Genomic DNA, 57,671 nt, shown 5'->3' on the forward strand with positions numbered 1-57,671 from the left:
AGTTGGGGAAGAACATCTCGCCCTCGCGGTACGCCCAGATGGAACCGTGGAATTTGTAGTTGCGCAGCCAGTTGATGCAATCGTCCGAGACGATGTGGTTGTCGTGCATGTATTGCAGGTCGGACTCGTTTGGCTTGAAATCCTTGAGATATTCGAGGATGCGCCCCAAGCCGGCGACCACTCCATAGCGGCGGCGCAGCGGCAGGTGGCGGGTGAAGACCTCGAACACGCAGTTGCGCGATGCGGTGCCGTCGTGAAGCGCGGCGTCGAGCATCGTGTATTCATACATGTCGGTCATCATTGCGGGGCTGAAATCGAAATAGTCCATCGTCATGTGCAACTGCCTGCTTTCTGTGCTTCTTGATGGGTGGTCCGTGGCCGGTGGCCGGTGGCCGGGTCTGCCCAGCCGCGGTTGCGTCGCGTTTTGCCGTGGTCGCGCCGTGGCCTTGGCGCGGGCGGTCGGGGCAACGGGGCGCGCGGCGTGGGCGGTGCCGGGTTGCGCCGCGGTTGCGTCGCCGCGGAGGTCCATGGTCATGCCGGGTTGGTCTCATTCTAGGTCGTGGCGCGGTTTTTCGCCCCAGATTTTTCGCGATGACTTGCACCCCGGGCTGCGCAACTGCTTTCGATGGCGCACTGTGCTGCTCCCTCGGCGGCGGTTGGGTGGTGCTGGGGCAGCTGCCGGCGGGCAATCTGCGTCGAGGGTGCGCGGGATTGCGCCTTGGGTGGCGGTTGCCCTTGTCTGGGGCAGCTGCCGGTGGGCTAACTGCTTTCGAGGGTGCGCGCTGGTGCGCCTTGGGTGGTGGTTGCCTGTGCTTGGGGTCGCTGTGGGCAGGGTGATTGGGGTTGAGGGTGCGTGGGATTGCGCCCTCGGTGGCGGTTGCTCCTGCTTGAGGTGTCGTGATTGGGGGTAATCGGCGTCGAGGGTGCACTGTGACGCTCCCTCGGTGGCGGTTGGGTAGTGTTGGGGCGGCTGTCAGCGGGGCAATCTGCGTCGAGGGTGCGCGGGGTTGCGCCTTGGGCGGTGGTTGCTTCCGCCTGAGGTGTCGTGGCTGGGGGTGATTGGCGCCGAGGGTGTACTGTGCTGCTCCCTCGGTGTCGGTTGGGCGGTGTTGGGCTGCTGCTTGGTGGGGTAACTGCTGTCGAGGGCGTGCGCTGATGCGCCCTCGGTGGCAGATGGGTGGCGGTTGCCCTGCGAGTTGCGGTCTTGGGCGGGGTGAATTGCGTTGAGTGTGCGCTGTGTTGCTCCCTCGGCGGCGGTTGCTTTTTCTTAGGGCGGATGTCAATGGGCTAACTGCGCCGAGGGTGCATGGGATTGCACCTTGGGCGGTGGTTGCTCCTGCCTTGGGTGTCGTGATTGGGGGTAATCGGCGTCGAGGGTGCACTGTGACGCTCCCTCGGTGGCGGTTGGGTAGTGTTGGGGCGGCTGTCAGCGGGCTAACTGCTCTCGAGGTGCGTGATGCTGCTCCTTCGGTGGTGGTTGGCCTTGCCTGTGGCTGTTGTGGGCGGGGCTAATTGCCTCGAGGATGCGCTGTGGCGCTCCCTTGGTGACGGTTGCTTTTTCCTGGGGCGGTTGTCAATGGGCTAACTGCGCCGAGGGTGCATGGGGTTGCGCCCTGGGTGGCGGTTGCCTCTGTCTGTGGGTGCTGCCGGCGGGGTAATTGAGCCCGAGGGTGCACTGTGGTGCGCCCTCAGCGGTGGTTGGGTGGTGTTGGGGCAGCTGCCGGTGGGCTAATTGAGCCCGAGGGTGTGCGGCGCTGCTCCCTCGGTGGTGGTTGGGTGGTGTTGGGGTGGCTGTCAGTGGGGCAATCTGCGTCGAGGGGGCACTGTGGTGCTCCTCGGGTGATGGTTGCCCTTGTCTAGGGCGGCTGTCGGCGGGCTAACTGCGCCGAGGGTGCATGGGATTGCACCTTGGGTGGCGGTTGTTCCCGCCTGGGGTGTCGTGGCTGGGGGTAATTGGCGCCGAGGGCGCATGATGGTGCGCCCTCGGCGGTGGTTGGGTGGTGTTGGGGGCTGCTAGGCGGGGACAATCTGCGTTGAGGGTGCGCGGGATTGCACTTTGGGTGGCGGTTGCTTCCGCCTGGGGTGTCGTGGCTGGGGTAATTGGCGCCGAGGATGCGCGCTGGTGTGCCCTCGGCGGTGATTGTCTTTGTGAGGACAGCTGCCGGTGGGCTAACTGCGTCCGAGGGTGCGTGCTGGTGCGCCCTCGGCGGAGGTTGGGTGGTGTTGGTGTGGCTGTCGGTGGGTTAACTGCGTCCGAGGGTGCGCTGCGGTGCTCCCTCGGTGGTGGGTGGAGCGCCCCAGCACCATCAGCACCACCAGCGCCCTACCCACCGCCATGATCAGGACTAGTTCTGCTTAGTGGGATCGCTGTGATCGCTGGGCACGCAACCGGTGAGGGGCGTGCGGCGCGGCAGCACATGGTCGATGAGGCACAGCAGCAGTCCGGCCACGCAGAACGCCGCCATGTAGATCACGATGTTCATGCCGAGCCCAGCCCAGCCGAGTTCCTTGAGGTTGACGAAACCGTAAGGGTAGGGGTTGCCGCCGGCCTCAGGTCCGGAATTCGGCCAGATCTGCGCGCGGACAAGCACGAACGCCAGATACACGGGGAAGTACAGCAACCACCAGAACGCATACGACCACTTGTAGCGGCGGTGTTCGTCGAACACCAGGAAGTCAATCGCTGCCATGATGGGAGCGATCACATGCAGCATGCGCACCAGCGGAATGCCAGGCAGGAACGGCAGATACACGAACGTCGCCGGGTCGGTCGGAGGCAGGATGAACCCCGCCACGAGTCCGGTGATGAGTATGTTGAGCGTGAGCATGCCCTTGAGCCATGCGGGCGGCTGCTTGCTGCCGCGGAACGACGCGATGGCCGCCCACAGCATCACGATGCCGAGCAGTATGTTCGTCTGGTGTGTGAAATACACGAAATTCGCGGGTTTATGGAACGTCCACGTTTCGCTCGTGCCCGCGATGCAGAAGAACGCAATGACAAGGCGGTAAACGCCGGCTACATATCGCACGGGTTGTGCAGATTCAGGTTGCGCAGATTTGGGTTGCGCGTTTTCAGGTTGCGCGTTTTCAGGTTGTGCAGGCTTGAGTTGCGCGGTTTCGGATTGTGCAGTTTTCATGGTGCCGCACTTTAATATGCTTGCCAGACGCATGCCCGCCAGATTCATGTCCGTCTATGCTCTGCACCCTGTGCTTCTGTCACGTGTGAGAGTCGAATCTGGGGGGTAGCGGCTCTGGGGTGTGTAACTTCTTTCTTCGGCGAGTGGGCGCGAGCCGAATATGGGGGCAACAACAACGGCGAAAAATCCCGTTCTATACGGTGCGAGAACCGAATCTGGGTGCGGTGGTGTGTGCCCGCATCCCTCGCGGTCGCGACACCGCCTGGATTAACAACGCATAGACTACGCAGAGGACGGCGGCCACCGCTGTGCCGCTGGGCGTCTGCATGGTGTGTATTACGATGAGAGCGGATATGAGGATGGCCGGATTGAAGGTGCGAGAATTCGTCCCATTCGGAATCGGTGAATCTCAGCAATCATTGAACAAGCATGGAGGAAACGTGGCAGACAGCACACGAACTCAGTCGGCTCAGTCATCACAGGCGCAATCTCCGGCAAGTGCCGGCGGCGTGAAAATCATCCGCGGCGACGGACGCACAGTGGATCAGATCCGCCCGGTCACAATCCAGCGCCATTGGACGGACGTTCCCGAAGGTTCCGTGCTCATCTGCAGCGGCAACACGCGCGTCATGTGCACCGCCACGTTCACCGAGGGCGTGCCGCGCTGGCGCCGCGATTCCGGTCTCGGCTGGGTGACGGCGGAATACGCGATGCTGCCGCGCGCCACGGCGGAACGCACTGACCGCGAATCCGTCAAGGGCAAGATCGGCGGGCGCACGCACGAAATCAGCCGTCTCATCGGGCGCTGCCTGCGAGGCGTCGTGGACATGAAGGCGCTGGGCGAAAACCAGATCCAGATTGATTGCGACGTGCTCCAGGCCGACGGTGGCACCCGCACCGCCTCCATCACCGGCGCATGGGTAGCGCTCGCGGACGCCGTGGCGTGGGCGAAGAAGCACAAGCTCATCCGCGCCAACAGCCAGGTGTTGCTTGATCAGGTGTCCGCCATTTCCGTGGGGATTATCGACGGGGTGCCGATGCTTGATCTGCCATACCCCGAGGATTCCCGCGCCATGACCGACATGAACGTGGCGATGACCGGTTCCGGCAATTTCGTTGAAATCCAAGGCACTGCTGAAGGCAAGCCATACAGCCGCGCCGAGCTCAACACGCTGCTTGACCTTGCCGAAAAGGGCAACCGCGAGCTGCAGCGCATTCAGAAGGAGGCATTGGACAATGACTGAGACCATCGGTTCCTCACAGGAGGCAACGGCAGCCGCCCCGATCCGCCTGATCGTTGCAACACACAACGAAGGCAAGCTCAAAGAAATTCGCGCCGTGCTGTCGCAGCGCCTCGGAGCGGAAGCCGAGCGTTTCGACATCGTCACCGCAGGCTCGCTGGGACTCCCGGACCCCGTGGAGGACGGCGTGACCTTCGAGGAAAACGCCCTCATCAAGGCGCGCGACGTGGCACGTCGCACAGGCCAGGCGGCGCTCGCCGATGACTCCGGCCTGATTGTTGACGTGATGGGCAATGCGCCGGGCATACTGTCGGCGCGTTGGGCGGGCACGCATGGCGATGATGCGGCGAACAACCGTTTGCTGTTGGCCCAGATGGCGGACATTCCCGACGAGCATCGCGGCGCGCGCTTCGTGTGCTGCATGGCGCTGGTGGTGCCGCTTCCCGACGGCGGCTACGAGGAACGCACCGTGCAGGGCGTGATGCCCGGCCACCTGTTGCACGAGCCGCATGGCACCAATGGTTTCGGCTATGATCCGCTGTTCGTGCCGGATGAGCAGCCTGTGCGCACGCAGGCCGGCGCTGAGGTTCCGCAGTCCGATGCGTCGCAAGTGCTGACCTCGGCGGATATGACGGCGGCTGAGAAAAACGCGATTTCCCACCGTGGCCGTGCCATCCGCGCGATGGTGCCGATCATTGAAGAACTGCTGCTGCACTGATTATTGCCGCACCGCGCCGCGTGGCGTTGTGCCCCCGGGGGCACGTAGTATATTGAGCCGGGACGGATTATGCCGTTTTCGGGCTTCGTCGCACACTGCCGGCGCAGACTTTGCGCTGGAAGGATGTCCTGGGTGCTTATGGGTGCTTCGATGCAGCGGAGAAATGATCAGGCAGAGGAATTGACAGTATGCGAGATTTTGAATTTGTCACACTGACTCCACAAGAATTTGACGCGTTTTCATCGAAGCACCCGCAGTCGAATTTCCAGCAGACGTCTGCCATGGGGCGTCTGCGCACCATGGATGGAATCGAAGTGGAATATCTCGGTGTGCGGGAGAGCGGCACGATTGTGGCGGCGGCGCTGTTCGAAACGCATCGCAGCAGGTTCTCAACGTTCAGCGAAGTGCATGACGGCCCGTTGTGCGACTGGCGCGACCGCGAGGTGGTCGAATGCTTCATGAACGCCTTGAGGCGCCATGCAAAGGCCAAAGGCGCGGCGCAGCTGAGCATCACTCCGGAGGCGCCGTATCGTCTGCGCAATTCGGACGGCAGCCTGATCGAGGGCGAGCAGGGTGAGCCTGCCGATTACATCGTGGATACGCTCAAGGCTTGCGGATTCGAGCATGAGGGCTTCACCGTGGGATATACGGCCGTTCCGAGGTGGCGCTACGTGAAGGACCTGTCCGGTATCTCGGACGAGAAGGCGTTGCTGAAGTCGTATGACAAGCGCACGCAGTGGAGTGTGAAGCGTGCCTCGTCGATGGGCGTGCATGTGCGCGAGCTGGGCGTGGGCGAGCTGGGCGTGTTCGCGGATATCGAGCGCCAGACGGCCGAGCGTCGTGGTTTCGAGTACCGGGGGGAGGGGTATTTCCGTCGGTTCAAGGAGGCGTTCGGCGGCGCGGCGCATTTCATGGTGGCCGAGATCCATGTGGCCGAGTATGTGGCCGACATGGAGGCGAAGCGTGATGCGCTGCAGGCGAAGGTCGAGGCGCTGCAGGCCAAGCAGGCCCAGCATCCCACCACGAGGACGGAGCGTCAGCTGGGCGAGGAGACCCGCAACCTCGAGGCGGCGCGCAAGCGTCTGGCCGAGGCTGCGGAATATGCGGGGGACGGAGACGTGCTTCCGGCGGCGGCGTCGTTGTTCGTGGAGAATCCGCGCGAGACGGTGTATCTGTTTTCGGGGAGCGTGGAGCGGTACAAGCCGTTTTATGCGTCGGCGTTGATCCAGCACTGGGCCATGCTGCACCTGTGTGTGGAGCGTGGGGTGGGTCGTTATAACTTCTATGGCATTTCCGGTGTGTTCGACGATCCCGATGACGAGGGCCGCGGGGTGCTTGAGTTCAAGCAGGGCTTCAACGGATACGTGGAAGAACTCTCGGGTTCGTTCGTGCTGCCGGTCCGTCCGGTGGTGTTCAAGTTGAAAAACGCGGCGCATCGGATTCTTGGACGTTAACAGGCGGCAAATCAGTCAGGCGGCCAATCGCTCGGATGGCCGGTCAAGCAGAAGGCAGATAGCAGATAGGAATGGCAATGGCACAGGCGCAAAAGACGTATCTCATCGGGCAGATCACCAGCGCTGAGCTTGACGCGCTGTCGGCGCGGCATCCGCAGGGCAACTTCCAGCAGACGTCGAATATGGCTGCGCTCGTGAAGCCCACTGTCAAGGCGGTGGACTTCGTTGGCGTGCGCAAGGCGGCCGATGGAAGCATCGTGGCGGGCTGCATGATCGCTTACACCAAGGGGCATCTGGGCCTTGAAGGCTCCATCTGGGTGGGTCCTTTGTGCGATGAGGATGATACCGAGCTGCTTGCCGCCATGACCCGCGCCATCACGGTCTCCGCGCGCAAGCATCACGCCGTGTCCGTCAGCTGCTGGCCGGGGCAGGTCTACATGCGTCGCACCAGTGACGGCGAGCCTGACGGTGCTGCCGACGATCTGGCGATTGACAACATGAAGCGTCTGGGATGGCGGCATGCCGGCTTCGACCGCGGCTATGGCAGCATCGTGAACCGCTGGGTGTATGTGAAGGACCTGTCCGGCGTCTCGGACGAGAAGGCGTTGCTGAAGTCGTATGACAAGCGCACGCAGTGGAGTGTGAAGCGTGCCTCGTCGATGGGCGTGCATGTGCGCGAGCTGGGCGTGGGCGAGCTGGGCGTGTTCGCGGATATCGAGCGCCAGACGGCCGAGCGTCGTGGTTTCGAGTACCGGGGGGAGGGGTATTTCCGTCGGTTCAAGGAGGCGTTCGGCGGCGCGGCGCATTTCATGGTGGCCGAGATCCATGTGGCCGAGTATGTGGCCGACATGGAGGCGAAGCGTGATGCGCTGCAGGCGAAGGTCGAGGCGCTGCAGGCCAAGCAGGCCCAGCATCCCACCACGAGGACGGAGCGTCAGCTGGGCGAGGAGACCCGCAACCTCGAGGCGGCGCGCAAGCGTCTGGCCGAGGCTGCGGAATATGCGGGGGACGGAGACGTGCTTCCGGCGGCGGCGTCGTTGTTCGTGGAGAATCCGCGCGAGACGGTGTATCTGTTTTCGGGGAGCGTGGAGCGGTACAAGCCGTTTTATGCGTCGGCGTTGATCCAGCACTGGGCCATGCTGCACCTGTGTGTGGAGCGTGGGGTGGGTCGTTATAACTTCTATGGCATTTCCGGTGTGTTCGACGATCCGGATGACGAGGGCCGCGGGGTGCTTGAGTTCAAGCAGGGCTTCAATGGATACGTAGAAGAACTCGTCGGTGAATTCACCCTTCCGGTCAGCCATGTTCGCTTCGCCCTCATGCAGGGTCTTCGCAAGCTGCTGAAGCGGTAGCGGCGACATCAGTAGCGGTGTCTCGACATCGGCATCAGTGGCGGTGTCAGCAGCTCGGTGGCGGTGCCAGAGGCGGCTCAGTAACGGCGTCCATTCGTTGCCGTTGCCGCACTCGCTCGCTCACACCAGCATGTAGATCGCGGTCGTGCACAGAAGCGAAATCACCGCGGTGACCGACAGCGTGAATCCAGCCAGCTGCGCATTGCCCAGCACCTTGTCGGTGAACATCGTGCCGAACACCGTGCTGGGCGACATGCACAGCATCATCACGATTTTGCGTGTCTGCGCGTCAAAGGGCAGCAGGAACCACGCCGCCGCAGCACAGGCGACCTCCACCGCCAGGCGCCAACCAATCACCGAACCGACTTCGCGCACCTCGTGCCAGTCGTGCGGCATCTCCATGAGCATGCCCACCATGAGCATGGAGCAGAAGCTGTTTGCGTTTGCGCCGGGTTGCGTGATCGTCGCCAGCCATTGCGGCAGATTCACATGCGCCAGCATCAGCGCAATCATGACCAGATAGATGTCGAACGGCACCGAAAGAAACAGGCTTTTCACCGAACGCCTGAACGTGGCGCGCCGTTGCAACCGCCGCGCCTGCGGGTCGGTGGGCGGCGTATAGGGGAGCACGGTGACGCCTTTCGCGTGAGCTTGGTCGCTCAGCGGTTTCGTGGGGTCGATGTGCAGCGTGCCCGTGGTGAACACGTTCATGAAGCTGGATATCACGGCGGAATTGCCTATATCGAACATCATGGCGTCCACAACCGCGGCGGGGCCGAAATACGCCTGCGTGACCGGCATGCAGAAATTGCCGGTGTTGAACCCCGTCACATTGAGCATCTGGAAGGCGCGTTCCTCCACCGGCCGACGCCATGTGACCGCATACATGATAACGAGGGGAATGATGCTGCACAGGAACGAGAAGCCGGTGATGATGAGCAGCGATGTGCTGTGGGGGCTTGAAGCGAAACTGTTGATGATTACGCAAGGGATCGTGATGGTGAACACCGCCCGTTGGATGATGCGGTAATCGCGGTCATGGAACCAGCCGGTGCGCTTGAACAGATAGCCGGCGAGAATGATGAGCAGGAACGAAAACGGGGTGATGAGTGCGTTCATGCAGGGTCCTTCGGTGATGTTGAGGCATTGCGGCAAGCGGTTCATGCAGGTACCGGCCAGTCTCAGTCTACGTTGTTGCCGTTTGCATGAAAGCAACTGAGCTGCGTAACAGGTGCCGGATGCACAGGTGCCGGATACACAGGTGACCGATGTATGGCGCGGTGATGCGCGGCGCAAGTGGTGGATGGCGCGGTGATGTAAGATAATCGCGGAAGTTCGAAGCCGTAGGCATAACGAGTGCATCAACGCTGAGGAATTATTGGAGATCCAAGGAGTTTCTGGGAGTTTGCGCTCGGCAAGCAACATGCCGCCGGATGCCTCTGGGAGGGGATTCATGCGCTGTGTCTACCGCACCTTGCGAATGTGGCATCGCGGAGAATCCGGTATCACAGTGGCGCAGTTGATTGCGGCGGTCGTCGTCGGATGCATCATGATGGCGATTTCCGTGCCTGTGTTCATGGGCGTGCAGCGCGCCGCGTGGGACGTGGTGGCGCAGCTGGATGTCAAGCATGCGCAGAACTCCATCACCACCTACATCACCGCATCCGGCGGGGATGTGCCGCCCAGCTTCACGAAATCCGCGAAGCCTTACAAGCGCACCTATGTGCTGGCGGATTTCAAGCACGTGAACGCCATCGCCGACACCTCGGACGTTGAGGTGACCTTGTCGCCGGACGTGTCGCTGTGCTACACGCTCTCCAACACAACGGTGGACAAAAACGGCGTGCCTCTTGCTCCCAGCACGGTCGGCGGCGGGCGCACATGGGGCGCCGATGGGACCGAGACCGTGCAGAATTACCGTATCTACGGCACGAACAAAAACGCCCTTGATCATTTCTATGTCTATGATTCGCGCACAGGCACGGTGACGCGCGAGCCGAACCCCGACCATATTCCCGCCGCGTCGCGCGACACCGAAGGCTCAGTGATCTTTCGCAGCAGTGGCGTGCAGTATGTGAGCAATTACTGCGACATTGACCTGCACTACCATCTCTACGGCATCTGATTCGCGGGCGGCGGTTTGCCAAGGCAAGCACGAATCATCAAGACCCCGATTCCCGAAGCAATCCCGAATCGCAGGGTAATCTCGATCCCAATGGGCACGCCTCCCAATGGGGTGGGGAAGCGCACAGAAGAATAAAAAACACAGAAGAATAAAAAACAGGGCTTCGAGTGAACTCGAAACCCTGTGAAATGGTCGGGCTGGCGGGATTTGAACCCGCGGCCTCTTCGTCCCGAACGAAGCGCGCTACCAAGCTGCGCTACAGCCCGTAAAACCTCGATTCATGATACACGCAATCATCAAGAATGCAAATCGGAGTGTCATCGGTTGCTGAAAACGCGGCAGGCAGGCACGAAGCGTGTCGCCGCGCGCCTCCCTTCACTCACTTTCACGGGGCGGTATGCTTGATGGCAGGAGAGAGCGAGGTGAAATGAAGATTCTGCAAGGAATAAGGCCGCTTACGCTCCCGCTGTCAATCACGCCTGTGCTTATTGGTGGTTTTGCTGCGTTGGAGTCGATCCGTTCTTCACACATACGCTTTGTGAAGGCGCTTTGTGTTTCGGGCGACATGGCGTGTCGGCATACCCATTATGTGCATGAGAAATTGAGTCCCTTCTTCTTTCTTATGTGGGCGTTGTGTCTGGTCGTGGCGTTGTTTTTGCAAATCGCCGCGAATTTCGCCAACGATTATTCCGACGGCATGCGCGGCGTGGACGCATCTCGCGCTGATGGCGCCCAGGCGGCGCCGGATGACGGGGCGCTTGGGCATCATGATCATGACATTCACCTTGCTCCATCCTCTGCTTCACAGTCCGCTTCGGGCCCGTCCCGGCTTGTGGCTTCGGGAACCGACCCCATGCGTGTGCTCATGGCGTCAATAGTGAGCGCGGTATTGGCGTGCGACGCGGGACTTGCCATCGTCATGCTGACTCGCCAATGGTGGCTCATCGCGGTCGGTGCCCTGTGCCTGCTCGCCGGCTGGTTCTACGTCGGCGGCAAACATCCCTATGGCTATCGAGGTCTGGGTGGCGCGGCGGTGTTCGTTTTCTTCGGCTTGGTGGCGACGCTGGGCACGGAGTACGTGCTGGTTTCCCGCATCACGGCGATGGGCGTGTACGGTGCGGTGAGCGCTGGCGCCAGCGCGTGCGTTGTGCTGGGCGTCAACAATATGCGCGACCTGCGCTCGGATGCCGCCGCCGGCAAGCGCACCCTCACGGTGATCCTGGGCAGGCGCGCCGCCTCGGCGCTGATGCTCGGTGAATTGCTGGTGAGCATGGTCGCGTTGTGCGCAGCGGTGATGATACTCAAGTCTCCTCTGGGGATTTGCGGTGCTCTGCTGGCGTTTTCCATCGCGGTCGTGTGCGTCAACGATGCGTGGAACTGCGGCGCCCCCGATGTGTCGGATGACGAATTGGCATCCGTTGTTGATTTTCGTGCGATGTTTCACCATGCCATTGGTTTTTCGGTGGCACTGACCATCGGTTATGCCCTGTGCATCACCATATTGTGACGAATGTTGCATTTCATGGATGCAATACGCTGAATTGAGCGTGTTTTTCTCGTGGGATAATGCGGCTTCTCGTCTCATTGCTCAGGTAGACTCGGCTGTATGACATACAAACTCGTACTGCTCAGGCATGGCCAGAGCGCATGGAACAAGACAAACCAGTTCACTGGTTGGGTTGACGTCCCGCTGACCGAACAGGGCCGCGAGGAAGCCAAGCGCGGCGGCCAGCTGCTCAAGGAGAAGAACGTCCTGCCGGACATCGTCTTCACCTCTCTGCTGCGCCGTGCCATCAACACCGCCAACATCGCACTCGACGAAGCCGATCGCCTGTGGATCCCCGTCAAGCGCAGCTGGCGCCTCAACGAGCGTCATTACGGCGCTCTTCAGGGCAAGAACAAGACCGAAATCCGCGAAAAGTACGGCGACGAGAAGTTCATGATCTGGCGTCGTTCCTACGGCACCCCGCCGCCGGACATCGATCCGAACGATGAGTACGCTCAGAACCACGATCCGCGTTACGCCGGCGATCCGGTGCCGGAAGCCGAGGCTCTCGCCAACGTCGTTGAGCGCGTGACCCCGTACTGGGAGTCCGAGATCATTCCCGAGCTCAAGTCCGGCAAGACCGTCCTCATCGCTGCACACGGCAACTCCCTGCGTGCAATCGTGAAGATGCTTGACAACCTCTCCGAAGAAGAGATCGCCAAGGTCAACATTCCTACCGCCATCCCGCTGCTGTATGAGCTTGACGAGAACTTCAAGCCGATCAAGCCGCGCGGCGAGTACCTCGATCCTGAAGCTGCCGCCGCTGGTGCTGCCGCGGTTGCCGCTCAGGGCCAGAAGTGAGCCGAGCCCATTAGCGGTTCAGCCTCAGAGCGGGTTCAGCCCGCTGGCATGTGAAGCGCTGGTGCCGTCAGTCCTTGTGCTGACAGCACCAGCGCTTTGTTTATGCCGGATGATTGCCTGGGGTGACGACGGTAGACAAAACGGATATAGAAACACTTGTGGGGTGACGGAATAACCGTCACCCCACAAGGATGGCTTCACAATTTGGATGTGATAATCAGCTGGATTTATTCGTCCAGCCCGCCGGCAAGCAGCGGCGTCGGATCCTTGGACGGATCGAAGCCGGAGACCATGTAGACAATGCGGCGGGCGACGCCAACAGCGTGATCGCCGATGCGCTCGTAGAAGCGTGCGATGAGCACGGCATCAATCGTCTGCTGCTGCGTGCCCTTCCAATCCTCGCCATTGATGATGCTGAACGTCTGGGTGTGCAGTTCGTCAAGTTTGTTGTCGTTGACGATGAGCTTTTCAGCGCGATCTTCGTCGCGGTTCTGCAAGATGGAAATGATCTCGCCGGCAGTATGGGAATCGAAGTCCTGCATTTTCTCGAACAGGTCGCGGATGGCGGGGTTCACTGCGGAATCAGGATAAGCGCGGCGCGCGGTTTCGGCGATGTGGCGCGCGAGGTCGCCCATGCGCTCGAACGTGGAAGCGATGCGCAGCGTGGAGACGACGATGCGCAGATCCGTGGCGACAGGGCTTTGCTTCGCGAGCATCTGCACGCACTGGTCGATGATGCTGGCCTCAAGCCCGTCGATCTTCAGGTCGCCGTCGATGACGCTTTGGGCGGCGTCGATGTCATTGTCAAGCAGAGCCTTGCCGGCCCCGTCAATCGCAGCCTTGACCGCAGCTGCCATCGTATCGAGGTCGTCCGCAATCTGCTTCATTTCCTCGTTAAAAAGTACGCGCATGGGAAGCAAACCTTTCGTATTTTTTGTCCGTTCCTATTGTACGGAACGGCCATCGCCAATGCACAACGGAAAATGAATGGACGGCAAATTTATTGCCTTGATGATGCGGCTTGTGAACATCTTCGTCTGAAAATGGTGGCGAACACAATCTTGTGCAAAGATGAATTCGATGCAAACTTTCGAAGTACTGGACATAATCTTGCTCATCGGGTGTGTTGCACTTGCGGTGGCGCTTGCCGTGACCTCAGGAAGGCTGCGCTCCGCCCGCCTCGCTCGGCAGCACAACGACAACGCCTTGCACACCGACACCCAGCATGTGCTTGCCGCATTGGATTCCGAGGCGATCGTGGTAGGTGCTGACGACAGTGTGGTTCAGGCAGCGCCTGCGACATACCGTCTGGGACTGGTGCGCGATGACGCGATAGCGGATGAGCGTTTGCGCGAGCAGATCATGGAAACGCGGCGTACGGGGCAAGTCCACAGCTTCGAATTGATCACACAGACCGCCCAAGACTATGCGATGAGGGGCTTGACCCCGGGGGAGCGGCTTGCGCGCGAGCAGGATGCGGCTTCCCGGGATGCGTCTTCAGCAGCCACGGGTGCTGCGCCTGCAATGACCGTCTCGGATGCCGTGAACTCCGCTGCGGATGCGCACCGCAACAGCCAGTCGATGCGCAATGGCGGGCAAGGCAAGAGATTCTCATCCACCCCGCGCAAGAACTGGCTGCGCATCACGGTGGTGCCGGTCAGCGATCAGTTGATCGTGGTGCTTGTCACCGACGACAGCGACAGGCATCGCTTCGAGCAATTGCGGGATGATTTCGTGAGCAACGTGACCACGCAGCTGGACGAACCTGCGCAGGCGTTGGAGCAGCTGGGCGAAAGCCTGAGCAATCCGGATGTGAATGCGCGCGACGTCCAATCCCAAGCGGAACAGGTCACGGCGCAGGCAAAATACCTGCGTCATCTGGTTTCCGACCTGATAATCCTGCTCAAGGCCCAAGGCAGCGGGTCAGTGAAAGAGTCTCCCGTGCTCAATCTTGAGGATGTGGCACGCGATGTGGTGGCGGAAGAGCAGCCTCGCGCGGATGCGGCGCATGTGACGCTGGAGTTCAAACACTCGGCGGATCCGCAGCTCGTGCATGGCAACGCCGACCAGTTGCATGCTGCAATCGCCAAGTTGGTGGAGAACGCCATTGAATTTTCGCCCGACCGCTCCCATGTGAGCATCGCCGTCGAACCGGACGAAACGGGGGACTACACGCAGGTGCGCGTCGTCGACAATGGCCCTGGCGTCCCGGCGGCGGACCAAGACAAGATTTTCCAGCGGTTTTACCGTGGCAAGACGCAGCAGCGCGTGCACGGCGGGGAGGACGGCACCGGTTTGGGGCTGTCAATCGTCAAGCATGTGGCGCTCACCCATCAAGGCCGCGTGGATGTGTGGAGCAAGCCCGGCAGTGGCAGCACATTCACAATCGTGCTGCCCAAGGCTACAGATGGTGAGTACGACCAGGTCGCCTGAACTCAGCGTCGTGCGTTGCCGGTGCTGCGGGCGTCGTGCGCGTTGTTGATGCTAGTGGAATTGACAGCGGAATCGACAGAGGAATCGTTGGCTGCGGAATCACCGGCAGCGGAAGTGACAGCGGTAGCGGAATCGACCCCAGCATCATCACTGGCATCGGTGGCGGAATCATCATCATCGCCGAGCAGCCGGTAGATGCGCCGTTCGTTGTGCTCCCAGATGAGCAGACCCAATCCAACCACCACGCCAATCACGCAGGTGATGGTTTCGCGCAGTGGCATGATGCCGGCGATGTTGCATATGATGCACACCACTCCTGCCACGCCCCACAGCACCGTGCCGCCAAGGAACAGGGGAAACAGGTCAACATGCACAGGGGGCGGACCCGGTTTTCGCGCTGTCGGATCCCAGATTGGTGCAAGTTTCATGCTTCATACCTTACATCGTGCTGGACGATGGTTCGCGATGGCCTTGGCACAATGCCCGGGCATTGACGGCTGTGGCGCGGTATGGTTGTTGGGTTACATGAAACGCCGGCGTGAGGTAAGGCAATCCTCGCAACGGCGGAGCGCACCGCTCTATGTCTCTATGTCGTCTCTATGTCGCCAGTGACCGGAAGGAGGAACCGTGTTTCCGATCCAGCCTGTTCCCAAGACGTATTCGTGGGGGTCAGACCATCGGCTCCAGGACATTTTCGGCATAGAATGCCCCGGGCCGCTTGCGGAAATGTGGTTCAGCGGCCATCCCGCCTCACCGTCGCCGGTGGACATGGACGGCGACCGCATGGCGCTCGACGAAGCGATACGCCGCGCCCCTGAACTCATGGTGGGCACCGATGCGTCGGAGACGTGGGGGCCGGTGCTGCCGTACCTGTTCAAGATCATCTCGGCCCGCATCCCGCTGTCGTTGCAAGTGCATCCTGTGGATTTTGAGGCGCGGGCAGGCTACAACCGCGAGAACGCGGCGGGGATTCCCGTGGATTCCCCCATCCGGTCGTTCAAGGACTCCATTGCCAAGCATGAGATGGTGGTGGCGTTGGAACGCTTCGAGGCGTCCGTGGGGTTTGCGCCGCGTCCCATTGAACTGGCGGCGTTGCGTGCGATTGACCATCCGTTGGCGCAGGCAATGGCACGTGAATTGGCAGGCAAACAGCCCCTCGATGCGCATGGTCTGAAAACGCGGTATTCCGATGCCCCGGCGACCGCAGTGGCACGAGTCGGTGATTTTTCGTACACCACCGATCGCGTCAATGCGTCTGATTCGGCCAATGGTGCCGTGCTTGCGGCTTCTGCCGGCAGCGATGGAATCGATGCCGATATGCCTGCCGCGGCGAAAGTGTGGGGGCATACGCAGCGACGCATTTTCCGTGCATTCCGCATGGCCGCCACCGCTCCGCGCGAAGCGGCGCAAGGGCTGGGCGAGGCGTTGGAATCAGCATGCCGCACGTGCAAGGGGCGCAGGTCGTCGAAAATCGTGCAGCATGCCACCATGGCTGCGCGCGCATTCCCGGGCGACCCCAGCGTGCTGTGCGTGGCGATGCTCAATCCCGTCAGTCTCGAACGAGGCGAATCCGTGTTCATTCCCGCCGGCACACCGCATTGTTACCTGCAGGGCACGGGCGCCGAAATCATGACCAATTCCGACAATGTGCTGCGCGCCGGCATGACGCCCAAGCACAAGGACATTCCCAACCTTCTGCGCAACCTTGACTGCAACCCCGCGCCGCCCATCGACCCCACGTCGCGCACGCTCCATGCGCTGTTTACCCCCAACCTTGCGGTTTACCGGCCCAAGCTCAGTGAATTCATGCTCTCATACGGTCATGTGGGCACTGATGATGACAGCGGCAGATGGGACAAGATGGCGCAGCGCCAGCGCTCCACGATCACCGATTACGCGCAGAGCATCGCGCCTTCCGCTGCGATTCCCGCGGTCGCCGGGCCGCGTGTGCTCGTGTGCATCGAAGGCGAAGTGCAATGCACCAGCAGCACGCAAAGCGTCGTGGTGCACAAGGGGGAGGCGTCGTTCATTCCCGCGTCGGACGGGCGTGCGCAAGTGACTTCGGTGAATGGCAAGCATGGCGTGTATTTGCTGGCGTCCACCGGCCTGTGACAACGGCCTGTGACAACGGCCTGTGACAACGGCCTGTGACGGCGGGCTGTGACGGCGGGCTGTGACGGCGGCCTGTCGAGAATATGACGGTGGGCTTCCAGGGGGGGTACGCGCACCCCAGGCTCACCGTCGGCGGTACCACGGGCAATTCTCAGACAACGCACCCATACAAAGAATCCCCTGTGGGAATGATTCCCGCAGGGGATTTTCATCTTGTCGTGTGCGACGAGGCGTTACGCCTGCGCCTTCATCTCTTTGACGACGTAATCGATGCAATGCGTCAGCGCTTCCACATCGGCGGGGTCAACGGACGGGAACACGCCAATGCGCAGCTGGTTGAGGCCAAGCGCGCGGTAGCCGTTGCAATCGACGATGCCGTTGGCGCGCAGGTGACCGAGCACTTCGGACGCAGGCACGTCGTCATCCAGATTCACTGTCACAACGCACGTGGAACGCGCCGGGCCTTCCGGCACGAACGGTGTGGCGTAATCGCTGGCATTGGCCCACGAATACAGGATGTTGGACGACTGGCGGGAACGCGCCACCGCCCAGTCCAGACCGCCATTGGCGTTGATCCACTTGAGCTGTTCGTTCATGAGGATGAGCGTGGCGATGGCAGGCGTGTTGAGCGTCTGGTTCTTGCGGGAGTTCTTGATGGCTTTCGTCAGCGACAGCATGGCGGGCACCCAGCGGGTCGCGCCGTCAAGCGTGGCGGAGTTTTCGACCGCCTCGGCGCGTGCGATTGCCGCGGGGGAGAGGATTGCCACCCACAGGCCGCCTTCAGCGCCCATCGCCTTCTGCGGGGAGAAGAAATACGCGTCGGTCTGGCTGATGTCCACCGGAAGGGCGCCGGCGCAGCTCGTCGCGTCGATGATGGTGAGGGCGCCTGCCTCCTTGCTGCCGGGCACGCGGGTCACCGGGCACATCACGCCGGTGGATGTCTCGTTGTGCGGCCAGCAGTATGCGTCCACGCCTTCGGTGAATTCCGGCACGGCCGCCTCGCCATAATCCTTGCGGAAGATCACGGGCTCCTCAAGGAACGGCGCGTCCTGCGCTTCCTTGGCGAATTTCTCGGAGAACGAACCGCAGACGCCGAATGCCGCCTTGCGTTCGATCAAGCACGCGCAGGCGATGTCGAAGAACTGCGATGCGCCGCCGTTGCCCAGCACCACTTCGTAGCCTTCAGGCAGGTTGAACAGCGCTGCCAGTTCGCGGCGGATGGATGCGACGATATCCTTGACCCCGTCCTGACGGTGGGACGTACCCAGGGGAGAGCGCCACGACTGGTAAAGCACGGTGGCTTGGTCTTCGCGGATGCGGCTGGGGCCGGATCCGAATCGCCCATCTCGAGGAAGCAGATTCTGTGGAATCGTCACTGTAGTAGTCATGCCCTCCACAATAGTGTGGGGCGTGCATTAGCGGCAGGCGGCGTCCGAAAGGCATGCGCCTAGTTCGAAACGCCGTGGGTGCGGCATTCGATGCCGGAATGTGCTTTGGATGAGACGGCGATATGCCGTCTTCAGGTTCTTTTATGGTAAAGGGGATACTGTTCATTTATTCATCCTCAGAGGCGAATGCCTCAAGTCCGCGATGTAGATTTCTGCGCGAAGCAGAATTTGCAGGCGATTGCCGGTTTCCGGCGGGAATTGTTACGGAATGTGCGTCGGGTGCCCAATGCCTTCCTCCCATGGTTTCGGTGGTATGGTCAACCCGCGGTCAATCAACGATAGGAGTGCGTAGCTATGCGACATGCCCAGCATGCGGCGATTCATGCGTGGAGAGATTCCTCGCGTGAACCGCAGGCATATGACGACGGCGAACCGACGCCGCGTCATGGCGGAAGGCACGTCGCGGTTTCGCATGCCGAGGCACGCCATGCCCAGCATGGCTTGGTTCCTGTTGTTGCGAAATCAGCACTGTCGAATGCGACATCCCGTGGCAAGGATTCCAACGCCACCGTGTCCGTCGTGGACGTGCGCACCATGCTCCTTCATGAGCTCAACACGCCTCCCACCACGCGTCGCGCAATCCGTCAGCGCAAGCAGCGCGAGGCGCGCAAGGCAAACATCATGTTCGCAGGCGTCGTCACAGTGCTTTTGGGCACGACCGGATCGCTGTGCGTGGCAAGCGCTGCCGGTGCCTTCCCCCGCCTCCCCCAATCCGTCGCCGCCACTCAGAGCGTGACGCTGACCGATGGTTCGCTGTCGTCTGATTCCGACAACCTCAGCTCCCGTTCCGACCGCACGGCATCCGTGGACACATCGTCGTCCGGCAGCTGGGATGGCGAGGAATCGCTGGGGCAGCTCAAGGTCAACACGCTGTCATCCCGCACGGTGATTCTTCCTGCCGGCACTCAGATTGCGGATGGCATCTGGAAGAACTCCGAACTGTATCTCGCGGACGCTCAAGACGTTGACGTGCCGGATTCCATTGATCATCAGACAGGCGACACGGGCAACACATACCCATACGGCCAGTGCACATGGTGGGCGTATGAACGCCGCCACCAGCTGGGACTGCCCGTCGGTTCGAATTTCGGCGATGCCAGGAACTGGGCTGCTGCCGCACAGGCGCTGGGCTATTCCGTCGACAACACGCCGCGCGTGGGTGACGTCGTCGTGTTCGCCCCCGGCCAGGCGGGTGCCAGCAGCGTATATGGCCATGTGGCGGTTGTCGAGGCCGTCGTGGACGACAAGATCGTCGTTTCGGAAGGCAATTCAGGTGGCGCGCTGGGGCAGGCGACGAGCCGCACGCTGGCAAACGCGCAGAACTTCACCTATATCCACTACTGATTTCTTCGCCGGTTCTTTGCTGTTTTTGGCGCGTTGACTTACCTACACGTAGCTTCGTGGGGTAAAGTGGGGAATTGACGGTAGCAACGAAGCGCCGTGAAGGCTTGCGGTGCGTCTAAGCCGCGCATCGCTCGGAGTACGAATGAAGTACTAGGTAAGGAGCAGCCATGACTACCAAAAACGACAAGGCGATTCTTGTGGGTGTCGATGGATCGGACGCGAGCTTCAAGGCAACGTGGTGGGCGGCAAACTATGCCAAGCATGCCGGCCTTACCCTGCAGATTGTCTGCGCATATTCTCTGCCCAGTTACGCGGCGGTGTCTTTCGACGCCACGTACACCGCGATGGGTGATGACGCCGTCGCGCACTCGGACGCCGAAGAGATCCTGTCCAAGGCGAAGGCCATCGCCGACCAGCAGGGCGTGAGCGCCGAGACCCTCATCGTGACCGGCGACCCCAGCTCCGTCTTCGTGGAACTGAGCCGCAACTACAATCTCATCGTCATCGGCAACCGTGGCAAAGGTGGCTTGGCGGAACGCCTGCTGGGCACCACGAGCTCCAGCCTGCCGGCATACGCATACTGCCCGATCGTTGTGGTGCCTTACACCGACGACGACGGCACCGTCATGCACCTGAGCAACACGATTACGCGTGTTGCGGTCGGCTCTGACGAATCCAAGTGGGGACTGAAGGCGCTGGAGATCGCCGCCGCCTTCGCGCACGCGTGGGGCGCCAAGCTCACCGTTATCTCCGCAGTGCCGGCGCTGCGCAACGGACGGACCGAGGAAGGCGTGCTCGACTCCTACAAGGATGACCTCGACACGCGCCTTGAGCCGATTGTGAAGCAATACCCTGAGCTTGAAATCGACAAGTCGGTGGTGCCCGGCTCCGCCGTGGACGCCCTGACTGCGGCGAGCAAGGAAAACGATGTCGTGGTCGTCGGCTCGCGTGGCCGTGGTGGATTCACCGGTCTGCTGCTGGGGTCGATCAGCCAGGGCCTGCTGCAACACTCCGTGTCGCCGGTCTACGTGGTGCCGCGCAAGTATGTGGAGGCGGCCGAAACCGAGCTCGCCAAGGTGCCGGCGTCGCCGGCGGATGTGCCCACCGTGCCCGTCGAGAAGATCGAAGGCGTGGAGCCTGTGGCGGTTCCGACCGCAGGCGAGAGCGTCGCCGAGCAGGTTTCCGAGAAGATTGACCCCGAGCACTGAGTGTTGAGTGGCACTGAGCGCTGAGCCTCGTTGACAGCGCTGGGCGTTGACGGGCGCTCTGCGCCGGCGTCGCTCATCAAGTGTCTGGAGTTGCAAGCCGGGCGCGCGAACCTGTGCGCATGAACCCATGCGTGGATGAATTCCGCATCATCCGCGCATGGGTTCATGTCGTTTCGGCTATGCTTGCAGTGTCCGATATGACTGGGCGAGGATTCGCCCGCGCTGGCATCCCCATCGCCGATGCCGGCACATCTGTGTATCTGTAAGGAGTGTCATGGCACGTCTGTGGGTTGAGAAAAACAAGGATGGTTCCTGGGATGCGTTCTCGGATGACGGCGCACACATCAAGTTCGGCCGCAGCAAGGACCGTGGCGTGTTTTCTCCCGGTGACCTGACGAAGATCGCGCTCGCTGGATGCGCGGCGCTTTCCAGCGAAATGGCGGTCACGAGCGCTTTGGGTGACGGCAAGAGCGCCAAGATCGTGGTCGACGGCACCTATGATCGCGATGCGGATGCCTACACATCCTATGAAGAGCAGATCGTGGTGGACGCCACCGAGGCGGGGCTTTCCGAAGAGGATGCCAAGAAGCTCGCCGAGCGCATCCGCCGTCACATTGAAAGCGGCTGCACCGTCATGCACACCTACGCGCATGAGACGCCGGTGCGCATGGATGTCGACATCCGCCGATAGCGCAATTCCCTGTATTGCGGCGCGCCACGGGCAGTGCGGTGTCGGGCTTGATGAAGCCCCGACGCCTGGCACTGTCCGATGGCGCGCCGTTGTCGTATTTGCGCGTGTGTTGCGCGAGGATTTGTGGGGTGTTTGCGGGGTATCTGGGGTGTTTGCGGGGTATCTGTGGGGTATCTGGGGTTTCCGTGGGCATCTGCGTGTGCGCGTGCCTGTGGACTATCGTGACTGCCGGCATGCGCGTGGCATGCGTGGCATGCGTGTCGCGCGGAGGTTCGCGGCGAGTCGCGTCGCTGATTGCGCTGGCGGCTGACGCTCGGTTCGCATGTTTTAAGCCTTCGCGTTTAAACTGGCAGCCATGGCTTTGACACCAGAAGAACTTGAATCCATCCGCGCTCGCATTCCCGCCAAGCCGGAAAGCGACATCCCTACGCCGTACGAAGACCTTGTGCGTCGCATCCTCACCGAAGGCACACTTAAATCCGACCGCACTGGCACGGGCACCATCAGCCTGTTCGGTCAGCAGATGCGCTTCGACCTGAGCAAAGGCTTCCCGCTCATCACCACGAAAAGGGTGTGGTTCAAGGGCGTGGCTTACGAACTGCTGTGGTTCCTCAAGGGCAGCAGCAACATCAATTGGCTGGTCGAGCATGGCGTGCACATCTGGGATGAGTGGGCGGACGCTGACGGCAACCTGGGGCCGGTCTACGGCGTGCAGTGGCGCAGCTGGCCGGCGCCCACGAAGGATGATCCCAACCGCACGATTGACCAGATCGCAAATGTCGTGGATCTGATTCGCAACAATCCTGACTCCCGTCGCATGATTGTGACCGCATGGAATCCCGCCGAAGTCGAGAATATGGCGCTGCCTCCGTGCCACGCGCTGTTCCAGTTCTACGTGGCGGATGGCAAGCTCAGCTGCCAGCTGTATCAGCGCAGTTGCGATATGTTCCTCGGGGTGCCTTTCAACATCGCGTCGTATTCCCTGCTTACGTGCATGATGGCGCAGCAGACGGGGCTGGAGCCGGGCGAATTCGTGTGGACCGGCGGCGATTGCCATGTGTATGACAACCACGTGGAGCAGGTGCTCGAGCAGCTGAGCCGTGCGCCGTATCCGTATCCGACGCTGAGCATCGACAAGGCGCCGAGCATCTTTGAATATCAGTACGAGGACTTCCACGTGGAGAACTACCAGCATCACGCCAAGATCGCCGCGCCTGTGGCGGTATGAGGCGATTGCGCCGGAAGGTGCGCGGCCGGAGGATGCGGCGGTGAACTCGGCAGCACGTGCGGCGGCAACTGCGGTCGGCGGATGCGGCGGCACGTGCGGCGGGTGTGGCGGCACGTGCGGCGTTGTGCGGTGATGATACACTGTTGCACTAGTCTCATGTTTGATTTCCATATGGCCATATGACCTAAGGAGTGATTAACGATATGGAGCATGACAGTCATAACAGAACGGACCATCACGAACCCAAGCCCGGATTTTCCGGGCGTATGAGCGACGGTCACCGTGACGATGACGATCTCTTCGAGGACGAAGAGGAATACGACGAATTCGATGGCGATGACGAACCCAAGCGTACGTGGGTGAATCTTATTTGGGCGCAGGCGCACACGCCGAACGGGACCGAAGGAATTGGCAACGGCGGTAAAATGCCGTGGCATCTTGCCGAGGACATGAAGCATTTCAAGGCGCTCACGGTGTCGCATCCGGTGATTATGGGGCGCAAGACGTGGGAATCCATGGGGTGCAAGCCGCTGCCAAACCGCGATAACATCGTGATTTCTTCCGATCCCAATTATCGGGCTCCGGGCGCAACGGTCGCGACCAATCCCGAGGGTGCCCTGGAAATCGCCAGCCAGGCAGCCATTCCGGATGATGGAATGGATCATTCTGAAATTTGGATTATCGGCGGAGCCCAAGTCTTCCGCGAATTGAAAGACGAAGCCGACCGTGCGTATGTGACGCAGATCGATGGCACTTACGATGCGGATGTGTACGCCCCCGTGCTCAACGACGACGATTGGCGCCTCGAAGAGGAATCCCCGTGGATGACGCCCGCGAAGGATGTCGATGTGCCGCGTTTCCGCTATCTTGTGTATCGCAAGGTCGAAGACGAGGACCGCGACGACTGACCGATATTGTCTGGTCGCAACAGGTCGGGGCTGCTGATTGGGTGGGCTGCCCCGGCTGTTGCGTTGCGGCCTGTGCGGGTGCGGACCGATAGAATCCACCCGTTTGACCCATTCGCTTGCCATTATGAAGGAGCAGCATGGCTGATTCCAAAGACTCTCGTTACACCATCACCACCGTGTGCACCGGCAACATCTGCCGGTCGCCAATGGCGGAGATAATCCTGCGCGCACGCGTGGAGGACGAAGGACTGAGTGATTCGATCCGCGTGATGTCGAGCGGCGTGAGCGACGAGGAATACAGCCATCCCATTGATCCGCGCGCCGTGCGCGTGCTGCGTGCCCGGGGATACGAGATTCCCAAGCATCATTTTGCGCACGCCATCACGCGCGCTGAAATCGACGCCACCGACCTATTCCTGCCGATGACCGCGTCGCATATGCGCTCGCTGCTGCGCATGTTGCCGCCGCAGGACCGCAGCAAGGTGCACATGTACCGTTCGTTCGACCCGAATCTTCCCAAGCCGGCGCCCGGCAAGGAATACGAGATTGACCTTGTGGATCCGTGGTATGGCGGGCCCGAGGATTTCGAGATTGCCATTGACCAGATCGAGGAAGTGGCGCCCTACATCATCGATTGGGTGAAGGGCGAGATCGGGTGACGGTGATGTCGGGCGAAGGTGAGTTTTCCTGACGGGTGAGATTGCCTGACATGTGAGATTGCCTGATAGGTGGACTTGCCTGAAGGATGAATCCGCCTGAAAGCGAGTTTGCCCGAAGGGTGGGGTTGCCTGACAGGCGAGATTGCTTGAGCTTGTGTGTTGTCACCGCAAGGATCCTTGGCCGCGCAGCGACAACGCTGTGCGGCCTTTGTTTTAGGCGGATTCTGGTTTGGAAGTAGATTCCAACGGTGGTCGCAGCCTCTTCGTCGTACATCCATACATCCGCACGCCAATCCGCGCATCCATACGCCGATCCGCACGCCGATCCGCGCATCCGTACGCCGGTCCGCGGATTCGCTCGCCGAAGACGGAGGTTTGATTCCCTTTCGGGGGTTGTCTAACTTCCGTCTTCGGCGACATTCTGGTTTGTTCGCCGAAGACGGAGGATGGAATCCCTTTTTGGGACCCTGTAACTTCCGTTTTCGGCGAATCCAAAATTCGCTCGCCGATGGTGGAGGTTTGGTACCCTTCCTAGAGGTCTGTAACCTCCGTTTTCGGCGAATTATTCGTGAGTCGCCGAAGAGGGAAGTTTGGGACCCGTTTTCTTTGCATGTATCCTCCGTCTTCGGCGAGCGGTTGGTGATGTCGCCGATGGTGGAGGTTTGGGGCCTGTGTGGGGATCTTGTAACTTCCGTCTTCGGCGAATCCTGGTTTTGTTCGCCGAAGACGGAGGTTTGATTCCCTTTCGGGGGTTGTCTAACTTCCGTCTTCGGCGACATTCTGGTTTGTTCGCCGAAGACGGAGGATGGAATCCCTTTTTGGGACCCTGTAACTTCCGTTTTCGGCGAATCCCAGGTTTGTTCGCCGATGGTGGAGGTTGGGGGTGGGTTTGGGAACCGTCTAGCCTCCGCTATCGGCGAACGGTTGGTGGTGTCGCCGATAGCGGAGGTTGGATTTCCCCTCGAGGGTTGTCTAACTTCCGTCTTCGGCGACATTCTGGCTTGTTCGCCGAAGACGGAGGTTTGGGCCCCTTTCTAGGGGGACTGTAACCTCCATATTCGGCGAATCTTGGATTTGTCGCCGATGAGGGAGGTTGCGTGGATTCTGGTGGGCGCAGCGGCTTGAGGAGAGGGAAGAGGGGAAAGGGGGAGGGAAAGGAAAGAAAGGAAAGGAAAGGAAAGAGAGGAAGAAAAGAAGAAGGAAGAGGAAGAAGAAAAGAAGAAAAGAGGAAGAAGAAAGAAGAAAAGTGAAGGGGAGAAGAGGGAAAACAAAACCCCGCGAGGGGCGGGGCTGGGTGGTGGCTCCGAGCGGCATCGATCCGCTGACCTCACGATTTTCAGTCGTACGCTCTACCAACTGAGCTACAGAGCCTTAGAACAAAAAACCCAGGCGAACCTGGGTTCTCATTCAGCGACTCCGGCCGGACTTGAACCGGTGACCTCCGCCGTGACAGGGCGGCGCTCTAACCAACTGAGCTACGGAGCCATCGTGCTGACTTGCGTCAGGCAACAAGAGAGATAATACATACAACCTCCTGATCATGCAAATCGAAACGGCAAATTTCTTCCTTCGGCGTGTCGCGTTCGCCAGAAAGTGACGAATCACAAGTATTTCCAAGCGTTATGCGCCTCGCCGTGGCGACACGGTATGATTCGTGTGGCGCGGCTTGTGTGTGACGCATGGGCGCGCGTTGCGGTGTGCAGAAGGCGGCGCGTCCGGAATATTCCCGGCTGTGGTCGGTGGATGTGGCGCATGGCCCTTCAGGCATCCGCTGGGAATAGCTTGCTCATACGCGACGGAATTTTTCGGAAACGGCGGGATACAAGATGACGGACGAAGAAACGGCAGTGGAAACAGGTACGGTGAAGAACACCGCGGATTCGCAGACTTCTGAAATCGTGAATCCGCAGGTGGCGGCGGGCACTCAAGACGGTGATTCCGCAGCCCGCGGTGATTCTGCTGCGCATGTGATGCTACCGCCGGCAGATGCCGCGGACTCGGAGGCGGACACGAACATGGGCACGGAGGCGGGCTCGAACGAGAACGCGAACACTGACGCGGACACTGACACGGAGGCGGACGCGAACATGGACTCGGACACGAACACAGAATCTGCCGCGATTCGTTCCCCGCGCCGCCGTGCCGTCGTGTCGTTCGTGCGCCGTTCGTCCCACTTGGACGGGCGCCTGGCTCGGGCTTGGGAGCAATGCGCCCCGCAATACCTGCTGCATCTGCCAAACGGCGGACGGGACCTTGGCGTAGATCCCGCGTATCGATTCACGCGCGCGGAGGTGCTGCGCCTGTGGGGCAGCGACCGCCCGTTGGTGGTGGAGATCGGCACCGGGCAGGGGGAGAACGTGATAGCCGCCGCCCAGCGTGAGCCCAACCGCAACTTCCTGGCACTCGAGGTGTATGACCCCGGTGTCGCCCATACATTGCTGCGTGCTGGCAAGGAAGGCCTGTTCAATCTGCGCGTCGCTCAGGTCAATGCGCCCGAATTGCTCGCTGTGTGCGAGGAAGGGCTGCTTGACGAGGTGTGGACGTTCTTCCCCGATCCGTGGCCGAAGATGAAGCATCACAAGCGTCGCATTGTGCAGCCGGCGCTCGCGGCGAACGTTCACAGGGCGCTCAAAGCGGGTGGAGTGTGGCGCATCGCCACCGATATCGACGATTACGCCTTGCATGTGCACGAGGTCATGGACGGCGCCCCGGGATTTGAAAACGTGGGGAGCATCGAGGTGTCTTTGCCTACGCAGCATGTGGGCAAGGGCGATGCCGACCGCGCTGCCGAGTTTCCGCATGCGATGTTCAGGGAATCCGAGCGATTCGCCGGGAGGGTGCTGACGAACTTCGAAAAGAAAGGCTTGGACGCTGGGCGCACGATTCACGATTTCACGTATCGCGCGGTCTGATGCCGCGCGGTGGCGTGGTGGCATGGTGATGTGGCGCGGTGGCGTGGCGTGTCGTGCGGTAGGCGCGACACGCCGTACAGGCGTGGCATTTCCTTGTTTTTGAGGCGGATTTGCCACAATCGCATGGTTTGCGTATACTAACCCAAGTGCGCCCCCTTCGTCTAACGGTTAGGACACCAGACTTTCAATCTGACAACGAGAGTTCGACTCTCTCAGGGGGTACGAAGTAGATGGAATCCCAGGTTTGCGCCTGGGGTTCCTTTTTTCGTTTGAATCTTCAGCCTGGTTAATCACCGAACGGAGATTGCGTTTCACAGGCCAAGATTCAGAGCGCGTCGATGTCGTCATGCCGCGGTGCTGATGCCGCGGTGCTGATGTCACAGCGTTGATGCCGCAGCACCGTCATGCTGGAATCGACCAGCTCCCAGAATTCAATAAGGTTATTTGGTTCAATCCCTCAGTTGTGATGCCTACAGTCATCGTCAGACTTGGAAAGGACGTCGCATGGCAAAACACGGGTACCGCTTCTTGCCTGACCGCAAGTACAAGCGCCGCCGCTTCGTGGCACTGTGCTTGCTGTTTGTTTTTGCGGCATCGCTCACGTGGGGCGTGGAAACAGCATTGTCCGCTTCGCATGGTGCTGCGGACAGCGCCGCGGCAGAAACCGAAGACGCGGTGCAATCCGCGGATTCCGTTGCACCGGATGATGCGTCCGGCAGTGACGCGGCCGACGATCAGGCCGCAGCCGATCCCACTGCTACGCCTGACGCGGACATCACTGCGCAAGTGCAGCCTTCGCTGGATTCCATTTTCGCAGGCGCTGAGTATTCCGTGAAGGTCACGAATCTTGCGACGGGCGTCACGAAGGTCGCCATCGGTGCCGACCAGCAATACACATCCGCGAGCACATACAAGCTTTACATAGCGTATTCCATGATTTCCATGGTCGAGCAGGGAACTGTCTCGTGGAGCTCGCCCCTTAACGGCACCACGCTCAAGTCATGCTTCTCCGACATGATTATTCAATCTGACAACGAATGCCCGACGGCGTGGCTGGAAAAATACGGCTTTTCGGCCATCAACCAGCAGGTGGCGCAAGCCGGATTCAGCAACACGCAGATTGCCCACGCCAATATGCTCACCACACCGTCGGATTTGACCGATTACCTGACGCGCTTGTATGACGGGACGTTCATGGATGCCGATTCCCGTGCGTTCCTGATTGATTGCATGGAGTCGCAGATTTATCGCAGCGGCATCCCCACGGGTATCGGTGACTCCGGGACTGTGGCAGACAAGGTCGGCTTCCTCGACGACCTGCTGCATGACGCAGCCATTATCTACACCGACAAGGGCGATTACACAATGGTCATCATGACCAATGAATCGTCGTGGAGTGCAATCGCCCAAGCGGCGGCCACGATTTACGCGGCGTTGTGAGCGTCGGCGCCGGCTGCTATGTCGGCGCTGGAGGTTCTCGTGCCGACAGCATCTGCGCCGCTGCCAGCGTTAGCGCCAGCAGCGTCATGCTGCTGCACAGGCACCCACGGGGCGTCATTGTCTTCTTCGGAATCCATCAGCTTCATCTGTTCGTCCAGCCACATGCGCTCGGCGGGATCCACATCCTTCATCTTCAAAAACAGCTGATACTGCGGGTAAAACAGGTGCAGCATCGGGTAGAGGGCGCGGAACGTGACCTCCGGCTTGTGGAACCTCCAGTGGCGCGGATGCGCGTTGAACGTGTTTTTGAAGCGGTCCATGTAAGCCAGGAAGCTCGGCAGCGACGAATCGATGCGGCGCGCGCTCATCGCGGCGATCATGCGCGGGCAATACACGGTTTTCAGACCGTCGCCAATCAGATGCAGCGACACGTCGATGTCTTCGTGCATCACGTCCGCCTTGTCGCGGCACACCTCGGTGCGGATGCGCTTCCATGCCGTGGCGCGCACCGCCATGTTCGAGCCGAAAAGCAGCGGATGGTCGCCGTCGGCACGGTAGATATGCTTGCGAATCTTGTTGTCGCCCTTCAGCCCGAAGTGCCTCGCCGGCATGTCGTAATACGCCACCGGTCCCGTGCAGCCCATCGCATCGGGATCCTCGGTGAACACGCCAGAAACGACCTCCACCCAATCAGGCTTGAGCATGCAATCGGCGTCGAAACGGCCGAGCACGTCGCCGGTGGCGTGGTCCAGGCCGTAGTTGCGCGTGGGGATGAGCCCTTGCTCGGCATCCTGCTCCATGAGGATGATGTGCGCCTCGGGGTGCGTGTCGATGAAGCTCTGCACGATCTGCCGGGTGTTGTCAGTGGATTTGTTGTCGACGACGATGATTTCCTTCGCCGGCATCGTCTGCCGCACGCAGCACGTGAGGCAGTCCTCGATGCGTTCGGCTTCGTTCCATGCCGGAATCACCAATGAGACTGAAAGCATACCTTCACAATACCCGACGGCTGATATCAGGATTTATTGTCGGACGATGACTGACCATGATGCCATAATGAGCCGTATGCGCCCAGATGACGAATCAGAAAAAACCACCCAGATAGACCTTGCGTCGCTGTTTCCCGAGAAGGGCGATCCGCGCAAGCCGCCGGAGTGGTTCGGCAGGGCACTCATCTACACTGCCATTGCGGTGTTCGTCAGCATTTGGCTGTGGCGCGGCTGGTCCGACATTCAGCCGCTGGTGCTCATCATCGTCATTTCGCTGTTCATCGCGCTGGCGATGGACCCGATTGTCGAACGTCTCGTGCGGCATGGCTGGAAGCGTGGCGCAGCGTCCGGCGTAACCCTCACCGGTCTGTGCATCGCCACGGTCGCGTTGCTGTCGGTATTCGGCAAGATGTTCGTCGACCAGGTGATGCAGATGATCAATTCGCTGCCTGCCACCTATCAGACGATTTCCGAGTGGGCGAAGACCCGTTTCAATGCGCAGATGCCTGACATGGAGCATGTCGGCGACGCGATCATGGATTGGTTCTCGACCCACAACATGGCTGATTACGCCGGCCAGGCATGGGGCTACGCGGTCTCGTTCTTCGGCGGGCTGTTCGCCGTGTTCACGGTGCTGCTCGTCACGTACTACATGTCTGCGTGCAGTCCCGCGATGCGCAAGTCGTTCTGCCGCTATATGTCGCCGCGTTCGCAGAAACGCTTCCTCATCACATGGACCGTGCTGCAAGATCAGATTTCGAACTTCCTGTATTCGCGCATCATCCTGGCACTCGTCTCAAGCGTGTGCATGTCGTTCTTCTTGATTTTCATGGGGTCGCCGTATTGGCTGCCTCTGTCGCTTTTCTGTGGGCTTGTCTCGCAATTCGTGCCCACGATCGGCACTTACATCGGCGGCGCGCTGCCGGTGCTGTCCATCTGGACCACGAACAGCGTCAAGGCCGCGATCATCGTCGTCGTGTACATCTGCATCTACCAGCAGTTCGAAAACCTGCTGCTGTCGCCGAAGATTTCGCAGCGCACGATGGACATCAACCCCGCTGTCGCGTTCCTCGTGGTGGTGCTGTTCAGCTACCTGTTCGGAGCGCTCGGTGCGTTCCTCGCGCTGCCGGTGTGGGCGTCCCTCCAGGTGCTGTTCAAGATGTATACGAAGCAGTACGAGCTGATTGACTCCCCGTTGCTTGATGATACGAGGCCAGTCAAGAAGTCGGCGATGGTGCAAGGCGCCGAAAGCTTCAGCGAGCGTGTTATCAAGCCGATGGCCGACAAGCTGCCTCGCGCTGTGCGTGGCAGCACGAATCGTGTGACGGTGGAGGACCAATACAACAAGCTCATCCAGGACGAGCTGGGCATCGACATTCCGTCGCCGCTCACCAGCGACGAGCAGGATGATTCCGAAACCGTGGCGATTCCGCAGAATGTGGTGACGCAGACGATGAGGCAGGGTGCCGCGCAGGCAGGGGAGCACCCCGAGGCGTCGGATTCCCACGAGCCGGGCGCTGGCTTCTTTGACGAGGATGCGGATGACGATGATTCCGAGATCGGCGTCACCAGTTCCACGAATGTGACCGAAGCGTTGCGCAAGCGCAATGAGCAGGGTCCGGCTCCCGAAAAATCCAAGTTCCGCACGCAGACTGCGCAGACGGAACGGGATCCGCAGGCGTCGCAAGCCGGGCAGACCGCCCATCGTTCGAGTGACGACCGGCCTGCTCCCGCCAAGCCCCGCAAGAGTCATAACGCTGGCGGCCATAGCGCTCGAAAGGAATGGCGCTGACATGGGATTGCTTACATTCATCGACATCCTCATGGGAATCATCGGGTTCTTGGGGATCGCCTACCAAGTGGTGTGCATCGTCACCGGATTCTTCGCCAAGACCGTTGACTATCCCGACGCACCGGCCGACAAACACTACTGCGTGCTCATCTCGGCGCGCAACGAATCCAAGGTCATCGGAAACCTCATCACGTGCATCCAGCACCAAACGTATCCGAGCGAACTCATCGACATCTGGGTCGTGGCGGACAATTGCGACGATGACACCGCCGAGGTGTGCCGCCGCATGGGATGCCATGTGGTTGAGCGTTTCAACAAGCAGCAGGTGGGCAAAGGCTATGCGCTCACCTATCTGCTCGACAACATCCAGCGCAGCGGCGCCGCCAAGGAATACGACGCCTACATCGTGTTCGACGCCGACAATTTGCTCGACAAGCATTACGTGGCGGAGATGAACAAGGCGTTCCACGCAGGGTTCGACGCGCTGACGAGCTATCGCAATTCCGTGAACTTCTCCGACAACTGGGTGTCCTCCGGCTCCGCCCTGTGGTTCGTGCGTGAATCCAGGTTCCTCAACAGTTCGCGCCACGTCTTCGGCACCAGCTGCCACGTGGGAGGCACCGGCTTCCTGTTCTCGCGCAAAATCATGGAACGCAACGGCGGTTGGAAGTTCCACCTGCTGACCGAGGACCTTGAGTTCACGATGGATACGATCATGCATGGCGACAAGATCGGTTACTGCGGCAAGGCCATGCTGTATGACGAGCAGCCGGTGACGTTCGCGCAGTCGTGGCGCCAGCGGGTGCGTTGGAGCAAGGGATTCCTGCAGGTGTTCCGTTACTATGGTTCCGCGCTCATCAAGTACGCGATTCGCGAACGTGATTTCTCCGCGGTGGACCTGTCGCTCATGATCTGTCCGCTCACCGTGCTGTCGTTGGCGCGCGTGGTGCTGGGTGCGCTGTTCGTGGCGTTCGGCTTCGTCTCGGCCGCCAGCCAGCTCGGCGCCTTGCGTTTCTGGGTCGTGACGCTGGTGGCGAGCGTGCTGGGGCTTATGGCGCTCGCTGCGCTCACCTCGATTCTCGAACGCGACAAGATCGGCGCGACGAACCGCGAGCTCGTGGCGTATTGCCTGAGTTTCCCGGTGTATATGCTCAGCTACATCCCCATTTCGTTCGCCGCGATTTTCTCGCGTTCGCAGTGGAAGCCAATACAGCATCAGGGTGCCTCGCAGGAGCAGCTGCACGAGGAATTCGACGGAACGGTCAATGCCGGCGCTGTGGAAGGCAAGATTGTGGAAGGCAAGGTTGTGCAAGATTCCGACACAGAAGGCAGTGCGGCGGAAGACGCCGCCGCGGCAGACAGTGCAGCGCACGGCTCTGCGTCCAAGGAATCAGCAAAGGCAGCGGCGATTGCCGCCATCAAGGAGGACGCTCGATGAGCGCATGGCACAGGAATCACGGCACCGCAGGCAAGACGCATGCTCCGTCATCGGCAGCGGTGCGCATCGTCGCCTCCGCCGTCGCCACGGCATTGGTGTTCGGTTGCTTCACGGCGATCCACCGTTATGCGCGCACCGGCGGTGATGAACGCGCTGATGTGACCGTGCGCGTTGCACGGCAGAACGTGCAGCTGCTCGCCCCGGACGTCGACACGTCCACGAGCATTGACGCCGCCGCGGTGCAGCCTTTGCTCGACGCCTATGCGCAGTCGGCGGGTGTGGGCACCACGTATTCGATAGCGGTCATGGACGCCCAGGGCAATGTCATCGCCGGGCATGAGCCGGACACTGCGCGCGAGCCCGCCTCCACCACGAAAACCCTCACCGCGTTCGCGGCAGCCTCCGCTCTTGACCTGTATTCCACCCTCGACACGCAGGTGTATGTGACCGGTGCGGCGGACGCCAAGGGTGCGGCGACGATCGTGCTCAAAGGCAACGGCGACGTGCTGCTTGGCACCGGCGCCAACGACGCCTCGCACATCAACGGCCGCGCTGGCATCGCCACGCTCGTGCAACGCACCGTGACTGCGCTCGCGGCGCAGGGCATCACCTCGGTGACGCTTGAATACGATGATTCGCTCTTCGGCAGCAAGCGTCTGCCCGACGGCATCGAGCAGACGGACGAGGACTACATTTACGAAATGCCGGCATCCTCCATGGCGATCGACATGGACCGTCAGTGGGGCGGCGTCACCAACCCCGACCCCGACCACATCATGAATTACCCGACGAAAACCGACACCCCGGCGCTCAACGTGGCGACGGAATTCGCGTCGCAGCTTGCTGCCGCCGGAGTGACGGTCTCCAACGCCGACGCGCCGGCATCCGTCCAGACCACAGGCGATGCCACGATGATCGCCAGCGTGCAATCCGCCCCGCTGTGGGAAGTCATGAGATTCATGCTGAAGAATTCCTCGAACACGCTGGCCGAGGAATTTGGGCGTCTCGTCGCCATCAAAACCGGTGCCGAGAACTCTCCGGAAGGCGCAGTGAAGGCAGTGACGCAAATCGTGCAGGATGCCGGCATCAAGACCGACGGGTTGTCGCTCAGGGATTGCTCCGGCCTCACCCTTGGCACGCGCATATCCGCAACAACCCTCGCTGACGTGCAACGCCACCTTGTGCTGCTGCAGCAGGAGGATTCCGCGCCGGTGATGGAAGGCGAGCTGCTGGCTGGCGTCGATAGGCCTCATGCGCCGTATGACCATTCGATCTATGGGTCGATGATGACGAAAACCGGCACGCAGGACAATGTGCGTTCCCTGTGCGGCACCATCGTCACCAAGGACGGCGGCGTTGTGTTCTTCGCCATCGTGTGCGTGGACATGGGGGATTGGTCCGCGGCCGGTGCCGCCAATGATGTGTTCGCCAGCGGGCTCGCCATGTTGTGATGCCATGTTGTGATGCCATGTTGTGATGCCAAGGCGGCATGGCGTCGCCGCGACCTGCCGGCAAATGCTGTGCTCTGAGCGAATTAAGGATGATTTTCAGGCAACGCCCAGTTTCCGAGCAACCGTGTGTGAGATGATGGGCAGTATGAAAATTTCTGATGTTGCGGATGACATCGAACGCGAGCTGGTGCCGCGCTCGCAGATTGACGAAACGATTAACCGCGTGGCGGCGCAGGTTTCGAAGGATTACGCAGGCCGTGACCTGCTGCTGGTGGGCGTGCTCAAGGGAGCCGCGACCACCATGGTGCATTTCGCCGAAGCGCTGAGCATCAATGTGCAGATGGATTACATGAGCCTTTCCAGCTATGGTTCGGGCACAACATCCAGCGGCACGGTGACCGTCCGCCAGGATCTGTCCACCGACGTGCGCGGGCGCGATGTGCTCATCGTCGAAGACATCATCGACTCGGGCATCACGCTCGCATGGCTTGTCGACGAGCTCAAGCGCCGCGGCGCCGCATCGGTCAAGGTGTTCGCGCTGCTCGACAAGCCGGCGCGTCACAAGATCGACATCGTACCCACATACAAAGGTATTGTTATTCCCGATGAGTTCGTGGTAGGTTTCGGACTTGATTATGCGGAGAAATACAGGAATCTCGATTCAATCGCGGTACTCAAGCCTTCGGTTTACAGCAAGGAGACACACGCATGACGTATCCTTCCGGACCGGGAACACCCGGCAACCAGAACGGCGGCGGTAAGAAACCCAACGGTTTCGACCCGTTCTCCGATCTGGACAATGACGACAACAATGGCAAGGATTCCGGCAAAAACGGCAACCGCAAGGGCAAGACGCCATGGTGGCGCAACCCGTGGGTGTGGGTCATCGCGGTCATCGTGCTCATCATCGTGGGCTTCCAAGCCTCCAGCATGGGCGGACCGAAGCTGATCGACACCAAGGACGGCTTGCAGCTGCTCAAGGACGGCAAGGCCACCTATGCGCAGATTGACGGCAGTCGCTATCTGGTGACGCTTGACCTGCAGGACGACTTCCAGAAGACCGACCGCAACGGCCAGAACCACAACTATGGCAAGAGCGTGCAGTTCTACTACGTCTTCGCCCAAGGCGAGGAAGTGGTTAACGATGTGGAGAACGCAAACCTCAAGGACGGCTACACGTCCAAGATTTCGTCCGGCAACAGCGTCGTCGAATACCTGATCACGACGCTCATACCGTTCGTCATCATCTTCTTTGCATTCTGGTGGCTGCTCGGCCGTATGCAAGGCGGCGCCGGAGGCGCACTGTTCGGTGGCAAGGCGAATTCCCGCAAGCTGGGCGAGGGCGACACGCCCAAGACCCGCTTCAAGGACGTGGCCGGCGAAGACGCGGCAGTGCAGGAAGTCGAAGAAATCAAGGACTTTCTCAAAGATCCGACGAAATACCAGAAGATCGGCGCTCGCATCCCGCGCGGCGTGCTGCTGTATGGCCCTCCGGGAACCGGTAAGACGCTGCTGGCGCGTGCAATCGCAGGCGAGGCAGGCGTGCCGTTCTATTCGATGGCTGGCTCGGACTTCGTGGAGATGTTCGTGGGCCTCGGCGCTTCCCGCGTGCGTGATCTGTTCGACGAGGCGAAGAAGAACGCCCCGGCCATCATCTTCATCGATGAGATCGATGCAGTGGGCCGCCGCCGTGGCAACAGCGCCAATGGTGGCGTGGACGAGCGCGAGCAGACCCTCAACCAGCTGCTCGTTGAGATGGATGGTTTCGAGAACGACACGAGCCTCATCGTGATCGCCGCCACGAACCGCCCCGATGTGCTCGATCCCGCCTTGCTGCGCCCCGGTCGATTCGACCGCCAGGTCGCAGTGGAGGCGCCTGACCTTGCCGGACGTGAGGCGATTTTGAAGGTACACGCCAAGGGCAAGCCGTTTGTGCCGGACGTGGACCTGCATCAGGTCGCCGTGCGAACCCCTGGTTTCACGGGCGCAGACCTCGCCAACGTGCTCAACGAAGCGGCGCTTCTCACAGCGCGTTCCAACGCACAGCTGATCGACAACCGCGCCATCGACGAAGCCATCGACCGTGTGATGAGCGGTCCGCGCCGCCGTTCCACCGGCATGGCTGCAGAGGAACTGCGCAACACCGCATACCATGAGGGCGGTCACGCGTTGGTCGCCGCCGCCTTGCGCCACACCGACCCGGTCACCAAGGTCACGATTCTGCCGCGAGGCAGGGCACTGGGCTACACGGCGGTCATGCCGACCTCCGACCGGTACTCCGAGACGCGCAACCAGCTGCTTGACCAGCTCGCCTACGCGATGGGTGGACGCACCGCTGAGGAAATCGTGTTCCACGATCCGACGACCGGTGCATCCAACGACATCGAGAAGGCGACCGACATCGCCCGCCAGATGGTGCTTGAAGATGGCTTCTCGACGAAGCTCGGCTCCGTCAAGTGGGGCGAGGCGCGTCAGGACGACGGCATCGATGGCCTTGCGCCGCGCAAGTTCTCCGAAGCGACGATGGATGAAATCGACCATGAGATTCACGACTTGCTGGAGAACGCCCACACCGAGGCGTGGACGATCATCAACGAGAATCGCGACATCCTCGATGAGCTCGTGCGCCAGCTGCTCGTGAAGGAAACCCTCAACGAGAAGGAGCTCGCCGCCATCTTCGCCAATGTGAAGAAGGCCGATGAGCGCCCCGTGTGGCTGTCGAACGCGAATCGCACGCTGTCCGACAGGCCGCCGGTGCCGATTCCCGAGTCGCTGATCAAGAGCCTGCGCAGCTCCTCCGAGGCCGAGGCGGAAGGCACAGACGCGGATGCTGCGCCTGCTGCACCTGCCGCACCTGCCGCAGCCGGGGAGGCCGCTCCCGGTGCTTCCGCATCTGAATCAGCAACCGGAAGCACCGGCGCGGAAGGTGACGGTGCCAACGGTTCCGCCGCATGATCGCTGAGCCGTTGCAGCGTTGGTGCGCCACGGTGCGCCAGACACGGTGATCGCGTGTAACAGAGCCCGGTGGGTGAAAAACTCGCCGGGCTTTGCTATGCGCGGAGGCGCCCCGTATGGCAACGATGATTTGCACGGTTTGCTGTATGGTTAGCGTGGATTGCAGCGAAAGGCAGTGTATGGACCGCATGGATATTGACGACAATGACTTCCCCACACCCACCCAGCAGACGCAGGGCGCGCGAACTTCTGTAGGAAGCGAATTGGTAAGCCCGGATGGCAGAAGGCATTACGACGAAGAGGGCGTGCGCAAGGCTGTGCGCGACTTCCTCGTGGCGATCGGGGAGGACCCCAACCGCGAAGGCTTGCTCGATACGCCTGACCGCATTGCGCGCGCGGGCAAGGAATTGTTCGGCGGGCTGTATCAGTCGCCGAAGGAGCCATTGAGCCGTCGTTTCAAGACCGACACCGATGAAATGGTGCTGGTGCGCAACATCGAGCTGTATTCGGTGTGCGAGCATCACCTCATGCCGTTCCTCGGCGTGGCGCACATCGCCTACATCCCCAGTAACGGCATGGTCGTGGGGCTGTCGAAGCTCGCCCGCCTCGTGGAGGTGTATGCGCGCCGCCCGCAGGTGCAGGAACGCCTCACCAAGCAGATCGCCGACGCGCTCATGGAAGAACTGGATGCGCGCGGGTGCCTCGTCGTGATCGATTGCGAGCATCTGTGCATGTCGATGCGCGGCATCAAGAAATCGCAGGCGCGCACCACGACTTCCGCCGTGCGTGGCATTATGAAGAACGCAGCGACGCGTGCCGAAGCGATGCAGCTGATCTGCAGGGAGTAATCCATAGGGATTTGCAAGGGTCCATGGAATCCCCTGCGGCTGCTGTGCACTTTTACACAGCGCCGCTGCTGTGCACGGCAACCGTCGGAACCTGTTGTCGGTGGCTGCCGACCTGGCAGTCCATCGGTGTCTGAAGGCGAGCGTCGCCGGACGTTGGCTGGATGATCGCTGATTCCTGCGATGGCTGTGCACAAACCCCGGAACACAAACTCAGGAACACAATTGAGGGGAAGCCAAGCGATGACACATATCGCATCAACTGAAAACCAGACCGTTAGCACAGCCGCGGACAATAATGCCGCCGCTGCCTCCAATGCAGCTGCTGCCGCGCAACCTGTGCAACCCGCACAATCCGCGCAGCCCACTGAATTCGGTGGCTCCACCAAGCAGCCGCGATTCACCAGCCTGCAGGCATTGCATGACACGAAACGCACGCTGGTGATGGGCGTGCTCAACATCACCGCCGATTCATTCTCTGACGGCGGTCTCTGGCTCAACCCGCAGAAGGCGGCGCAGCATGGCGCCGACATGATGGCGGACGGAGCCGACATCATCGACATCGGTGCCGAGTCCACCCGCCCCGGTGCACAACGCGTCGACGAAGACACCGAGAAACAGCGCGTGCTTGGCGCAGTCAAGGCGTTGCTGCCTCATGGAGCCATACTCTCCATCGACACCACGCGCGCCAGCGTGGCGCAGGCGGCTCTCGAAGCCGGCGCGCAGATCATCAACGACGTGTCAGGAGGCCAGCTCGACCCCGACATGGCGCGCGTCGTGCGTGACCATGACTGCCTGTACATCATGCAGCATTGGCGCGGCTGGCTCGCCGGATCGCATTCCGGCACGCCGGACCAAGACACCTCCCATTACGAGCATGGTGCGCTTGCCGACGTGACTGCCGAAATGCGCCGGCAGCTTGATTCTTTGGTGAGTCAAGGCGTGGATGCCTCGCGCATCATCACCGACCCCGGCCTAGGATTCTCCAAGCCCAAGCCGGAGCACAACATGCCGCTGCTCGCCGGTCTCGACCAGATCAAGGCGCTGGGCTGCCCGGTGCTCATCGGCCAGTCGCGCAAGCGTTTCATCAACGCTTTGCTCCAGGACCTGCCATGGCGTGCGGCAGCGGACGATGCGGGGCATCAGACCGACCTCGACAATGCGACGGCGGCGCTCTCCGCCTTGTGCGCTGAGCATGGCGCATGGGCGGTGCGTGTGCACGACGTGCGTCGTTCCGTCGCCGCCGTGCGCATGGGAAGCGCGTGGCGCGCGGCGGCTGACTTGACCCGATAGGATTCGGGCGAGCGGCTGCATGGAAGCAACAGACAGCGGCGTGCAGCAGCAAGCGACTTAGAGACACAAGGCAACAAGCAAGAACAACGGAATCGGCAGATCAGCAAGGAGAATCTCATGGCACAGTTGGACGTCATCACCCTCACCGGCGTGCAGGCCGACGGCACGCACGGAGTGCTGGAGTCGGAACACCACGAGCTGCAGCCGTTCGTGGTCGATGCCGTGATGTGGGTCGACATGCATGACGCGTGCCGTAGCGACGACCTTGCCGACACGGTGAGCTATTCGCAAATCGCCGAGCGCATTATTTCGGTGATCCACGGCGAGCATTGCGACCTCATCGAACGTCTGGCGCAGAAGATCGCCGATTCCGTTTTGCTGTCGTATCGTGTGCGGCGGGTGCGCGTCACCGTGCACAAGCCCAAGGCGCCGATTCCCGTGCCATTCGCGGATGTGTCGGTCACCGTCACGCGTGAGCAGACCGAAGCGGGCGACGCCACCGGTGCTGGTTTGAAGACCGGGGCGTCGCTGCTCGGGAACGACGGCAGAGATGACGATGACGGTAACGATGACAGTGACGGTGGCGACGGCGGAGACAGCAGGGGAGTTGTGCAACCCACTGTCGCTTCCGCTGCTTCCATTGCTTCTGCCGCTTCCGCCGCCGGGCGGTCATCCGACACCACAGGCGCTCCGCGCACCCACCATGCGGTCATCGCCATGGGGGGCAATCTGGGAGACGTGGCGTCAACGATGCGCAGCGCCATCGTCGCCATCGACGGATTCCCAGGCACACAGGTCACTGGCATTTCACCGCTGTATCGCACCACGCCGTGGGGCATGGAGCCCGGCACGCCGGACTTTCTCAACGCGGTCATACAGCTGGACACGACGCTGGATGCGCATACGCTGCTCAGCTCGTTGCAGCTGGTGGAAACCGCCCACGGACGTTCCCGAGAGGTTCACTGGGGTTCACGCCCCCTTGACCTCGACATCATCGACTTCGATGCGCGCGTGAGCGCTGACCCTGAGCTCACGCTGCCTCATCCTCGGGCTTGGCAGCGCGCTTTCGTGCTCGCCCCATGGCTTGACCTGGATCCCGACGCCCGCATCGCTGGCGAGCATGGCGGTGCCGCGCGCGACCTGCTTGCGAAGGCTCCTGACCGTGCTGCAATCGAGAAGGTGTCTGATTCATGGATTCTCTCAGCCGGTCAGGCTATGAATTAAGACATACCCTGCGTGACGTGGCTGGAGCTGTCCGAACCCAACACGGCGGAAAGCCTACACAGCGCCACACGGTACACAATCGCAAACCACAGCAACCCATAGCAAGACCCGCAACCGCATGAAACGGAGCGAGCAAGGAGGCACCCATGAGAATCAGCCGCACGCCATGGTGGTACTACGTCATAGCCGTGGTGCTTGGCGCGCTTATCGGCACCTTCCTTGTGTGGCGCACCCGCACCACCGCCATCGCACCTGTCGGCGCACCGTGGTTCGTCTCCGGTGTGTTGTTCGTGCTGGGCATCGTGGTGCTGGTGCTCGCCTGGCAGGTGCATCAGTACGTCATCGGCAAGGTAAAAGAAATCGATGTCGACAAGGCATCGACCACCCTTGTGCTGTGCAAGGCGCTCGCCATTGCAGGCGCGGCGCTCGCCGGCTATTACGGCGGCGAGCTGGCGATGTGCATCGTGTGGCGTGACGTGGCGTTTTACCAAGGGCTTATCGCGGAATGCTCCGTGGCGTGTGCCGTCACCGTCATTGACATGATTATTGGCATCGTCGGGGAAGGCTGGTGTCAGCTGCCGCCGCAGGAGGGGCCGGAGCATCCCAATGCGAAGAAGCGCAAGAAGCGGCGTCGTGATGCTGCGGTGGCGGCGGTGTCTCGTCCGGCGGATTCGGCGAAACGCTGAAGCCTTTCGTGGGATTATCATGGACGGCACAGGCCATGCGCCACTGAGGGCGATGGACATGATAATCATGAGGGAAACGTAAGAAAGGGGCATCCCATGGAGAAAATAACGGCAAGAGATGCGAAGAATCAGACTTTTCGCATCACGCGATTTTCGGAAGGCTACCGCATCGACGCCACGGATTCGTTCCTCGATGACATCCGGGATGCCTTGGCCTCTTGGGAGAACGGGACCGCTGGCAATGCCACGATGACCTCGCAGCAGCTCGCCAAACAGCTGGCGCAGCTGCCCACAACCAAGTTCAAGGAATCGTACCGTTTGTCGGATGTCGACGAATTTTGCGAAAAGGCCCGGCAGACCCTGGAACAGTATGAGGCCGCGGGGCGTCCGGCTGCAGGTGGATACCCGGGCGCCGCCGGCGGTGATATGGTGCCGATATACGTGTCGCCAAGCGATTACGCCGCATTGGAGCGTCTGGCGGGCGAGCGTGGCGAATCGGTGGGCCAGTTCCTTCACGATTGCGTGAATTCTTGGGTGCAGTGAACCGAGGTGCAGTGAACCAGGTGCGGTTGGTTCTCATGCAGCCAGCTGGGAAACGACCCGCGCAACCTATTCCCATCATGATGTGCCACAATGGTGGCATGTCACGATTTGAATTGAAAATGCTCTCCGATGGCGGGGAGATCGCACTGCTGGTGCCCGGCGATGATGCCGTGATGCACGTGGCACATGTGTATCCGCCGCTTGAACAGTACCCCTTGGGAACCGATCGTTATGTCAACGACCGCCCCAATCTCTTCCTTGATGCGCTCGACATCACCGACGGCAATGAGCCTCGGGATGATGCCAGTCCCGGGGATCAGGAACGCGCCGAAACAGGCAATTCCGTGTCGTTGCGTTCCTTGGCGCAGCGCGCCGCCCGGGCAAGCGCCGATGGATCCGGCAATGCGCGTCGGTTCAAGGACGGCCGCGACCTATGGGATAAAATCACCGCCCATGCCGCGGCTGCGGTGAATGCCACGGGCGCCGAACCGATCGTGGATGTGCGCCGCAATCACAATTGGAAGAAGAACCAGCCGTTGCGCAATCATGGTGCCGATCCCGCTGCATGGTTCGTCAGTCATTTCTATTCGCGGTCGAATTCACGCAAGGATGCCTTCTTCGCCGCCCGCGGCATGGACCAGGTTTTCGTTGCGCTCGCCGAAGGCAACGTCTCCGCCAACCCCGAGGTGGTCCAGGAGGTCGAGCGCACGCGCGTCGCCCGCGATGGCAACGCCGATTACCCCACGTATGCGCAGATGGCGAAGCTGCTTGATGATTCGAACATGCTCGTGTTCCATGACGATGCGTCGTTCGCGGCATGGCTGCGCGAGCAGGGCAAGGCGCAGGACGTCATGTATCCGGACACCCCGGTGGACGTGTGGACGGAACCGGACCCGACCGCCGATCCTGACGATCCGGGCTATCTGGCTCCCCACTCCCAGTTGCCCGCAGGACACCTCGCCAACGTGCTGGCTCCGCGCGAAGCCAAGCAATAAGCCCAAGCCAGTTCAACAAACCCGATAAGTCACCGAGTGGCCGTCCGTAACAGCCGTCGCAACGCTGGGCGAAGGCTGTTACGGATACGGTTGCACCGCTTCTTGATATGCCGTTTTTTGATGTGGCTGATGCGGTCGATGTGGCTTCGCCGCTACTTCTCTGCGCCTTCCGTGCGAGGCACGCGCACCAGCGCTTCCTGCGCCATCACCGCCACGAGCTGACCCGAGCGGGTGTAGACCTTGGCGGTCGCCAAGCCGCGCCCGTGTGCCGCGACCGGCGTGTCTTGCACATACAGGTGCCATTCGTTGATGTCGATGTCCGCATACCACCACATCGAGTGATCGATGGAAGCGTAGCTCATGCCCGGCGTGATGAAGCTCAGCCCTGCGCGGCGAATCACCGGCTCCATCATGATTTGGTCGCATCCCAGCGCCAGCAGCGCCCGATGCATCACCTGCGGGGCGTCCACGTGGCCGTTCGCCTTCATCCACACCATCTGCCGGCCGCTGTCGCGCTCGGCGGACTTCACATCGGGGGAGAGCATGACGGTGCGGGTGGCGTGGCGGATGTCGAACGGCGACTGATGCACGTAATAATCCGCGAACGAGGATTTGTCAGCGAACGGCGCCATCAGATCCCGCGCGCTCGCCAGCGATTCGGGGTCGGGCACATCCTGCGGCATCGGGTCGGCGAACTCCACTCCGGACTGCCCGTGCTTTTGGAAGCTGGCGATGGCGGTGAGAATCGCGCCGTCGCGCTGGGTCACGTTCACGCGGCGTGCCGAAAAGGACCTGCCGTCACGCAGATTCTCCACGTCAAACAACACGTCCTGCGAAATGTCGCCGGCCGTGATGAAATAACCGTGCACCGAATTCGGCATGCGGTCGGCTTCCACGGTCTTGGACGCCGCCATCACGGATTGTGCGATGATCTGTCCGCCGTAGATGCGGCGTGTGGGGAACGAGATGCTGCGACCGGTCACATAAGTGTGGTCCTTGGAAGTGACCGGGGTGTCAAGCTGCAGCACTTTGACTATGCTGTCCACTGGGGATTCGCCGTCCGTCTGGCCCAACACCACCGGCGAGGACTTTGTGAGAGCGGGGATGTCGCTCGTCGGCGCGGCAGGTGCTGCGGCGGATGCGGCAGCGGCAGGGGAAGGCTCCGGCGAGAGGGACTGTGCTGATGTGGATTGGGGGACGGCGGTTGCCTTGTCGTTTTCTGCGCAGCTCATGCGTTTCCTTTCGATTGACATGACGTTTCGATTGACATGACTATTGACATGACGATGCGTGGTGCAGGCGCATGGTTCTCCAATCCCGGCCTGTCCATCCTTGTCGATTCTACCCGTGGCATGCGCAACAGAAAGAGGCGAGCGCCGGGAACCCGATGGAACCCGGCGCTCGCCCCTTTCGTATGTGCAGTGCTCTGTGCAGCCGTCAGTTCGCTCAGCCGCGGGTGAGCTTGCGGTGCAGACGATGCGGACGAGCCGCTTCCTCGCCCAAGCGGGCGACCTTGTTTTCTTGGTACGCCTGGAAGTTTCCTTCGAACCAATACCAGTGGGCAGGATTCTCATCCGTGCCTTCCCACGCGAGGATATGCGTGGCGATGCGGTCGAGGAACCAGCGGTCGTGGGAGATCACGACGGCGCAGCCGGGGAATTCGATCAGCGCGTTCTCCAGACTTTCGAGGGTCTCGACATCAAGGTCATTCGTCGGCTCGTCGAGCAGCAGCAGATTGCCGCCCTGCTTCAGCGTGAGGGCGAGGTTCAGGCGGTTGCGCTCACCGCCGGACAGCACGCCCACGAGCTTCTGCTGGTCGGCGCCCTTGAAACCGAAGCTCGCCACATATGCACGCGTCGGCACTTCCACGCCGCCGACCTCAATGAAGTCGAGCCCGCCGGAGACAGCCTCCCATAGGTTCTTGTTGGGGTCGAGGCCTTCGCGGTTCTGGTCCACATACGAGATCTTGACGGTTTCGCCAATCTTGAGGGAACCGGAAGTGAGCGGCTCCAAGCCCACGATCGTCTTGAACAGCGTGGACTTACCCACGCCGTTGGGGCCGATGACGCCCACAATGCCGTTGCGCGGCAGTGTGAACGACAGGTCGTCGATGAGCACGCGGTCGCCGAACGCCTTGTGGATGTGCTCGGCCTCGAGCACCGTCGAACCCAGACGCGGCCCCGGCGGAATCTGAATCTCGGAGAAGTCCAGCTTCTTGGAATTGCGAGCCTGCTCTTCCATCTGGTCGTAGCGTTCCAGACGGGCCTTGTTCTTGGCCTGGCGTGCCTTCGGCGAGGAGCGCACCCATTCGAGCTCGTTCTTCAGGCGCTTAGCGAGCTTGGCGTCCTTGGCACCCTGGATTTCCATACGCTTGGCCTTGGTCTCCAGATACGTGGAGTAATTGCCCTTATAGGGATACAGGTGGCCGCGGTCGACCTCGCAGATCCACTCGGCGACGTTGTCCATGAAGTAACGGTCGTGGGTGACGGCGATCACAGCGCCCTTGTAATTATGCAGGAACTGCTCCAGCCACAGAATCGACTCGGCGTCCAGATGGTTCGTCGGCTCGTCGAGCAGCAGCAGATCGGGGGCTTCCAGCAGCAGCTTGCACAACGCCACGCGGCGGCGCTCGCCACCGGAGCATACCTTCACCGGAGTGTCGGGATCGGGGCACTGCAGCGCGTCCATGGCCTGTTCCAGCTGGGAGTCGAGGTCCCATCCGTTCGCAGCGTCGATCTCGGTCTGCAGCTTGCCCATTTCTTCCATGAGCGCGTCGAAGTCGGCGTCCGGGTTCGCCATCTCTTCGCCGATCTGGTTGAAGCGCTCCACCTTCTGGGCGATGGCGCCGAACGCTTCCTTGATGTTTTCGCCGACGGTCTTCGTATCGTCCAGCGGCGGTTCCTGCTGCAGGATTCCCACCGTGTAGCCGGGCGTGAGGTATGCCTCGCCGTTCGAGACCGTGTCGAGGCCGGCCATGATGCGCAGCAGCGTCGACTTGCCCATGCCGTTGGGGCCCACGACGCCGATCTTTGCGCCGGGCAGGAAGCTCAGCGTCACGTCGTCCAGGATCACACGGTCGCCGTAGGCTTTGCGGGCCTTGATCATGGAATAAATGAATTCAGCCAAAGGTTTTCCGTTCTCTTGAGAAGTTGAAGGCCCGCCATCATGCGTTGCGTAACCGCGCACCGTGCGCCGTCCCGCATTGCCGTGCCGGCTGTGCAGGCGTGGTGGTGACGATGCCGCGTGCGTGACTGCACTCCGTGGGTAGACGCGCTGATTGGGACCGAATGCTTCGTGTCTATTATTCCGTAAGCGCTCTACATGGGCGCGGCTGAGCGCGCCGCGCGGTGGTGTGAACCGGTGCGCGACCGGATGGCCGGGATGCGAACATGCGGCGACCGAAATCTGAACATGGCGGTAATCTCCAAACGCACACAATGAGGCAATCAGGTGGGAGCATCGCAGACTTGTGACGGTGGGGCACGGCAGAATCACGGTGGAGGCACCGTGGGCTTGCGCCGCAACCACGACCGACCACAACGCAATCGCAACGGAACCACGGCGGACGGAGGCATCGCATGGGCGCAGGCATAGCAATCGGCGGTTTCACAATCGTCACGCTTCTCCTGATCTTTCTCGCAGGCATAGGCGCAGGCTTCGTCGGCTACGCCGTGGGCGCCTCGTCGCTGATCTCATACCCGGCGCTGCTGGCATGTGGCATCCCGCCGGTGCTGGCGAACGCATCCAACACCGTAGGGGTCGTGGGCACCGGCTTCGGCGGTGTGCTCGGCGCGCGCGTGGAACTCAAAGGGCAGGGCAGGCGTGCCGCCACCTACATCGCCATCGGCGTGTGTGGCGGAATCCTGGGAGCGGTGCTGTTGCTCGAACTAAATCCCAAGGTGTTTGAATTTGCGGTGCCGCCGCTGATACTTCTCAGCACGTTGCTCATCGCCCTCAACCCACGCGGCCGCATGGAAGCGCGGCAGGCAGCCCACGCGGTGCTTGCCCAGCGTGACGGGACGTCGAACCTAGCGCCGACCGTGACGCAGCCCATGTCGAAGGATCCGTGGTGGCTGTGGGTGTGCGTCTCCCTGTGCGGCGTGTACAGCGGCTACTTCGGGGCAGGAGCCGGCACGTTGGTGCTTGCTGTGCTTGACCTGGGGCGCATCGGCCCGTTCCATCACATCAATGCGTTGAAGACACTCGTCGGCTTCGGCGCCAATGTCTCTGCCTCGGTCCTTTTCATCTGCAAGGGCGTGGTCGTGTGGCCGGCCGCCATCGCCATGTGCTTGGGATGCTTCCTGGGCAGTTTCGTGGCGCCGCCCATCACCCGCAGGATTCCGGCGCGCATCATGCGCATCCTTGCTGTCATCGGTGGCGTGATCCTGACCATCGATCTGGCGGTCAAGGCATATTTCTAAGTCATCTTCACGTGAGTCATGCTCACGATTTCGCTGCCGTGCACACCGTGTGCACTGTATGGGCTGCGCGTGCTGTGCCGTGTGAGCTGACGCGCTGTGCCCTGCGCTGCGACACGCCGCAACTTATGAGATTGTGGATTTTTCGTTATGTTGAACGATGCGTGTCACACGACACCGCGGCTGTTTTTGTAGATTTCGCCTTTCATCGGTGATTGTGCCGATGTATGTCGATCATGCATGGTGATGATGCATGGTCGGATCGTTTCGCACGTCAGATATCGTGCATCGGGCTTGTCGAGGAAAATCAACGGATTCGGATATGCCGAACCGGGCCCGGTCGTCTGCACCCGTGTCCGCAGTCCTCGGCGTTCTTGGCATTATCCATGTCGATTTATGTCGATTCATGTCGCACCGCACAGCGTTCGTTCGCAATTCCTGTGCGGCAATCATGCGTGGATCAGACAATCAGGCAACGCTGGGGCGAAGGCGCATGGGGTGAAAGCACACGAAGAACAGAATCACGAAGAGATGAAAGGACAACACGTGACTTCAGCCATCAAGCCTGGCCGTGTTTTATTCGTGGCGGGATACGCCACATTCCTCGCCGCATTCAACGAGACGTTCCTCAACGTGGCCTTGAACCCCATCATGCAGGACCTGTCGGTGAATGCCGGCATCGTGCAATGGGTGTCGACGGCATACATGCTCGCCGCCGCAGTGATGGTTCCGGTCGCAGGGTTCCTTTACAAGAAAATCCGCACATCGCTTCTGATGGCGATGTCGCTGGTCTTGCTGGTCGCCGGCAGCATCATCGGCGGTTTTGCGCCGAATTTCGCGATTCTGGTGGTGGCGCGAGTGGTGCAGGCGCTCGGCACCGGCATGATCGTGCCGGTAGGCATGAACCTGACGCTTGCCGTTGCGCCCAAAAACAAAATCGGCACATACATGGGCATCATCGGCGCCATGACCACGTTCGGGCCTGCATTCGGCCCGATCGCCGCAGGCCTGCTGCTCGCCCACGGCACGTGGCACACGCTGTGCTTTGCGCTTGCTGCCTTGTCCGTGATCTGCCTGGTGTGTTCGATTCTGTGGGTTGGTGACATCGCGCAGTTGACGCATCCGCATATGGACGCCCTTTCCGTGACGCTCGCAGCCATCGGCCTGATTGGCTTGCTGTATGGCGTGTCCACGGTGTTCTCCGGCCAGATCGTGGTCGCCATCGTCACGCTGGTGGTTGGCGTGGTGGCGCTTGTTGCATTTGTGCTGCGCCAGCGCCGAATCCCCGAACCGTTCCTGAATCTGGAACCGTTCGGCAACCGTGCTTTCGTGCTGGGTGTGCTGCTGGTGATCGCCGCGCTGATGACGGTCTTTTCGATGAACATTCTGCTGCCGTTGTTCATGGAAAGCGCTTTGGGCTTCACCCCGCTGCAGGCTGCGCTTACGCTGCTTCCTGCCTGCCTCGTGTCGTGCGTGCTGTCGCCGGTTGCAGGCAAGGTGTTCGATCGCTTCGGCGTGGGCTGGCTGGTGAGCATCGGCATGGCGGTTATCGCATGTTTCGTGCTGGCGCTGTCGTTCACCGGCGGCGCGACGACCAGCCTGAGGATCGTGCTGCTGTATGCGCCTGCGATCGCCGGTTGCGCTTGCGTGATGGGACCTGCGCAGTCCTATGCGCTGTCCAGCCTTGATCGCCGTATGTATCCGCACGGCGTGACGATCGTGTCCACGACATTCCAAATCGCTGGCTGCGTGGGTTCGTCTGTATTCGTGGGAATCCTGTCCGCGGTGTCCGCCGCCCATGAGGCTTCCGGCGAGTCTGCTGCGGCTGGCACCGCCGCTGGCTTCGATATTGCGTGCCGTGTTGCCTTTGCGGTTGATGTGCTTGGCTTCATCGCCGCTGTTGCGCTCGCACGGGTGGAGGCGAAGGCAAAGGCTGCTGCGACTGCTGGCGCGGGTGAATCGAATGTGTCGGAACCAGGGCTGGAGCAGGCCGACGAGCCGTCGCTCGCCGATGCGATGAAGCGCGACGTTTATTCTGTCACCGCTGCCGACAGTGCATACGACGCGCTCCTGGTGATGGTTCACAATGGCACGACTGGCATTCCGGTGCTCGACGAGCATCAGCATGCCGTGGGATTCGTCACTGACGGTGACATCATGCGCACGCTCATTGGCGACACCGCTGACAAGGCGTCCATGTCGTATGTCTATGCGCTGTGGGTGCAGAGCGACAAGTTCATGCATCGCGTCGCCGGTCTGCGCCAGACCAATGTGATGGAGATCTGCACACACCGTGTGGTCACCGTCGGTGTGCATGCCCCGATTCGCCGCGTGTGCGAGATGCTTGCCGGCAACCGCATCAAGAAACTGCCGGTGACCGGCGGTGAGGATGGCAAGCAGGTGATTGGTGTGATCAGCCGTTCCGACCTGATGCGTTACATGGTTGCGACGGCTGTGCCCACCGACGAGTGATCGGCCATCGCTGACGCGTGATGCGGCGTGATGCCAACGGCGTGTGTTTTGCATGTGCAATGCGAGGCACACGCCGTTTTGCGTGCGCTTTCAGGGGTGTATTCGTTGTTCGGTATTCGTGGGTGCGTGTGTGAGGATGCGGCGAGGATGCCGTGAGGATGCCGTGAGGGTGAGAGGTGTGACTTTCTTCACGGTTGGTGGATTTCTCGTGAAGACCGCGTGGTGGCGCGGCTGCAAGCCGATAGGATGGGAAGTGCATTCCGTGATTGGGGATGCATCCCGCCAGTTAAGGAGGATCACATGGTTGCGATGACTGATGACATGAAGAGCATGATTGCCAACAACCTGTGCTACATTGCAACGGTCGACGAGAGCGGATATCCGGACATCGGCCCCAAGATTTCCATGCAGGTCAAGGATGATTCGCATTTGTTCTATTACGAGCGCACCGCTCGCCAACATCTGCACAACCTGCGTGACAACGGCAAGATGGTCGTTGCCGTCGCCACGAAGGACAACAAGCATGGCTACCGCTTCCATGGCCCTGTTGAGCTCGTCGATTCCGGCGATTTCTACGAGAAAGCCCTGAAGTTCGCTGACGAGCATGGCTTGAAGCGCCCCGCCGTCGTGCCGGTCATGACTATCACGCGTATCGACCTGCTTGATGCGGGCCCCAAGGCAGGCACGATTATCGCTCAGGACTGACTGCCGGCCTGATCATCGCGTGCAGATTCCTTCGGAGTCGCCGAAGTCGGAGCTTACGAGTCGTTGCACGACTCCGCCCCCCCCGCATCGGCGGCTCATTTTCTCTTGTGACACGGAATCGCCCAATGAGAGACCCCGCGTGCTAACGACAGAGGTGTGGATTTCGATGAGAGAGTCGGCGAGTGCAGTAATCTCCTCGTCTTGCATCAAAATCGCAGCGGGGTTCACGAATCCTCCAACAGTCGCAGTGTGTTGGAATATCGCGCCTTGGTCTCAATGACAGCATGGGCGAACGTCGCGCTGGCGTCAAAACCCTTGACATCGTCCGAGTCGAGGATGAGCTGCGGGCTGATGGTTGCGTTCTCGCCAGCTTTATACGTCTTCGACCATGCACAGCCTTTCCGATGAGAGAGCCGAACTAAGTCGAACGGGGAGAGCCAGCCATATTTTTCCCATGTTTTTTCCATGATGCGGTTCTCGCGCTCGCTGAGCGTTGGGACGTGCGATTCGGGTGCGCGTACGGGCAGTCTGCCGTAATGCTTATAAGCGTGGTAGACGGCAGGGCACACTGGGCCGTATTCCCATGCCTGGATATCGTCGTCGAACAGCGTTTTGCCGTCCGTGCTAAGGGCGGTGACCTGCGCGAAATAACACAGTTTGTTCAACGACAGATTCGAAAGGGAAGCGTTGTTGCCATGGTGAGACACAAGCCATGCAGCGATGTCAAGCGAAGTAGTCATGCCAGCTCCCTTTCCACAATGTTTTCCCGGCAGTGGCCTTATTTGAGAGTGTTTGTTTTTCATAAGACCCATGTACGCAACATTCTATCGGATGGACGAAACGACAACCATAGTTCTTGCGAATTGGCTTGTAGCTTACTGAGCGGAGGGTCTCCCATACAGTTCGGGAATGTGCTGTACCAGAGAATCGATGCGTTCGATGCAGCGAAGAAAGTCCTCCTCTGTGCCGCCCGTGGGGTCGTCAAGCTCCCAATCGGCGTCGAAAGGCCGTCCAATGAAGGGGCACCGTACGCCGCAGCCCATGGAGATCGCGACATCAGGTGCGGGAATCTGCCCAATGGTCTTGGGGCTCTGACCGCGCGCAACCATGTCGATGCCGCGCGAATCCCGCAGCACCCGCACGGCATCAGGGTTGATGGAATCCGCGATGTCCGTTCCAGCGGACGCGAAACGGAACTCGGCATACCGCCGATCCGATGCTTGGTAATGCTCGGCAATCGCCTGGGCTATCTGGCTGCGGCAGGCATTGTGCGTGCAGATGAACGCAACGATGCGTTCGCCTGTCTTCCGCTCGCTGCTGTGGTCCTCGGCACCGTTTTGGATCGTGGGGCTGCCGGTATCCAGAGAGTTGCCGGTATCCATGGGATTTTTCGTGTTCATATGCGCCTCCGTGGTTGTTAGGATGCTAGTGTTCATTGGAATCTCACTCTCATTTCATGCCAGATCACGCCACCATGGGTGGATTCGGAGATTCCCTCGTCAATGAATCCAAATGATGCGTAATAGTGCACAAGCCGGTCCTTGCAAGTGAGCACGACGCCACGGCGTCCATCCCTGCGCGCGTCATCGATGACGCGTTTCAGCAAAGTCCCTGCGTAACCGTGCCTGCGAAAAGCCGGAAGGGTGTCCACGCCGAAAATCATCTGCCATGAGCCACTCGGATCGTGCATGGTGGCGTCGTCATACATCGCGTCGAGCAAATGGGGTTCGTCGGTCGTCATGCCGTTCACGAAGCTCACGATGCGCATGTCGTGCAGGGCAGTGGGACTCGGGGCACTGCGATGTGAAGCAGCATGATGCGGGTCAACGGGCACTTCGAGCAGCCAGAAATGATCGGGGTACTGCTGCAACCGCGCCGCGAGGGCTTCACGTGTCGCCGCCTCTGCGGGTGGGAAGCATTCGCGTTCGATGGCATCGAGTGCGTCAATGTCAGCGGGTGTGGCGGTGCGGATGCGATAATCGGGACTCACACGCCCATCGTATCGCGTGTAAGCCGCGGAACACAGCGAAGCGCCAGCGGGCAGGCGATGCAAGTCAGCAGTACGTCGCATGACCGCCATGGCATCATCGGCATCATCGCGATCGCACGCGCCCCACAATCACTGCGCATACCACAAACCCCACTCCGAATGCCACCATCAGTGCTGTGGAGCATGCCCAGCCGTTCATATTCGGGGTGGCGATTACCGACGCATCCCCTCCAAAAGCCTGATTGAGCGAATCGACGAACCACCAGCCCGGCAGTATCTTCGCGATGGCAGCAACCGGTGGGGACATGAGCCATTGCGGGAGCCATGCGCCGGAAAGGAACGCGGAGACCAGGCCGATGGTGTTGACAATGCCGTTGGCGGTCGCTGCGGTGACATGGAACTGCGACACCAGAAAGCCGAACGCCACGCACACCAGACACAGCACAAACAAAGATGTGGCGCTCAGTGCGAGACTGACCGTATTGACACTGGCCAGTCCAGACCCGCGAGTCATGCATGCCCCCAGTGCAATCGCCAGGCAGCACAGCCACATGGCGACGCCGATGGCGGAGCATACGAGCAGCAGCTGCCAGCGGGCGGACGCAGGATTTTGTGCGGAAACCCTGATCCGTTCCCGGGTGCGTGGTGCGTTGAATTCCGTCATCACAAGAATCACCGCGAGCGACACCGACATGATGACGGCGTAAATCATGGCGGCGCACGAGTCGCGGAACACGAGGCTGGGGGCGAATCCTTCGATATCCGCCTGGGTCTGCTGAGAATCCGACGCTTGGGAATCCGACGCTGCGCGCCGCACGCTCGCCGTGGGGTTGGTTCGTAAGTCTTGCGCCGTGTGTATCGCGGTATCGAATGCCGCGTTGACGTCGCTCTCCGGATTGGCGATGAGTGCTGTGCGCGCGGAATTGAGGAAACCGTTGATTCGAACGCCTTCCATTGCGGATACCGCCGATTCGCTGCCGCCATCGTTGTTACCGCTGCCGCCGGACCCTACGGAACCCAGCCGCGGCATGTCTGTGTTGTTTTTCACGGCGGAAGCGAAATCATTCGTATAGCCTTGCGGCACGATGACGATGAAATCCGCTTGCTGGGTGGCGATGGCATCGTCGATTGCGGTCTCGGAATCCTCGACGTCCACCAGATTGGCGCTCGACGCCAGATATGTGCGCAGCGCATCGCCGACGCAATGCTCGCCGTCGCTGTCGCGGTCAATGATCGCCACGTTGTTGCGTGGTGGATCGAATGTCTGCGCGCCGGTTTGCGAAGTTGAGCCTACCGTTCCCCACGCTAGGAGCGCTGCCAGCATGCCCAGTCCGATCAGATACGCCAACAGCTGGGGAAGGTGAGCGCGCACCACCAGCCATGCGGCTTTACAGGTTGTCATAGCTGGTCCTCCTCAGTTCAACGACAGCAAGCGCAAGCCCCACCGCGCTCATGCACGCGAGCACGAGCACGGTGTGCGCGAACGGCGTGAGGCTGTGGTAATACAGCAGGTCGTAAAACAGGTTCGTCACCTGCTTGCATGGATTGAGGTGTTGCAGCAGGGGCGCCGCGCGCTGCACGGAATCGGCGAACGCCATGTTGCCAAACATGCCGGTGAATGCCGATAGCACCAAGGTGATGATGATGGAGAGCCCCGTCTTCGTGCCCAGTGCGAGCCGCGGCACCGCGCCCAAGGCGAGTCCCAGTGTCGTTGTTACAAGCGCCGCCATCGCCAATGCCGCCACGGCGAGGCCATCGCGCCCGTTGATGGGAACGTGCATGACGAACCGCACGTAGGCAAAATCGACAAGCAGGCATACGAATGCCTCCAGCCACACGGAGAGCATGACCGCGGCGATTTTGGGAAGTCTGCTCAGCGGCGAGACGCAGACGCGGGCGCCCAGCTCCGACAGGTTCGCTTGGAGCTTGGTGATTTGCTCGCACGCCAGCGTCATTGCCATGAAGGTCGCCATGGCGATGATGGCGAAATGGTATCGCGCCATGTCATGCGCAGCTGCGTAACCTTGCGCTGGTTCGAGATAACTGGAAGAGCCGTCCGACTGCGCTGTATGAATGAATTCATCGGTTGTGCTTTGCACAATGGATTTGATCCACGCGGTGTCGTTGAGTTTGCTGGGGTCGGTGGCGGCGGTTTGAGCGATGCGTTGGGTGATTGCCTGTGTGACCGCTTGCGTGATCATGGTCGATTGCGTGTTGAATTGTTCGAGGAGCGCTTCGAGCGCGATGAGCGACCATGCGCTTCCATCTCCGCCGTGTGACGAGGCTTGCGCTACGTTTTCCGCTGTGTGTTGCGATACCGTCAGGTGCAGGCGGGTTGAGAAGTCCGAGGCGGTTGTTGCGGCTGTGGTGTTCGCGGTATCCGTGTTGCTGGTGGCGTCGGTGGTATTGATGTCGCCGGTATCGCCCGCATTGCCTGTGTCGCTGATGACGCTCACGTATGCCATGACCTGCTGGGAATCCAGCAATTGCTCGGCTTGCTCGGTCGTGGAGACATCGGTGCGTTCGATGAGTCGGGTGGTGGCGTCGGTTTTCGTGTCGTCTGCTTGGTCTGCGTCTTCCTGTTGGGCGTCTTCCTGTTGGGCGCCGCTGATTGCATTGATGAATTCGTCTGCGCCGGGTGAATTCCGCCACGCATCGTCACGCACGACCGCCACCGTTGCAGGGGCGATTGTCGTTTGCTCGGCGACATTGCCGAACACCCCTTGCACAAGCGTCGCGACGATGCAGGGGAACGCGATGAGCCAGAACACAGCGGATGGATTGCGTAGCGTGCATCTGAGCTCCATGCGCAGTGTGGAGAGGAATGCCATCCATGAAGCGCCGCGGGAGCCCGCAGCGCGAGGGGAACCTACTGTGTGACGAGCCATGATGCCCTCCTTCCTTCTCTCTTCTCTCTGTGTACACTGCTGTGCGAGCTCATTATGCGAGCTGGTCGCGCGAGCTAGTCGCGCAGCTTCTTGCCGGTGAGCGCGAGGAACACGTCGTTGAGGGTGGGCGGTTGCGATGTCACGTGGCCGATGCGCACGCCCGCCCCGTGCAAGGCATCGAGCACGTCGATGAGATTGCGGTCGCCTTGCGTGCAGACGATGGTGAGCTCGCTGCCATTGCGGTCAACGGAATCGACATGGGGGAGGGCTTCAATGGCGGAGACCGCGTCATCCGTCAGATCGGCGGCATCCACGGTGATGGTCTCGCCGGTGTCGGTCATCGCTGTGAGCTGCGTCGCCGTGCCGAGCGCCAGATGCCGGCCGCGATCCATGATGAGGATCCGGTCGCAGATCTGCTCGACCTCCTCCATGTAATGGCTCGTGTACACCACCGTGGCGCCTTGCGCATTCAGACGTTTGATGCCCTCCAGAATCGCGTTGCGGCTTTGCGGATCCACCGCCACCGTCGGCTCGTCGAAGAAAATCAACTCGGGTTTGTGCGCTATGCCACAGGCGATGTTGAGGCGGCGTAGCAATCCTCCCGACAGTTTCTTGGGGCGGAACCGGCGGTAATCCTCCAATCCCACGAATTCGATGGCTTCGTCCACGAGTTGCGCGCGGCGGGTGCGGTCAGGCACATACAGCGAACAGAAGTAATCAATGTTTTCTTGTACGTTCAACGCATCGAACACCGCCACGTCTTGCGGCACCACGCCGATGCGCCGACGCAGCTCGTAGGATCTGGGCGTCATGCGCTCGCCGAGGATCGTGATGCTCCCCGATTCGAAGGTGAGCAGGCCGAGCATGCAGCGGATCGCCGTCGTCTTGCCTGATCCGTTGGGGCCAAGAAGTCCGAAAATCTCGCCGTCGTGCACCATGAGGTCAAAGGAGTCCAGCGCTAGCATGTCGCCATAGGATTTCGTTAGGCCTTCGACGTTGATGGCCTCGGTCTTCTCTGACGTGCTGGAATGGAGCGGGGTTGTGCTTTCCATAAAACCATTGTTGCATGGAACCATGCTTCGCGGGCGGTTGCGTGTCCCACGGGCGTGGCCGTTGGGAATTGCCGCGGAGCGTGGCCGTTCCATGGCTTGTGATATCTTGTTAAGCCTATGGCCTGCCAGAGCGGGCCCCTTTGTAGGAAAGATATTTCGTGTCTGAATTCCAATCCTTTGACAATTTTTCTGAAGACAACTCTGCCGACAACACCACTTCGTCGCGCCATGCCCGTGCAGCGGAGGCAGCGGACGGACTGTTTCATCATGACGATGCCAAGCATGACGGCAAGAAACACGGCAAGCGCAACGGCGACGCCGGCAAGAAGCCATCCCACAAGTCCCATGGCAAGTCCCACAAGAAGAACGATCGCGACGCGCTGGAAATAGAACCGCAGGCTGCGGAATTCTCGGCGGATGAGATAAGCCACGACGCTGACCGCGCCGACCTTACATTCGAGCAGCTCGGTGTGCCGCAGCCCATCGTGGACGTGCTCGCCAAGGATGGCAAGGTCACCGCATTCCCCATCCAAGCGGACACGCTGCCTGATTCGCTGTCCGGGCGCGACATCCTCGGCCGCGGCCGCACGGGTTCGGGCAAGACGCTGGCCTTCGCCATCCCGCTTGTTACGCGGCTTGGGCAGGGAAGCGGCGCCGCAGCGATGCGTGATTTCAAGCGTTTGAAGAAGGCCGGGAAGGCGGCGGACCTGCGCCTGCCGCATCCGCGTGGCATGGTGCTCGCCCCCACCCGTGAGCTCGTCAATCAGATCGACGAGGTCATCCAGCCTCTTGCACACGCCTATGGCATGAAAACCGTCACGATTTACGGCGGCGTCAAGCAGGGTCGCCAGGTTGACAAGCTGCGCCGCGGCGCCGACATTGTGCTCGCGTGCCCTGGGCGTCTCGAAGACCTGCTGGGCCAGGGATTGCTCACACTCGAGGGCGTGGAAGTCAGCGTGCTTGACGAGGCCGACGAAATGGCGGACATGGGCTTCCTGCCTGCCGTGACGCGCCTTCTGGAGCAAACCGACCCGCACGGGCAGCGCATGCTGTTTTCGGCGACGCTTGACCATGGCGTCGACAAGGTGGTCGAACAGTTCCTCACCGATGCCAAGGTGCATGCGGTCGCGGATTCCGACGAACCCGTGGACACGATGACGCACCACCTGTTCGCCGTC

The 57,671-nt window shown here is 60.9% G+C and carries 47 protein-coding genes, 4 tRNA genes and 1 pseudogene (2 of these 52 cut by a window edge); 34 read left to right on the forward strand and 18 right to left on the reverse strand.

Annotated features, from left to right (window positions below):
* Positions 1 to 334 carry the 5' end (the start) of a nicotinate phosphoribosyltransferase gene (locus tag CLV65_RS05700; protein WP_338065599.1) on the reverse strand. The gene continues 1,010 nt to the left of window position 1, outside the view, so the window shows 334 of its 1,344 coding nt (coding positions 1-334); the start codon lies at positions 332 to 334; its stop codon lies beyond the left edge, outside the window.
* A 2,011-nt stretch (positions 335 to 2,345) separates the two neighbouring features.
* The gene (locus CLV65_RS05705; protein ID WP_420848409.1) at positions 2,346 to 3,137 is read right to left on the reverse strand and encodes a Pr6Pr family membrane protein; all 792 of its coding nucleotides are present in this window, start codon (positions 3,135 to 3,137) and stop codon (positions 2,346 to 2,348) included.
* A 509-nt stretch (positions 3,138 to 3,646) separates the two neighbouring features.
* Here CLV65_RS05705 and rph point away from each other — a divergent pair.
* From rph to CLV65_RS05725, 4 genes are all read left to right on the forward strand, one after another.
* Positions 3,647 to 4,381: a ribonuclease PH gene (gene rph, locus CLV65_RS05710; protein WP_275542121.1), complete on the forward strand. Its 735-nt coding sequence runs from the start codon at positions 3,647 to 3,649 to the stop codon at positions 4,379 to 4,381.
* A gap of 40 nt (positions 4,382 to 4,421) precedes the next feature.
* On the forward strand, positions 4,422 to 5,096 hold the full coding sequence (locus CLV65_RS05715; RefSeq protein WP_094691575.1) for a non-canonical purine NTP pyrophosphatase: 675 nt from the start codon (positions 4,422 to 4,424) through the stop codon (positions 5,094 to 5,096).
* A 188-nt stretch (positions 5,097 to 5,284) separates the two neighbouring features.
* The gene (locus CLV65_RS05720; RefSeq protein WP_100346281.1) at positions 5,285 to 6,550 is read left to right on the forward strand and encodes an aminoacyltransferase; all 1,266 of its coding nucleotides are present in this window, start codon (positions 5,285 to 5,287) and stop codon (positions 6,548 to 6,550) included.
* 77 nt (positions 6,551 to 6,627) lie between these two features.
* On the forward strand, positions 6,628 to 7,902 hold the full coding sequence (locus CLV65_RS05725) for an aminoacyltransferase (protein WP_094691419.1): 1,275 nt from the start codon (positions 6,628 to 6,630) through the stop codon (positions 7,900 to 7,902).
* A gap of 120 nt (positions 7,903 to 8,022) precedes the next feature.
* Here the strand turns inward: CLV65_RS05725 and CLV65_RS05730 are convergent, their stop codons facing one another.
* The gene (locus CLV65_RS05730) at positions 8,023 to 9,021 is read right to left on the reverse strand and encodes an AEC family transporter (protein WP_094691470.1); all 999 of its coding nucleotides are present in this window, start codon (positions 9,019 to 9,021) and stop codon (positions 8,023 to 8,025) included.
* A gap of 391 nt (positions 9,022 to 9,412) precedes the next feature.
* Here CLV65_RS05730 and CLV65_RS05735 point away from each other — a divergent pair, with 391 nt between their 5' ends.
* Positions 9,413 to 10,027, forward strand: a complete 615-nt coding sequence (locus CLV65_RS05735) for a hypothetical protein (RefSeq protein ID WP_144441889.1) — start codon at positions 9,413 to 9,415, stop codon at positions 10,025 to 10,027.
* A gap of 189 nt (positions 10,028 to 10,216) precedes the next feature.
* On the opposite strand, the gene CLV65_RS05740 is transcribed toward CLV65_RS05735, so the two are convergent.
* Positions 10,217 to 10,293, reverse strand: a tRNA-Pro gene (locus CLV65_RS05740).
* Positions 10,294 to 10,592: 299 nt separating this feature from the next.
* Here CLV65_RS05740 and menA point away from each other — a divergent pair.
* Both menA and CLV65_RS05750 read left to right on the forward strand, forming a co-directional pair.
* Positions 10,593 to 11,534 carry a 1,4-dihydroxy-2-naphthoate octaprenyltransferase gene (gene menA / locus CLV65_RS05745; RefSeq protein WP_157847230.1) on the forward strand — a complete coding sequence of 314 codons (942 nt, stop codon included), beginning with the start codon at positions 10,593 to 10,595 and terminating at the stop codon, positions 11,532 to 11,534.
* Positions 11,535 to 11,633: 99 nt separating this feature from the next.
* Positions 11,634 to 12,374 (forward strand): phosphoglyceromutase, encoded by a 741-nt coding sequence (locus tag CLV65_RS05750; protein WP_094691422.1) that lies wholly within the window; start codon positions 11,634 to 11,636, stop codon positions 12,372 to 12,374.
* Between the two features lie 227 nt (positions 12,375 to 12,601).
* Here the strand turns inward: CLV65_RS05750 and phoU are convergent, their stop codons facing one another.
* Positions 12,602 to 13,285 (reverse strand): phosphate signaling complex protein PhoU, encoded by a 684-nt coding sequence (gene phoU, locus CLV65_RS05755; RefSeq protein WP_094691423.1) that lies wholly within the window; start codon positions 13,283 to 13,285, stop codon positions 12,602 to 12,604.
* Positions 13,286 to 13,523: 238 nt separating this feature from the next.
* On the opposite strand from phoU, the gene CLV65_RS05760 reads away from it, so the two are divergent.
* Positions 13,524 to 14,807, forward strand: coding sequence for a sensor histidine kinase (locus tag CLV65_RS05760; RefSeq protein ID WP_157847231.1), 1,284 nt, complete (start codon positions 13,524 to 13,526; stop codon positions 14,805 to 14,807).
* A gap of 2 nt (positions 14,808 to 14,809) precedes the next feature.
* Here the strand turns inward: CLV65_RS05760 and CLV65_RS09035 are convergent, their stop codons facing one another.
* The gene (locus CLV65_RS09035) at positions 14,810 to 15,235 is read right to left on the reverse strand and encodes a hypothetical protein (protein ID WP_244569156.1); all 426 of its coding nucleotides are present in this window, start codon (positions 15,233 to 15,235) and stop codon (positions 14,810 to 14,812) included.
* A 199-nt stretch (positions 15,236 to 15,434) separates the two neighbouring features.
* Between CLV65_RS09035 and manA the strand changes: the two genes are divergently transcribed.
* Positions 15,435 to 16,919, forward strand: a complete 1,485-nt coding sequence (gene manA, locus CLV65_RS05770; RefSeq protein ID WP_094691425.1) for a mannose-6-phosphate isomerase, class I — start codon at positions 15,435 to 15,437, stop codon at positions 16,917 to 16,919.
* A 233-nt stretch (positions 16,920 to 17,152) separates the two neighbouring features.
* Here manA and serC read toward each other — a convergent pair whose 3' ends face one another.
* Positions 17,153 to 18,307, reverse strand: a complete 1,155-nt coding sequence (serC, locus tag CLV65_RS05775) for a phosphoserine transaminase (RefSeq protein ID WP_094691426.1) — start codon at positions 18,305 to 18,307, stop codon at positions 17,153 to 17,155.
* A gap of 354 nt (positions 18,308 to 18,661) precedes the next feature.
* Between serC and CLV65_RS05780 the strand changes: the two genes are divergently transcribed.
* From CLV65_RS05780 to CLV65_RS08735, 7 genes are all read left to right on the forward strand, one after another.
* Positions 18,662 to 19,711, forward strand: a complete 1,050-nt coding sequence (locus tag CLV65_RS05780; protein WP_094691427.1) for a CHAP domain-containing protein — start codon at positions 18,662 to 18,664, stop codon at positions 19,709 to 19,711.
* A 167-nt stretch (positions 19,712 to 19,878) separates the two neighbouring features.
* Positions 19,879 to 20,919: a universal stress protein gene (locus tag CLV65_RS05785; RefSeq protein WP_094691428.1), complete on the forward strand. Its 1,041-nt coding sequence runs from the start codon at positions 19,879 to 19,881 to the stop codon at positions 20,917 to 20,919.
* Between the two features lie 274 nt (positions 20,920 to 21,193).
* Entirely contained in the window at positions 21,194 to 21,610 is a 417-nt protein-coding gene (locus tag CLV65_RS05790; RefSeq protein ID WP_094691429.1) for an OsmC family protein, read from the forward strand.
* A 355-nt stretch (positions 21,611 to 21,965) separates the two neighbouring features.
* Positions 21,966 to 22,838, forward strand: coding sequence for a thymidylate synthase (locus CLV65_RS05795; RefSeq protein WP_094691430.1), 873 nt, complete (start codon positions 21,966 to 21,968; stop codon positions 22,836 to 22,838).
* Between the two features lie 203 nt (positions 22,839 to 23,041).
* Positions 23,042 to 23,746, forward strand: coding sequence for a dihydrofolate reductase (locus tag CLV65_RS05805; RefSeq protein WP_094691431.1), 705 nt, complete (start codon positions 23,042 to 23,044; stop codon positions 23,744 to 23,746).
* A 137-nt stretch (positions 23,747 to 23,883) separates the two neighbouring features.
* Complete coding sequence (locus CLV65_RS05810) at positions 23,884 to 24,405, forward strand: low molecular weight protein-tyrosine-phosphatase (protein WP_094691432.1); 522 nt, start codon at positions 23,884 to 23,886, stop codon at positions 24,403 to 24,405.
* Positions 24,406 to 25,502: 1,097 nt separating this feature from the next.
* On the forward strand, positions 25,503 to 25,655 hold the full coding sequence (locus CLV65_RS08735) for a hypothetical protein (RefSeq protein WP_157847232.1): 153 nt from the start codon (positions 25,503 to 25,505) through the stop codon (positions 25,653 to 25,655).
* A 45-nt stretch (positions 25,656 to 25,700) separates the two neighbouring features.
* Here CLV65_RS08735 and CLV65_RS05815 read toward each other — a convergent pair.
* Both CLV65_RS05815 and CLV65_RS05820 read right to left on the reverse strand, forming a co-directional pair.
* Positions 25,701 to 25,776 (reverse strand) — tRNA-Phe (locus tag CLV65_RS05815).
* 40 nt (positions 25,777 to 25,816) lie between these two features.
* Positions 25,817 to 25,890: transfer RNA gene (locus CLV65_RS05820), tRNA-Asp, on the reverse strand.
* A gap of 530 nt (positions 25,891 to 26,420) precedes the next feature.
* Between CLV65_RS05820 and trmB the strand changes: the two genes are divergently transcribed.
* From trmB to CLV65_RS05835, 3 genes are all read left to right on the forward strand, one after another.
* Entirely contained in the window at positions 26,421 to 27,317 is an 897-nt protein-coding gene (trmB, locus tag CLV65_RS05825; protein WP_094691471.1) for a tRNA (guanosine(46)-N7)-methyltransferase TrmB, read from the forward strand.
* A 150-nt stretch (positions 27,318 to 27,467) separates the two neighbouring features.
* Positions 27,468 to 27,539: transfer RNA gene (locus tag CLV65_RS05830), tRNA-Glu, on the forward strand.
* Positions 27,540 to 27,821: 282 nt separating this feature from the next.
* The gene (locus CLV65_RS05835) at positions 27,822 to 28,757 is read left to right on the forward strand and encodes a serine hydrolase (RefSeq protein WP_094691433.1); all 936 of its coding nucleotides are present in this window, start codon (positions 27,822 to 27,824) and stop codon (positions 28,755 to 28,757) included.
* Here CLV65_RS05835 and CLV65_RS05840 read toward each other — a convergent pair.
* Positions 28,742 to 29,746, reverse strand: coding sequence for a glycosyltransferase family 2 protein (locus CLV65_RS05840; RefSeq protein ID WP_094691472.1), 1,005 nt, complete (start codon positions 29,744 to 29,746; stop codon positions 28,742 to 28,744). The two genes, CLV65_RS05835 and CLV65_RS05840, sit on opposite strands and share 16 nt — an antisense overlap.
* Before the next feature lie 46 nt (positions 29,747 to 29,792).
* Here CLV65_RS05840 and CLV65_RS05845 point away from each other — a divergent pair, with 46 nt between their 5' ends.
* The 11 genes and pseudogenes from CLV65_RS05845 to CLV65_RS05895 all read left to right on the forward strand — a co-directional run bounded on the left by CLV65_RS05845 (position 29,793) and on the right by CLV65_RS05895 (position 42,968).
* A complete protein-coding gene (locus CLV65_RS05845) occupies positions 29,793 to 31,538 on the forward strand; it encodes an AI-2E family transporter (RefSeq protein WP_211287610.1) in 1,746 nt (581 codons plus the stop codon).
* A 1-nt stretch (position 31,539) separates the two neighbouring features.
* A pseudogene (locus CLV65_RS05850) lies at positions 31,540 to 32,760 on the forward strand (glycosyltransferase family 2 protein); the annotation flags it as partial.
* 212 nt (positions 32,761 to 32,972) lie between these two features.
* Positions 32,973 to 34,427 carry a D-alanyl-D-alanine carboxypeptidase/D-alanyl-D-alanine-endopeptidase gene (locus CLV65_RS05855; RefSeq protein WP_094691436.1) on the forward strand — a complete coding sequence of 485 codons (1,455 nt, stop codon included), beginning with the start codon at positions 32,973 to 32,975 and terminating at the stop codon, positions 34,425 to 34,427.
* A gap of 145 nt (positions 34,428 to 34,572) precedes the next feature.
* The gene (gene hpt / locus CLV65_RS05860) at positions 34,573 to 35,139 is read left to right on the forward strand and encodes a hypoxanthine phosphoribosyltransferase (protein WP_094691437.1); all 567 of its coding nucleotides are present in this window, start codon (positions 34,573 to 34,575) and stop codon (positions 35,137 to 35,139) included.
* Positions 35,136 to 37,382: an ATP-dependent zinc metalloprotease FtsH gene (gene ftsH / locus CLV65_RS05865; protein ID WP_094691438.1), complete on the forward strand. Its 2,247-nt coding sequence runs from the start codon at positions 35,136 to 35,138 to the stop codon at positions 37,380 to 37,382. Before hpt ends, ftsH begins: the two co-directional genes overlap by 4 nt.
* 179 nt (positions 37,383 to 37,561) lie before the next feature.
* Positions 37,562 to 38,230, forward strand: a complete 669-nt coding sequence (gene folE, locus CLV65_RS05870) for a GTP cyclohydrolase I FolE (RefSeq protein ID WP_420848401.1) — start codon at positions 37,562 to 37,564, stop codon at positions 38,228 to 38,230.
* A gap of 441 nt (positions 38,231 to 38,671) precedes the next feature.
* Positions 38,672 to 39,520, forward strand: a complete 849-nt coding sequence (gene folP, locus CLV65_RS05875) for a dihydropteroate synthase (protein ID WP_094691474.1) — start codon at positions 38,672 to 38,674, stop codon at positions 39,518 to 39,520.
* 117 nt (positions 39,521 to 39,637) lie between these two features.
* Positions 39,638 to 40,744, forward strand: coding sequence for a dihydroneopterin aldolase (gene folB / locus CLV65_RS05880; protein WP_094691439.1), 1,107 nt, complete (start codon positions 39,638 to 39,640; stop codon positions 40,742 to 40,744).
* Positions 40,745 to 40,890: 146 nt separating this feature from the next.
* Positions 40,891 to 41,430: a DUF3180 domain-containing protein gene (locus CLV65_RS05885; protein WP_094691440.1), complete on the forward strand. Its 540-nt coding sequence runs from the start codon at positions 40,891 to 40,893 to the stop codon at positions 41,428 to 41,430.
* A gap of 96 nt (positions 41,431 to 41,526) precedes the next feature.
* A complete protein-coding gene (locus CLV65_RS05890) occupies positions 41,527 to 41,973 on the forward strand; it encodes a hypothetical protein (protein ID WP_094691441.1) in 447 nt (148 codons plus the stop codon).
* Positions 41,974 to 42,071: 98 nt separating this feature from the next.
* Positions 42,072 to 42,968 (forward strand): hypothetical protein, encoded by an 897-nt coding sequence (locus tag CLV65_RS05895; protein ID WP_094691475.1) that lies wholly within the window; start codon positions 42,072 to 42,074, stop codon positions 42,966 to 42,968.
* 152 nt (positions 42,969 to 43,120) lie between these two features.
* On the opposite strand, the gene CLV65_RS05900 is transcribed toward CLV65_RS05895, so the two are convergent.
* On the reverse strand, positions 43,121 to 44,200 hold the full coding sequence (locus CLV65_RS05900) for an acyl-CoA thioesterase (RefSeq protein WP_094691442.1): 1,080 nt from the start codon (positions 44,198 to 44,200) through the stop codon (positions 43,121 to 43,123).
* A gap of 214 nt (positions 44,201 to 44,414) precedes the next feature.
* Positions 44,415 to 46,094, reverse strand: coding sequence for an energy-dependent translational throttle protein EttA (gene ettA / locus CLV65_RS05905; RefSeq protein WP_094691443.1), 1,680 nt, complete (start codon positions 46,092 to 46,094; stop codon positions 44,415 to 44,417).
* 452 nt (positions 46,095 to 46,546) lie between these two features.
* Between ettA and CLV65_RS05910 the strand changes: the two genes are divergently transcribed.
* From CLV65_RS05910 to CLV65_RS05920, 3 genes are all read left to right on the forward strand, one after another.
* Complete coding sequence (locus tag CLV65_RS05910) at positions 46,547 to 47,389, forward strand: sulfite exporter TauE/SafE family protein (protein WP_094691444.1); 843 nt, start codon at positions 46,547 to 46,549, stop codon at positions 47,387 to 47,389.
* 543 nt (positions 47,390 to 47,932) lie between these two features.
* Positions 47,933 to 49,858, forward strand: a complete 1,926-nt coding sequence (locus CLV65_RS05915; protein ID WP_158216102.1) for an MFS transporter — start codon at positions 47,933 to 47,935, stop codon at positions 49,856 to 49,858.
* Between the two features lie 300 nt (positions 49,859 to 50,158).
* Positions 50,159 to 50,563, forward strand: a complete 405-nt coding sequence (locus CLV65_RS05920; RefSeq protein WP_094691446.1) for a pyridoxamine 5'-phosphate oxidase family protein — start codon at positions 50,159 to 50,161, stop codon at positions 50,561 to 50,563.
* A gap of 224 nt (positions 50,564 to 50,787) precedes the next feature.
* Here CLV65_RS05920 and CLV65_RS05930 read toward each other — a convergent pair whose 3' ends face one another.
* From CLV65_RS05930 to CLV65_RS05955, 6 genes are all read right to left on the reverse strand, one after another.
* Entirely contained in the window at positions 50,788 to 51,303 is a 516-nt protein-coding gene (locus tag CLV65_RS05930; protein WP_157847234.1) for a Panacea domain-containing protein, read from the reverse strand.
* A 135-nt stretch (positions 51,304 to 51,438) separates the two neighbouring features.
* Positions 51,439 to 51,999, reverse strand: a complete 561-nt coding sequence (locus CLV65_RS05935; protein ID WP_244569157.1) for an arsenate reductase/protein-tyrosine-phosphatase family protein — start codon at positions 51,997 to 51,999, stop codon at positions 51,439 to 51,441.
* On the reverse strand, positions 51,996 to 52,634 hold the full coding sequence (locus tag CLV65_RS05940) for a GNAT family N-acetyltransferase (RefSeq protein WP_094691477.1): 639 nt from the start codon (positions 52,632 to 52,634) through the stop codon (positions 51,996 to 51,998). Before CLV65_RS05940 ends, CLV65_RS05935 begins: the two co-directional genes overlap by 4 nt.
* 22 nt (positions 52,635 to 52,656) lie before the next feature.
* Positions 52,657 to 53,955 carry an ABC transporter permease gene (locus CLV65_RS05945; RefSeq protein ID WP_094691449.1) on the reverse strand — a complete coding sequence of 433 codons (1,299 nt, stop codon included), beginning with the start codon at positions 53,953 to 53,955 and terminating at the stop codon, positions 52,657 to 52,659.
* Positions 53,942 to 55,441: an ABC transporter permease gene (locus CLV65_RS05950; protein WP_094691450.1), complete on the reverse strand. Its 1,500-nt coding sequence runs from the start codon at positions 55,439 to 55,441 to the stop codon at positions 53,942 to 53,944. The genes CLV65_RS05945 and CLV65_RS05950 overlap by 14 nt, the downstream gene beginning before the upstream one ends.
* Positions 55,442 to 55,515: 74 nt before the next feature.
* Positions 55,516 to 56,493, reverse strand: coding sequence for an ABC transporter ATP-binding protein (locus CLV65_RS05955; protein ID WP_094691451.1), 978 nt, complete (start codon positions 56,491 to 56,493; stop codon positions 55,516 to 55,518).
* A 386-nt stretch (positions 56,494 to 56,879) separates the two neighbouring features.
* On the opposite strand from CLV65_RS05955, the gene CLV65_RS05960 reads away from it, so the two are divergent.
* Positions 56,880 to 57,671: the start of a DEAD/DEAH box helicase gene (locus CLV65_RS05960; protein WP_420848403.1), read on the forward strand. The gene runs 1,206 nt beyond the window's last position; 792 of the gene's 1,998 nt are visible here — the first part of the coding sequence; it begins with the start codon at positions 56,880 to 56,882; its stop codon lies off the right edge, out of view.

Source organism: Pseudoscardovia suis (genome assembly GCF_002797875.1).
Classification (GTDB): Bacteria; Actinomycetota; Actinomycetes; order Actinomycetales; family Bifidobacteriaceae; genus Pseudoscardovia; species Pseudoscardovia suis.

Bases quoted from the DNA above. Each gene is read 5' to 3' on its own strand.
- CLV65_RS05705 (WP_420848409.1), bottom strand. From the start codon at position 3,137: ATGAAAACTGCACAATCCGAAACCGCGCAACTCAAGCCTGCACAACCT.
- CLV65_RS05720 (WP_100346281.1), top strand. From the start codon at position 5,285: ATGCGAGATTTTGAATTTGTCACACTGACTCCACAAGAATTTGACGCG.
- CLV65_RS05725 (WP_094691419.1), top strand. From the start codon at position 6,628: ATGGCACAGGCGCAAAAGACGTATCTCATCGGGCAGATCACCAGCGCT.
- CLV65_RS05730 (WP_094691470.1), bottom strand. From the start codon at position 9,021: ATGAACGCACTCATCACCCCGTTTTCGTTCCTGCTCATCATTCTCGCC.
- menA (WP_157847230.1), top strand. From the start codon at position 10,593: ATGGCGTGTCGGCATACCCATTATGTGCATGAGAAATTGAGTCCCTTC.
- CLV65_RS05750 (WP_094691422.1), top strand. From the start codon at position 11,634: ATGACATACAAACTCGTACTGCTCAGGCATGGCCAGAGCGCATGGAAC.
- phoU (WP_094691423.1), bottom strand. From the start codon at position 13,285: ATGCGCGTACTTTTTAACGAGGAAATGAAGCAGATTGCGGACGACCTC.
- CLV65_RS09035 (WP_244569156.1), bottom strand. From the start codon at position 15,235: ATGAAACTTGCACCAATCTGGGATCCGACAGCGCGAAAACCGGGTCCG.
- serC (WP_094691426.1), bottom strand. From the start codon at position 18,307: ATGACTACTACAGTGACGATTCCACAGAATCTGCTTCCTCGAGATGGG.
- CLV65_RS05780 (WP_094691427.1), top strand. From the start codon at position 18,662: ATGCGACATGCCCAGCATGCGGCGATTCATGCGTGGAGAGATTCCTCG.
- CLV65_RS05785 (WP_094691428.1), top strand. From the start codon at position 19,879: ATGACTACCAAAAACGACAAGGCGATTCTTGTGGGTGTCGATGGATCG.
- CLV65_RS05790 (WP_094691429.1), top strand. From the start codon at position 21,194: ATGGCACGTCTGTGGGTTGAGAAAAACAAGGATGGTTCCTGGGATGCG.
- CLV65_RS05795 (WP_094691430.1), top strand. From the start codon at position 21,966: ATGGCTTTGACACCAGAAGAACTTGAATCCATCCGCGCTCGCATTCCC.
- CLV65_RS05805 (WP_094691431.1), top strand. From the start codon at position 23,042: ATGGAGCATGACAGTCATAACAGAACGGACCATCACGAACCCAAGCCC.
- CLV65_RS05810 (WP_094691432.1), top strand. From the start codon at position 23,884: ATGGCTGATTCCAAAGACTCTCGTTACACCATCACCACCGTGTGCACC.
- trmB (WP_094691471.1), top strand. From the start codon at position 26,421: ATGGGCACGGAGGCGGGCTCGAACGAGAACGCGAACACTGACGCGGAC.
- CLV65_RS05835 (WP_094691433.1), top strand. From the start codon at position 27,822: ATGGCAAAACACGGGTACCGCTTCTTGCCTGACCGCAAGTACAAGCGC.
- CLV65_RS05840 (WP_094691472.1), bottom strand. From the start codon at position 29,746: ATGCTTTCAGTCTCATTGGTGATTCCGGCATGGAACGAAGCCGAACGC.
- CLV65_RS05845 (WP_211287610.1), top strand. From the start codon at position 29,793: ATGACTGACCATGATGCCATAATGAGCCGTATGCGCCCAGATGACGAA.
- CLV65_RS05855 (WP_094691436.1), top strand. From the start codon at position 32,973: ATGAGCGCATGGCACAGGAATCACGGCACCGCAGGCAAGACGCATGCT.
- hpt (WP_094691437.1), top strand. From the start codon at position 34,573: ATGAAAATTTCTGATGTTGCGGATGACATCGAACGCGAGCTGGTGCCG.
- ftsH (WP_094691438.1), top strand. From the start codon at position 35,136: ATGACGTATCCTTCCGGACCGGGAACACCCGGCAACCAGAACGGCGGC.
- folE (WP_420848401.1), top strand. From the start codon at position 37,562: ATGGACCGCATGGATATTGACGACAATGACTTCCCCACACCCACCCAG.
- folP (WP_094691474.1), top strand. From the start codon at position 38,672: ATGGGCGTGCTCAACATCACCGCCGATTCATTCTCTGACGGCGGTCTC.
- folB (WP_094691439.1), top strand. From the start codon at position 39,638: ATGGCACAGTTGGACGTCATCACCCTCACCGGCGTGCAGGCCGACGGC.
- CLV65_RS05885 (WP_094691440.1), top strand. From the start codon at position 40,891: ATGAGAATCAGCCGCACGCCATGGTGGTACTACGTCATAGCCGTGGTG.
- CLV65_RS05890 (WP_094691441.1), top strand. From the start codon at position 41,527: ATGGAGAAAATAACGGCAAGAGATGCGAAGAATCAGACTTTTCGCATC.
- CLV65_RS05895 (WP_094691475.1), top strand. From the start codon at position 42,072: ATGTCACGATTTGAATTGAAAATGCTCTCCGATGGCGGGGAGATCGCA.
- CLV65_RS05900 (WP_094691442.1), bottom strand. From the start codon at position 44,200: ATGAGCTGCGCAGAAAACGACAAGGCAACCGCCGTCCCCCAATCCACA.
- CLV65_RS05910 (WP_094691444.1), top strand. From the start codon at position 46,547: ATGGGCGCAGGCATAGCAATCGGCGGTTTCACAATCGTCACGCTTCTC.
- CLV65_RS05920 (WP_094691446.1), top strand. From the start codon at position 50,159: ATGGTTGCGATGACTGATGACATGAAGAGCATGATTGCCAACAACCTG.
- CLV65_RS05930 (WP_157847234.1), bottom strand. From the start codon at position 51,303: ATGACTACTTCGCTTGACATCGCTGCATGGCTTGTGTCTCACCATGGC.
- CLV65_RS05935 (WP_244569157.1), bottom strand. From the start codon at position 51,999: ATGAACACTAGCATCCTAACAACCACGGAGGCGCATATGAACACGAAA.
- CLV65_RS05940 (WP_094691477.1), bottom strand. From the start codon at position 52,634: ATGCGACGTACTGCTGACTTGCATCGCCTGCCCGCTGGCGCTTCGCTG.
- CLV65_RS05945 (WP_094691449.1), bottom strand. From the start codon at position 53,955: ATGACAACCTGTAAAGCCGCATGGCTGGTGGTGCGCGCTCACCTTCCC.
- CLV65_RS05950 (WP_094691450.1), bottom strand. From the start codon at position 55,441: ATGGCTCGTCACACAGTAGGTTCCCCTCGCGCTGCGGGCTCCCGCGGC.
- CLV65_RS05955 (WP_094691451.1), bottom strand. From the start codon at position 56,493: ATGGAAAGCACAACCCCGCTCCATTCCAGCACGTCAGAGAAGACCGAG.